Origin of the sequence: Streptomyces sp. NBC_00536 (assembly GCF_036346295.1) — a bacterium.
Lineage (GTDB): Bacteria > Actinomycetota > Actinomycetes > Streptomycetales > Streptomycetaceae > Streptomyces.
This window is the reverse complement of record NZ_CP107819.1, coordinates 8,448,068-8,505,738: the sequence shown is the minus strand read 5'-3', so window position 1 is coordinate 8,505,738 and position 57,671 is coordinate 8,448,068. Positions and strand designations below refer to the sequence as shown.

At 67.3% G+C, this 57,671-nt stretch carries 43 protein-coding genes and 9 pseudogenes (1 of these 52 cut by a window edge); 26 read left to right on the top strand and 26 right to left on the bottom strand.

The annotated features are described in order from the left end of the window. Nucleotides 1–255: 255 nt before the first annotated feature. Nucleotides 256–909: a hypothetical protein gene (locus OHS33_RS36625; protein ID WP_330334738.1), complete on the top strand. Its 654-nt coding sequence runs from the start codon at nt 256–258 to the stop codon at nt 907–909. Here the strand turns inward: OHS33_RS36625 and OHS33_RS36620 are convergent. The 4 genes from OHS33_RS36620 to OHS33_RS36605 form a co-directional block, all read right to left on the bottom strand. Further along, nucleotides 863–1,879 carry a SagB family peptide dehydrogenase gene (locus OHS33_RS36620; protein WP_330334737.1) on the bottom strand — a complete coding sequence of 339 codons (1,017 nt, stop codon included), beginning with the start codon at nt 1,877–1,879 and terminating at the stop codon, nt 863–865. The two genes, OHS33_RS36625 and OHS33_RS36620, sit on opposite strands and share 47 nt — an antisense overlap. After that, the gene (locus tag OHS33_RS36615) at nt 1,876–2,874 is read right to left on the bottom strand and encodes a radical SAM protein (RefSeq protein ID WP_330334736.1); all 999 of its coding nucleotides are present in this window, start codon (nt 2,872–2,874) and stop codon (nt 1,876–1,878) included. The genes OHS33_RS36620 and OHS33_RS36615 overlap by 4 nt, the downstream gene beginning before the upstream one ends. Next, complete coding sequence (locus tag OHS33_RS36610; protein ID WP_330334735.1) at nt 2,871–5,534, bottom strand: YcaO-like family protein; 2,664 nt, start codon at nt 5,532–5,534, stop codon at nt 2,871–2,873. The genes OHS33_RS36615 and OHS33_RS36610 overlap by 4 nt, the downstream gene beginning before the upstream one ends. Nucleotides 5,535–5,599: 65 nt before the next feature. Continuing rightward, nucleotides 5,600–6,208: a glycine-rich domain-containing protein gene (locus OHS33_RS36605; RefSeq protein WP_330334734.1), complete on the bottom strand. Its 609-nt coding sequence runs from the start codon at nt 6,206–6,208 to the stop codon at nt 5,600–5,602. Nucleotides 6,209–7,354: 1,146 nt separating this feature from the next. Here OHS33_RS36605 and OHS33_RS36600 point away from each other — a divergent pair. Continuing rightward, a complete protein-coding gene (locus OHS33_RS36600; protein WP_330334733.1) occupies nt 7,355–7,846 on the top strand; it encodes a 2'-5' RNA ligase family protein in 492 nt (163 codons plus the stop codon). Nucleotides 7,847–7,973: 127 nt separating this feature from the next. Here the strand turns inward: OHS33_RS36600 and OHS33_RS36595 are convergent, their stop codons facing one another. From OHS33_RS36595 to OHS33_RS36580, 4 genes are all read right to left on the bottom strand, one after another. After that, nucleotides 7,974–8,219, bottom strand: coding sequence for a DUF465 domain-containing protein (locus tag OHS33_RS36595; protein WP_330334732.1), 246 nt, complete (start codon nt 8,217–8,219; stop codon nt 7,974–7,976). Nucleotides 8,220–8,341: 122 nt separating this feature from the next. Further along, nucleotides 8,342–8,623, bottom strand: a complete 282-nt coding sequence (locus tag OHS33_RS36590; RefSeq protein WP_330334731.1) for a hypothetical protein — start codon at nt 8,621–8,623, stop codon at nt 8,342–8,344. 200 nt (nt 8,624–8,823) lie between these two features. Next, on the bottom strand, nt 8,824–9,213 hold the full coding sequence (locus OHS33_RS36585; RefSeq protein WP_330334730.1) for a hypothetical protein: 390 nt from the start codon (nt 9,211–9,213) through the stop codon (nt 8,824–8,826). Between the two features lie 276 nt (nt 9,214–9,489). After that, nucleotides 9,490–10,323 carry a hypothetical protein gene (locus tag OHS33_RS36580; RefSeq protein ID WP_330334729.1) on the bottom strand — a complete coding sequence of 278 codons (834 nt, stop codon included), beginning with the start codon at nt 10,321–10,323 and terminating at the stop codon, nt 9,490–9,492. A 282-nt stretch (nt 10,324–10,605) separates the two neighbouring features. Between OHS33_RS36580 and OHS33_RS36575 the strand changes: the two genes are divergently transcribed. Next, the gene (locus OHS33_RS36575; protein ID WP_330334728.1) at nt 10,606–10,905 is read left to right on the top strand and encodes a hypothetical protein; all 300 of its coding nucleotides are present in this window, start codon (nt 10,606–10,608) and stop codon (nt 10,903–10,905) included. A gap of 1,263 nt (nt 10,906–12,168) precedes the next feature. After that, nucleotides 12,169–22,128 (top strand): LamG-like jellyroll fold domain-containing protein, encoded by a 9,960-nt coding sequence (locus tag OHS33_RS36570; RefSeq protein ID WP_330334727.1) that lies wholly within the window; start codon nt 12,169–12,171, stop codon nt 22,126–22,128. A 786-nt stretch (nt 22,129–22,914) separates the two neighbouring features. On the opposite strand, the gene OHS33_RS36565 is transcribed toward OHS33_RS36570, so the two are convergent. Continuing rightward, nucleotides 22,915–23,685, bottom strand: coding sequence for a transposase (locus tag OHS33_RS36565; protein ID WP_330334726.1), 771 nt, complete (start codon nt 23,683–23,685; stop codon nt 22,915–22,917). Nucleotides 23,686–24,535: 850 nt separating this feature from the next. On the opposite strand from OHS33_RS36565, the pseudogene OHS33_RS36560 reads away from it, so the two are divergent. Continuing rightward, nucleotides 24,536–25,577, top strand: a pseudogene (locus OHS33_RS36560) (DUF6192 family protein); the annotation flags it as partial. Nucleotides 25,578–26,000: 423 nt separating this feature from the next. On the opposite strand, the gene OHS33_RS36555 reads toward OHS33_RS36560, so the two are convergent. The 4 genes from OHS33_RS36555 to OHS33_RS36540 form a co-directional block, all read right to left on the bottom strand. Then, nucleotides 26,001–27,122, bottom strand: a complete 1,122-nt coding sequence (locus OHS33_RS36555) for an NADAR family protein (protein ID WP_330334725.1) — start codon at nt 27,120–27,122, stop codon at nt 26,001–26,003. Between the two features lie 203 nt (nt 27,123–27,325). After that, nucleotides 27,326–27,808: a hypothetical protein gene (locus OHS33_RS36550; RefSeq protein ID WP_330334724.1), complete on the bottom strand. Its 483-nt coding sequence runs from the start codon at nt 27,806–27,808 to the stop codon at nt 27,326–27,328. 4 nt (nt 27,809–27,812) lie between these two features. Next, a complete protein-coding gene (locus OHS33_RS36545; protein WP_330334723.1) occupies nt 27,813–28,046 on the bottom strand; it encodes a recombinase in 234 nt (77 codons plus the stop codon). Nucleotides 28,047–28,175: 129 nt separating this feature from the next. After that, complete coding sequence (locus tag OHS33_RS36540; RefSeq protein ID WP_330335332.1) at nt 28,176–28,670, bottom strand: site-specific integrase; 495 nt, start codon at nt 28,668–28,670, stop codon at nt 28,176–28,178. Between the two features lie 358 nt (nt 28,671–29,028). Here OHS33_RS36540 and OHS33_RS36535 point away from each other — a divergent pair, with 358 nt between their 5' ends. The 6 genes and pseudogenes from OHS33_RS36535 to OHS33_RS36510 all read left to right on the top strand — a co-directional run bounded on the left by OHS33_RS36535 (nt 29,029) and on the right by OHS33_RS36510 (nt 33,135). Beyond that, nucleotides 29,029–29,280 (top strand): hypothetical protein, encoded by a 252-nt coding sequence (locus OHS33_RS36535; RefSeq protein ID WP_330334722.1) that lies wholly within the window; start codon nt 29,029–29,031, stop codon nt 29,278–29,280. Next, entirely contained in the window at nt 29,277–29,855 is a 579-nt protein-coding gene (locus OHS33_RS36530; RefSeq protein WP_330334721.1) for a class I SAM-dependent methyltransferase, read from the top strand. The genes OHS33_RS36535 and OHS33_RS36530 overlap by 4 nt, the downstream gene beginning before the upstream one ends. Nucleotides 29,856–29,884: 29 nt before the next feature. Beyond that, entirely contained in the window at nt 29,885–31,045 is a 1,161-nt protein-coding gene (locus OHS33_RS36525) for a bifunctional class I SAM-dependent methyltransferase/NUDIX hydrolase (RefSeq protein ID WP_330334720.1), read from the top strand. 64 nt (nt 31,046–31,109) lie between these two features. Continuing rightward, nucleotides 31,110–31,433: pseudogene (locus OHS33_RS36520) on the top strand (PIG-L deacetylase family protein); the annotation flags it as partial. Between the two features lie 497 nt (nt 31,434–31,930). Further along, a complete protein-coding gene (locus tag OHS33_RS36515; RefSeq protein WP_330334719.1) occupies nt 31,931–32,509 on the top strand; it encodes an RNA polymerase sigma factor in 579 nt (192 codons plus the stop codon). Continuing rightward, nucleotides 32,506–33,135 (top strand): hypothetical protein, encoded by a 630-nt coding sequence (locus OHS33_RS36510; protein ID WP_330334718.1) that lies wholly within the window; start codon nt 32,506–32,508, stop codon nt 33,133–33,135. Before OHS33_RS36515 ends, OHS33_RS36510 begins: the two co-directional genes overlap by 4 nt. 265 nt (nt 33,136–33,400) lie before the next feature. Here the strand turns inward: OHS33_RS36510 and OHS33_RS39920 are convergent. The 3 genes and pseudogenes from OHS33_RS39920 to OHS33_RS36490 form a co-directional block, all read right to left on the bottom strand. Next, nucleotides 33,401–34,485 (bottom strand): IS630 family transposase gene (locus OHS33_RS39920; protein WP_443065394.1). Its coding sequence is split into 2 segments (ribosomal slippage): nt 33,401–34,039 and nt 34,042–34,485, totalling 1,083 coding nucleotides; the frame shifts between segments, so codons are not numbered across the junction. A 68-nt stretch (nt 34,486–34,553) separates the two neighbouring features. Further along, nucleotides 34,554–34,814: pseudogene (locus OHS33_RS36495) on the bottom strand (hypothetical protein); the annotation flags it as partial. Nucleotides 34,815–34,876: 62 nt separating this feature from the next. Next, nucleotides 34,877–35,761, bottom strand: a complete 885-nt coding sequence (locus tag OHS33_RS36490) for an IS3 family transposase (protein ID WP_330334716.1) — start codon at nt 35,759–35,761, stop codon at nt 34,877–34,879. A gap of 177 nt (nt 35,762–35,938) precedes the next feature. Here OHS33_RS36490 and OHS33_RS36485 point away from each other — a divergent pair, with 177 nt between their 5' ends. Further along, entirely contained in the window at nt 35,939–36,418 is a 480-nt protein-coding gene (locus OHS33_RS36485) for a hypothetical protein (protein WP_330334715.1), read from the top strand. Between the two features lie 92 nt (nt 36,419–36,510). Here OHS33_RS36485 and OHS33_RS36480 read toward each other — a convergent pair whose 3' ends face one another. Beyond that, nucleotides 36,511–37,026, bottom strand: a complete 516-nt coding sequence (locus tag OHS33_RS36480) for a DUF4760 domain-containing protein (RefSeq protein ID WP_330334714.1) — start codon at nt 37,024–37,026, stop codon at nt 36,511–36,513. Nucleotides 37,027–37,235: 209 nt separating this feature from the next. After that, nucleotides 37,236–37,913: a hypothetical protein gene (locus OHS33_RS36475; RefSeq protein WP_330334713.1), complete on the bottom strand. Its 678-nt coding sequence runs from the start codon at nt 37,911–37,913 to the stop codon at nt 37,236–37,238. Between the two features lie 165 nt (nt 37,914–38,078). Here OHS33_RS36475 and OHS33_RS36470 point away from each other — a divergent pair, with 165 nt between their 5' ends. The 3 genes and pseudogenes from OHS33_RS36470 to OHS33_RS36460 form a co-directional block, all read left to right on the top strand. Continuing rightward, a complete protein-coding gene (locus OHS33_RS36470) occupies nt 38,079–38,204 on the top strand; it encodes a transposase domain-containing protein (protein WP_330334712.1) in 126 nt (41 codons plus the stop codon). A 57-nt stretch (nt 38,205–38,261) separates the two neighbouring features. Then, nucleotides 38,262–39,499, top strand: a protein-coding gene (locus OHS33_RS36465; protein WP_330334711.1) for an IS3 family transposase whose coding sequence is annotated in 2 segments (ribosomal slippage) — nt 38,262–38,586 and nt 38,586–39,499 — 1,239 coding nt in all. Because the reading frame shifts where the segments join, the coding sequence is not laid out codon by codon here. A 378-nt stretch (nt 39,500–39,877) separates the two neighbouring features. Continuing rightward, a pseudogene (locus OHS33_RS36460) lies at nt 39,878–40,289 on the top strand (ISAzo13 family transposase); the annotation flags it as partial. Here the strand turns inward: OHS33_RS36460 and OHS33_RS36455 are convergent. After that, a pseudogene (locus tag OHS33_RS36455) lies at nt 40,289–40,561 on the bottom strand (transposase); the annotation flags it as partial. The pseudogenes OHS33_RS36460 and OHS33_RS36455 overlap by 1 nt on opposite strands. 474 nt (nt 40,562–41,035) lie before the next feature. On the opposite strand from OHS33_RS36455, the gene OHS33_RS36450 reads away from it, so the two are divergent. The 4 genes and pseudogenes from OHS33_RS36450 (at nt 41,036) to OHS33_RS36435 (ending at nt 45,076) form a co-directional block, all read left to right on the top strand. Continuing rightward, nucleotides 41,036–41,578 carry a hypothetical protein gene (locus tag OHS33_RS36450; RefSeq protein WP_330334710.1) on the top strand — a complete coding sequence of 181 codons (543 nt, stop codon included), beginning with the start codon at nt 41,036–41,038 and terminating at the stop codon, nt 41,576–41,578. 685 nt (nt 41,579–42,263) lie between these two features. Further along, nucleotides 42,264–43,132, top strand: a pseudogene (locus tag OHS33_RS36445) (IS5 family transposase). Beyond that, nucleotides 43,129–43,518 carry a hypothetical protein gene (locus OHS33_RS36440; RefSeq protein WP_330334709.1) on the top strand — a complete coding sequence of 130 codons (390 nt, stop codon included), beginning with the start codon at nt 43,129–43,131 and terminating at the stop codon, nt 43,516–43,518. Before OHS33_RS36445 ends, OHS33_RS36440 begins: the two are co-directional and overlap by 4 nt. Nucleotides 43,519–43,927: 409 nt before the next feature. Beyond that, a complete protein-coding gene (locus OHS33_RS36435; RefSeq protein WP_330334708.1) occupies nt 43,928–45,076 on the top strand; it encodes a low temperature requirement protein A in 1,149 nt (382 codons plus the stop codon). Nucleotides 45,077–45,218: 142 nt separating this feature from the next. On the opposite strand, the gene OHS33_RS36430 is transcribed toward OHS33_RS36435, so the two are convergent. Further along, nucleotides 45,219–45,866, bottom strand: coding sequence for an NADPH-dependent F420 reductase (locus OHS33_RS36430; protein WP_330334707.1), 648 nt, complete (start codon nt 45,864–45,866; stop codon nt 45,219–45,221). 130 nt (nt 45,867–45,996) lie between these two features. Between OHS33_RS36430 and OHS33_RS36425 the strand changes: the two are divergent. From OHS33_RS36425 to OHS33_RS36410, 4 genes and pseudogenes are all read left to right on the top strand, one after another. Beyond that, nucleotides 45,997–46,889 (top strand): annotated as a pseudogene (locus OHS33_RS36425) (IS982 family transposase). A gap of 681 nt (nt 46,890–47,570) precedes the next feature. Next, nucleotides 47,571–48,230, top strand: coding sequence for an ABC transporter ATP-binding protein (locus tag OHS33_RS36420; protein ID WP_330334706.1), 660 nt, complete (start codon nt 47,571–47,573; stop codon nt 48,228–48,230). Between the two features lie 14 nt (nt 48,231–48,244). Beyond that, a complete protein-coding gene (locus OHS33_RS36415; protein WP_330334705.1) occupies nt 48,245–49,006 on the top strand; it encodes an ABC transporter permease in 762 nt (253 codons plus the stop codon). Further along, nucleotides 48,999–49,934, top strand: a complete 936-nt coding sequence (locus tag OHS33_RS36410) for an oxygenase MpaB family protein (RefSeq protein WP_330334704.1) — start codon at nt 48,999–49,001, stop codon at nt 49,932–49,934. Before OHS33_RS36415 ends, OHS33_RS36410 begins: the two co-directional genes overlap by 8 nt. A gap of 71 nt (nt 49,935–50,005) precedes the next feature. Here OHS33_RS36410 and OHS33_RS36405 read toward each other — a convergent pair whose 3' ends face one another. The 3 genes from OHS33_RS36405 to OHS33_RS36395 form a co-directional block, all read right to left on the bottom strand. Continuing rightward, the gene (locus tag OHS33_RS36405) at nt 50,006–50,956 is read right to left on the bottom strand and encodes a phytoene/squalene synthase family protein (protein ID WP_330334703.1); all 951 of its coding nucleotides are present in this window, start codon (nt 50,954–50,956) and stop codon (nt 50,006–50,008) included. A 154-nt stretch (nt 50,957–51,110) separates the two neighbouring features. Further along, complete coding sequence (locus tag OHS33_RS36400; RefSeq protein WP_330334702.1) at nt 51,111–52,580, bottom strand: peptidoglycan D,D-transpeptidase FtsI family protein; 1,470 nt, start codon at nt 52,578–52,580, stop codon at nt 51,111–51,113. A 53-nt stretch (nt 52,581–52,633) separates the two neighbouring features. Then, entirely contained in the window at nt 52,634–54,262 is a 1,629-nt protein-coding gene (locus OHS33_RS36395) for a penicillin-binding transpeptidase domain-containing protein (protein ID WP_330334701.1), read from the bottom strand. 327 nt (nt 54,263–54,589) lie between these two features. Here OHS33_RS36395 and OHS33_RS39915 point away from each other — a divergent pair. After that, nucleotides 54,590–54,748 (top strand): annotated as a pseudogene (locus tag OHS33_RS39915) (hypothetical protein); the annotation flags it as partial. 119 nt (nt 54,749–54,867) lie between these two features. Here OHS33_RS39915 and OHS33_RS39910 read toward each other — a convergent pair. Further along, nucleotides 54,868–55,053, bottom strand: coding sequence for a hypothetical protein (locus OHS33_RS39910; RefSeq protein ID WP_443065501.1), 186 nt, complete (start codon nt 55,051–55,053; stop codon nt 54,868–54,870). Here OHS33_RS39910 and OHS33_RS39905 point away from each other — a divergent pair. Continuing rightward, the gene (locus OHS33_RS39905; protein ID WP_443065494.1) at nt 54,979–55,608 is read left to right on the top strand and encodes a LysR substrate-binding domain-containing protein; all 630 of its coding nucleotides are present in this window, start codon (nt 54,979–54,981) and stop codon (nt 55,606–55,608) included. The genes OHS33_RS39910 and OHS33_RS39905 overlap by 75 nt on opposite strands. Here OHS33_RS39905 and OHS33_RS36385 read toward each other — a convergent pair. Next, nucleotides 55,574–56,341 (bottom strand): annotated as a pseudogene (locus OHS33_RS36385) (IS5 family transposase); the annotation flags it as partial. The gene OHS33_RS39905 and the pseudogene OHS33_RS36385 overlap by 35 nt on opposite strands. Nucleotides 56,342–56,455: 114 nt before the next feature. Here OHS33_RS36385 and OHS33_RS36380 point away from each other — a divergent pair. Further along, complete coding sequence (locus OHS33_RS36380) at nt 56,456–56,845, top strand: hypothetical protein (RefSeq protein ID WP_079403197.1); 390 nt, start codon at nt 56,456–56,458, stop codon at nt 56,843–56,845. 663 nt (nt 56,846–57,508) lie between these two features. On the opposite strand, the gene OHS33_RS36375 is transcribed toward OHS33_RS36380, so the two are convergent. Further along, nucleotides 57,509–57,671, bottom strand: partial view of a hypothetical protein gene (locus tag OHS33_RS36375; RefSeq protein ID WP_330334700.1) — the 3' portion only. 311 nt of this gene lie beyond the right edge of the window; only the last 163 of its 474 coding nucleotides appear in the window; its start codon lies off the right edge, out of view — the gene reads right to left on this strand; its stop codon occupies nt 57,509–57,511.

Sequence of the window (57,671 nt, the reverse complement as noted above, 5' to 3'; positions counted from 1 at the left end):
GCCAGCGACGCATGTGAGCGCGGGGACGAATTCGAGACACTAATCCGGAGGAATTGTCATGCCTGAACCTCTCCACAAGACGGACCTCACTTCAGAGCGTGCGCCCTCACGTCGCACAGCAATGTATGGCTGGGCTTCGTCCGAACTCCTCGCTCGCGCTTCCGAGTCCGACACGGCCCGTTCAGCCTGAGGGGCTTCGACATGCTCGCGGGCTACAGTTCTTGAACACAGCCCGTGGCCCAGGAAGGGAGTCCGATGCAGAGTGCGGCGTCCAAGGACGTGGTTGAGTTCATCGGGCGGAACCTCGTTGGCAGAACTCTGACCTCCGAGCCGATCAGCACGCGCACCCACGAGGGCCGTGTGGAGACGACATACGCAGACCAGACCTTTTTCAGCAACTTCGTCCAACGTACGAACGGATTCGACTTCGACTTGACGGTGATCACGCGCGGTCGCCGGTTCGACCTCGACGCTAACGACCACCCCGGTGAGCCTGCTGGAACCTTGGACGCGGTCCGGGTGTACCGGTATGAGATGACCGAGCGCCTGAGCACTGGCCGGCTCCTGGGCTTCGCCCGGTACATCAGCTCAACGAACACACACTTCGACCCGCTCGCGGGGACCATCTTCCTGGTCCAGATGCGGGTTGACGGTGGCGCCTTGCTCGTCACTGAACGCCAGGTCGGATACGGCGACTTCCCGGCGCCTGGCGGCGGCCGCAAGCCGCAGGCGCTGGACTGCCGCTACCGCTACCGCCTCGACGACAGGGGGGGCCTCTCGGTCGAGTTCGACCAGGAGTCCTTCGAAGTCGACGCGGAGTCGTTCGAGCGGCGGCCGAGCAACGATCATTTCCCCACCCAGGTCAGTCGCGAGTTGTTCGACCTGGAGGGCGCGCCCGTGGTGGGCTAGCCGGCCCGACGACCAGCTCTCCGACCACGGGCTCGATCAGGTCGTCCGCTCCGATCACCTCGGCGAACAGATGATCCGGGCAGCCGCCGCCGAGCGCGCACATCGCTAGGCCCAGGTACTCGGCCACCAGGTAGAACGTCTGGAACAGCCCGCCTACTTCCTTGAGTACCAGGCTGTAGGCGAGTTCGCCGTACGTACTGCTCGCCCGCTCGAAGCGGCTGGTGACCACGATCGCGACGGGTGCCCGCTCGGCACCCGCAGCCGCCGCTGCCCTGGCGAGCACCGGCTTGTGCGCGTCCGGTGAGATGAGTTCGAGTGCGTGCGTGTCCGGCAGGTACCGGTAGATCCCAGCCGGCACGCCAGCCACCGTGTCCGGCGCGACGACGGGATATAGCTCGAGGCTGTAGGCGGCGCCGCCGGAGGGGTACGGGCGGGAGACCACATCGGGTCCAGCAGCACGGTTGCGGGCGGTGAGCCACAGGAGGCGGCCGAGATCGTGCATGAGCCCGTCCGGCCACGACCGCCGGGACCTGCGGGCGTTCAGGAGGCACGGCAAGTTCTGCGACATCGGCTCCGTGGGCCGTTCGAGCCGCAACACCGCGCTCTCCGGCCGGGCCGGTACGACAGGTGGTGACACCGGCGGTGCTCCGCTGCGGACCACTGCTCGGGAGCGGCGGTGGAACGTGAACGAGTCGACGTCCCACCGTGCGGACTCGATCGCGGCGACCTGTGCGGGCGCCACCAGGACGGCGGCCGACCGTAGTTGCGAGACCAGCGGATCCACGTCGATCAGGGGGAACTGCGCCCGTACCTCAGATGCGGTGCTGGGTCGGGCGAAGGCGTGCATCAACGCGAGGACTTCGGCTTCCGAGGTGGATAGCGTCACGACGTGGCCAGCGGCCGAGATCTCCAGCCGCCCGCTCACCCAGCGAACCCTCGCCAGCGGCGAAATGACCAGCGGAGTGCTCACGGGAAGGCTGGTCGGCGCTCGATGCGCCGCTGGTCGTCCGCATCGCCGAACATCAGGTCGAGCTGTCGGGTGGCGTCCGCCCATGCCTCCATCGTCCGTGCAGGCCCGAGCAGGCCAGTGACGCGCGGGTCGGTCCAGCGGGCCATCGCCCGCCGCCACAGCGTAGTGCCGGGCTCGTCCAACAGGCTGCCCACGGTACCCTCGTACACCGGCATCGCCCGCACCCGCCCGTCGGGCTCCACCTGCATCGCCGGGATCTCGCCCCGGACGAGCCGGTCTGGGCGCATCTGGAACATCTCGTTGTCGCTCACCACGAGGTCGGCCGGTCCGTGGGCTCGCAGCATGTCTGCGTAGGACTCATCCCGGAGCAGCATGAGTTGCCGGGATGTCACGATCTCATGGGCGACGAAGCCTTCGCGGCTGGCGAGTCCGATCGGCATCGCCGCGCCGAAGAACACGTAGTCCAGGGACGGAAGTCGCATGGCCACCAGGCGGCAGAAATCCGGCATCTCGTCGAAGTTCGACCGCGTCACCGTGTAGTCCACGCCGACCGCCAGCTCAGGCTGCCCGGCCGCCGCGGCGGACAGGCGCGCGGCGGCGTCCACGGCACGGTCGAACGATCCGGCCCGGCCGCGCAGCCGGTCGTGCGTCGCGGCGATCGCCCCGTCGATGCTGACTGTGACGTTGGACATCACCTCCACAACCGCGGCCACGCTCCGGTCGGGGAGATGCCAGCCGGACGTGTACAGATGAACCGACACGCCGCCGCTCCGCAGCCGCTCAGCCACTTGGAAGATCTCCGGCACCACCAGCGGCTCACCGCCCGACAGCACTACGGTGCGCGGGTTCAGTTCGACCAGGGCGTCGACCACCCGGGCGAGGTCGGGCCAGCTCAACTGTCGCGAGGGGCGACGGCCGGACTCGGAGTAACAGTGCTCGCAGCGCAGCGGGCATGCGTAGGTCATGTCCCAGACCACCGCCGCCGGAGCGGTCATCGTCTCCCCCTGGGCAACAGGTCCCGGATACAGGTGACGCGCCCGCGGTCGCCGGTGCAGAGCGGGTTCGTCGTCTCCGAGCCAGGGATCACGGCCCGTACGGCGTACGCCGGTGCGATCTTGTCGACCGTGAGGTCCACGAGGAGGACCTGGCCAAAGCCAGCGGCCTCGATGGCGCCCACCATCCATCGCAGCTCGTCGAGAATGTCGTCCACCACGTACCCAGTGACTGCGTCGAAGCCCTGGGTCGGCCGGTCGTTGCCGAACCAGAACGCATGCGCGGCAAGACGCCCGGTTCGCGGCCGCTCGTGGCGGCCGAGGCTCCGCGCCTGCAGCGAGTAGTCCTCCCGACCTCCGGCGATGTATCCGGCCTTGGTTTGCGCGGCCTCCAGAAGCGCCATCGTCGCTGCGACCTCGGGGTCCGGATGAGTCGCGAACCCGTCGGACACCGTGCTGCGCCCACCCGAGAAGGGGTCCTCGAACACCCGGGCGTAGAACGTCGGCACCCGAACCTCGGAGGTGATATCGAGCAGGCGCACACTCATCCCGCCACGCTCGTACTTGGTCACGATCCGGCGCGGAACATCCGGCAGGGACTCAAGGTCAAGGAACCGGAACTCCCGGCAGCCGACTCCGCCCGGGTTGTCGATCTCCAGCTCGGCGAGGCGGGTGGCGTGCCGCTCAACCAACTCGGCGACCGCGTGGGTGGCCGCCTCCGCCAGGCTAAAGCCGGATCCCAGACCATTGGAGGAAAAGACCTTTCCTCCCAGCCGCGGCGAGTAGAGGATGTCCCCCGGCAGCCTGCCACCGACCAGGACAGCGGTCGGGACCAGCACCGTCCGCCCGCTGACCAAATCGACCGTCTCCGCCCACTCCAGCTCAGCCTGAGAGGTCCACCGGCTGTCGAAAGGCAGCCCCAGCTGGTCCGGCGCCACGACTGTGGCGCCTTCTGCCACCGCGCGCTCATAAGAGGCCCGTAGCGCCGTCGGCGGACGGAAAGCGTCCTGCGCCTGAATCTCCGCTTCCTCCATGATGGCGCCCGTCTTCGCGGCGTCGACCGTCTCCGCCTTACCGCTCGCGAAGCTCGCCGACCAGCCGCTGCGCTGCGCGAACGCCTGGGCGATATGTACGCCCAGCGTGGTCAGCTCTCCGACCATGCCGACGCGCACCACGCCCAACTGCCGGGCAATATCGTCAGCGATGACGCGGACTTTGTCCGGGTCGCAGGAGAACCGGCGAGATCCACTCGCCTTCGGGGTCGGCACCAGCCCGATCCCCAGACCGCTCCACGGCCCCGCCAGGCAGACCGGGACTTCCGGGCGTTCCAAGACCTCGACCAGCGGTGCGGTCGCACGCCGAGCCAGCGCGAGCTCTCGTGCAGCACCGTCGAGCGCGGTGCGGGAAACGCCGAGCACACCGAGGTCCGAGCTCGCCTGCGGCCAGGACACTGCCGGACGCAACCGGGTGATGCACCGCCGCGCCTCTTCGTACTCCGCGGCGGTCGGCTCGCCGTGAGCGGCCGCCTGGCGGGCGAAGTGGCGGACCGCACCCAGCCGGAGGACCTCCCGCTTGAGCGCGAGGTCGTCAATCCACAGACCAGTCCGCAGCGCCTTACTCATCGCTGCCGTGGGGTGCCTGCCGACCGCCGCCACCAGCCGGGCCACCGTGACTTCGGCGTGCAGCGAGTCCGACACGTCCTCCAGCCCCAGCCCGAGGTCGCCCATGGTCACGTGCGTCTCCTCGGGCGATTCCCAGCCCCACTGCAGCCGCACGAAATCGAGCAGCGACTGCGCCGGATCCCGCGCGCCGTCGGCCAGCGCGTCCGGCGAAAGCGACAGCGACAGCCGTCCGCCGCCCGCCGTCAGACGCAGCAGCGCAGCACGGGCCATGGCGTCGAACCGCCCGGTCACCTTCAGGAACTGCACGAGGTCGGCGAAGGACACTGCGTCGCCGCTCTCCCACACGTGCAGGCGCGCGTCGGCGGCTTCGCGGTCCCGTACCCTCGTCGTCTCGTACGTGGGCGCGTCGGCGACGACGAGCTCGCCGGTCTCGGCGCGGACGGCCCGCGGCACCTGCCCGGCGGCCACATACTCAAGCAGCAGCTGGGCGTCTTCCCGCTTGAGGTCGAACCGCCGCAGCAAAGCGATGGTCTCGCCCGCGTCGGCCTTGGCGGCCAGCGACGGAGCATCGAAGATCGCCTCGTATGTCCGGTCCGTAAAGTGCAACATCTGGGCCGCCGCCACGATGTCGTCGCCGGCACGAGGGGCGAGGGTGCCGGTGCGCACCAGGCGTCCGACCGCGTACCGGACATTGACCAGCGGCACGGTCAGCGCCCGGTACGTTTCCTCCTCGAACAGGACCGCGACCTCGTCGTCCCGTTCGATCACCCCGTCGCGGTACATCTCGTGGATCCGGCCGATGCCTACCACCGCCGGGATCTCGGTGGCGCGCAGCGCGCCCATGCTGGCCGCTCCCAAGACCACCACCCCGCGGGAGAGGGCGGCACGGATCTCGCCCGGGCTGATCGCCAGCACGTCGGCGAAAACGCCGTCGATGATGCCGACAAGCGTCCCCGACGCGACAGCATCCAGGTCACCGCGCCGGATCGGCGGTCGGTAGTCGGCCTCTGAGAGCACCTGCTCGGCTACCGAGCGGGGCAACGAGGGACCAAGGAAGATGACAGGTCGGCGGTCCAGCGTCTTTTCCTTCCAAGCTCGTGGCCGGTCTACTCGCCCGGCTCCTCGAGCGACAGGGGCGTGATCGGCTTCCGCGGCAGGTCCGGGATGTCCGGGTCGAAGCTTTCCGGACTGATGATCTTGTTGCAGTGCTGCCCGCTTTTACATGCCTGCGGAAACGCGTAAACCCGCCCCGGATCGACGGTGGATCCGGCGCCGCCGACCGCCTTGTCGATGGTGAGCCGCTTCTTCGTCGAGTACGGCTCCCCGAATGCTTCCTCGTAGAGGTCCTGTGTTGCCGAGAACATCGCAACGTTCTCCAGCCACTCGTCGCCATCCTTGTCGAGACCGAAGTACGGGTCGTGGTGAAGGAAGTAACCGAAGAGGAGCTGGCAGTCCTCGGCGTATTTGCGCGTGTCCAGGATGTGCTGGTGCCAGTATTCGTCGAGCGCGTGGTCGACGGAGAGCGTGGTGTGCGGGTGCAGCAGGTTCAGCACCAGGAACCGGCGGTACCTCTGCTCGGCCTCGGCGAGGGCCTCCACGGTCCATGTTTCCGGGTCGTCATCCTGCAGCTTGCGGTTGATCGGCTTGAGGTCAACCTGGTCCACCAGGGCAACCGCCGCGGCAACGTCCTCCCGCGAGGGCGTGACCGTGCCCATCCCATCACCCTCTCTCCACAGTCTGCCGACACAACGAAACTGTCCTACGCGCATGGTCGGGTATCAGTGCGACGCTGAGCCCAATCATATACCAAGTGTAGTCGAACCGTCGCTTTCCGTGACACTAGCGGGGGTGGCGGTGCATACCCACGGTGGCGTCGCGCGCTTGCGACAGCCCGATGTGTTTGGGTGCTCTGGGTCGGCACGCACGTCCGGCGGCCGAGCTGGGTGGTACCCGCCACGCACTCCTGACCGCAGGCGACTGCTACACACATCGGCCCCGGACTCCTGACCTTGCTCCAGAGGCTGCAACGCAGGCGTTCCCTCCTTGGTTGCGAGTCCGGTGACCAGCACGGCCCTCGCCAGCACGGTCGCCCACGTCGGGTCGGTGCACACTTGCCGGGGACGTGCCAGTTCTTCAGGTGGGCAACCCCGTGCCCGACCGGTGCCCGGACGGCCGCCAATGCCTTGTTGGACAGCTTCTGCCCTCGCGCCAGAGGCCGGTTCCGGGCGGCCTTGTAGCCTATGTTCACCGCCGGGTCGATGCCGGGCCGCTGTCGCCAAGTCCGACGAATCCCAGGTCGGCGATCGCTCCGAGGCCGGCCGCCCGCAACTTCTGCGTGAGCTTGTCGTGACGGCAGGCGGTGATCTCCGAGGTCCGCCCGGGTCTGACCGCGGAGACGTATACCAGCCGGCCCCCTCTCGGCGACCACCAGTTCCTCCCGCTCGGCCTGGATTTCGCTGAGCTGCTTGGCCAGCTCCTCGGTGAGCGCGTCCAGTTCACTCCGGCGAGCTGTGATCCGTTCCAGCTCCTACTCTCCCGGCGTGCCGGCCCGGTCACGGACCGTAAGAGCGACACGGCGGTCGGCGCAGCAGAACCCGCCAAAGCTTCCAGCCAACAAGCCAGACGATCTTCACCGTGGACACCGGCCAACGACCAGCGCGAGTATCTCGCCCGCCCCTCACGCCACACCCGTGACGCAACTTCACGATGCACACCACTCTGTGAGCCGGACAGTACAAAGGACAAGATCGTGAGACAGAAATGCCGCGTCCCTCGAATGAGACGGCGGATAAAGCCCAGGTCACCGCAGCGGAGCGGGCCATTCCGAATGCGGGCCTACACCGTATCGGGAGCTCGTCACGATGCCCGGCCTGGAGCCGGTACCCGCAGCGTGGGCGCACCTTACGCTCCTTCACGCCGGCCCCGACGATCAGTACACGCCCGAGGAGATCGCCAGGGTCATCGAGCTGTTACGGGCCGGGGCCGCCTCGGTACCTCCGTTCGATATCGAGCTTTCCCGCCCGTCCGTGGGCAAAGTCGCCCTGGAGATGGCGGGACGGCCCGGCGCGCCATCGCGACGCCTCTGGGAGATTGCCACGGCGGCATTCGAGGCGGTGGCCCCGAAGCGGTGGCCGCTCATCCCCGAACAGCACGCCCCTCACATGTCGATCGCATACGGCCCCAGTTCGGCCGCTAAGGCCAACCCCACTCTAATGAAAGTGTGGTTGAGCGATCACGGACCGGGACCGGTGACCCTGCGCGCGGAGAAGGCAGTGCTGGTGTCCGAGCGACACGACGGCGCGCGCATCACGTGGACTCACATCGCTGAGGTTCCTCTCGGGGCCGCCTCGTGATCCCGCAGACGCATGCGGACGCCCCGCTCGCCTGCGCGATGTGCGATCTCCTCCCGGCAGGGAGCAGCGTGTGGTGGCGGGCGGCCGCCACCCTCTACCGGGTGGCGGCCCGCGATTCTGCTGTGGGTCAGGCGCCTTCCGGCAGGGACGGGCGGACCATCTCCTCGATCTTGGTCTTGATCAGGAGACGTTCCCTGCGAAGCCTGGCGACCTCGCCGTCGGCCGCTCCGTTGCTCTCGGCCGCGCTCACCTCACGCTCCTTGGCCCGGTACTCCTTGTAGAGCTGGTTGAGGTCTCGGTCCCTGTCCACCATGGCAGCGAACGCATCCTCCGGTACGTTCAGTTCCGTCAGGAGATCCTGGGAGTAGGCCACGCTGACACTCCATTCAATCTGAGAGGGCTACCGCAGGCGCGGAACGATCAGCGTATGCCCCGGTCCGGCACAGTCGCGCTCCGTTCACTCCAAAGATCCCCAGGGCGACAAGGAACGGTTCCCTAGCGGTGGATGACCGCGCACGGCTCCCCCTGCACGACGTTGAACTCGACGCACAGCTTCGTGCCGTGGGCGAACTTCTTGCCGCCCCTCCACGTCCAGCCGACGAGGGACGCTTTGGTCAGGGCTGCGCCCACCGGGGTGGCGTCCTTCCACCCGGTGAGCTTCGAGCGGTACCCGTCCGGGTCGTACGTGATCAGGCGGGCGCGTACCCCGGTCCCGTGGCCCTCCATGAAGGCGGCTACGTCATCGCCCCGCAGGCCCTTGCCTCGGACCGACAGCAAGCTGATCGCTGCACCTGGCCGGACCCGACCACTCCAGGAGTGCTCGCCGGAGCAATCCGATCTCATCTCCAGAGAGCAGTTCACTCGCCGCAACTTCCACAAGCTCATAGCCATACCCAGAACCCCCGGGCCCGACGATCTTACGAATGACCGCCTCAGACCCACGCTTGGAAGGTAGGACAAGCTCAGTAGATGTCGTACTACCTGAGCGACTTCAGCCGGCCGAGGGTCTCGTGGAAGTCCTTCAGTGCTGCGGAGAGTTGGGCAGCGTCAGCGATGACGTCAGGGTGGAGGAGGCCACCGACCCTCCCGTCTTGGCGCAGCACAAGTGCTCCGGATTCCCAGTGACGCACTGGTCGTACGAGCTCCGAGAGGAGGGGTGCGGCGAGTGCGTCACGGGCGTTCTTGTCCATGTCGTCAAGCAGGCCCCACAGCCAGACACGCTCGTTCGGCTGGGGGTCGAAGAAGATGTCACCGACGTCGTCGAAGCTCAGAGCGATGCTGCTCCGGTCGTCGAGCTGGTAGCTGGACGTGTCCGCGCCGAGCTGGTCGAGTGCCGCGAGCAGGGTCTCTTTGAGGGAGGTGCTCAAGGTAGGCCTTCCGGTGAAGGGGAACAGCTCGTTCGAGCCGCCGGCCCATCCTGGCAAACGATCTTGCCGTGCGTCTCGGAAGTGATCAATTCGGCCGATGACGCACACCGAGCGGACCGCACCGGACTGGGGTGTGGGTCGTGAACCAGAAGCAACGCCGCGACCGCCTCGACCAGGCGCAGCCGCTCCACCCGAGCGCCGCCCATCACCGCCACCAGCACCACCCCCCGCCCCGGTATCGTCAGCCCGACCAGCCGGACGCCGATGGCCGGGGGTTTAGCAGTTGCTGATCAGCTGGGCGCTGCCGGAGCCAAGCTGAAGTGTCCCTGAGGAAGGCGTTTTCTCGTGATAGACGGCTGCCGGGATGCGGGCCGCGGAACGCGTCAGCAGCTCGACCACCTGATCGTGTTCAGTGTCGGAGCGGGCGTCCCAGACGAGCCGGTGCGGGCGGGTGGGGTGACCAGTGACCCAAGCAGGGCTGAGGTCGAAGCGGTACCACAGTGGCATGGAGCGCATCAGGAGTGCGCTGCGCAGCGGGGTGCTTGCGGTGTACCCCCAGCATTCACAGTGCGCGGCTTCTTCGTTGGTCAGAGCGTCGTGCCGCCACAGCGGGGAACGCCCTTCTTCCTGATGCCAGCTGGTCTCCTGCCGGAAGATCATGCGGGCGATATCCATGCCGCGCCATCGGTGCGCGTCTACAAGGTCGAGGCGTCCGCCTGTGGAGAGGTGGATCAGGCGTACCCGTCGGCAGTTGTAGTCGATCATTCGGAGGCCGGGGATCCCGCACACTCCGTGGTCTTCGTGGAGGAAGGGCAGGATTCGGCTCGCGATGCGGCAGGCGGTGTTGGTGTGGATCTCCAGGTGGCCGGGCTGGTGGCAGATGGCGTTCAGATATCCGCTGATGCTGGCCATCGCGCTCTTACCCGGCTGCTCGAATAGGTGCGGGTGCTCACGGGTGCTCATCAGACACTCGAAGAGGATGGCCTGGAAGGCGAGTTGTCCGCAGTCGGTGGGATCTAGAGTCGGACGGCTGCTCTTTGTCTGGATTCGTCCCAGGTACAGAAGGCGCGCGAGTTCCTTGCTGATCCGCTGGTCGGTCGTGTGCGGCATAGGGTTCCTGCTCCGGCTGCCCCCCGGGCGGCAGCCGTGGAGGAAGTTACGCACGGACGCCGAGAAACGCTTGTTGCGGGACTGGGCATCACACCCTTGAGACATCTGCGCCTCCGCCCGGGCGGATCGCTCGCCTCCAGGCCGTCCCTGGCCTGGAGGGTCCAGAGTACTGAACTCGACGCGGCAGATCAGGCGACGCGCCGCACACGGCGCCACGTCCCCCAGCGGCACGACAATTGGTCCGTCGCGCTCGTTCACCGGGAGACCGTCGCTTTGACGCGCGTGGTCTGCCGAGCTGTCGCAACCAAGCGCACTCGAACGGCACTTCGCACCCCGCTCGCGGAACTCCTTGCCACCCGGATCCGCTCGCAGAGCGAGTTCGCCGAGACCGAAGTCCCGTACGGGAAGGCCTATGCCGTGGCGGCGGCAGGCTGCTCCCCTGCCGAGCTGACCGAGATCGGTGCCACCGAGCCGACGCCGCGGCCCCGCACCCGGCGGTCCAAGTCCATCGACAAGGCTGCCCCTGCCGCTGCGCGCAACTCAGACACCGAGATTCCCGTGCAGACTCCCGTCAACGCCTGACCTTGCTGTTCACCAGGGCAGGTACTGCTCGCCGGACAGCTGAGGTTCAGACCGGCATCCGCCACATGGCATGCGTGGCCAGCGCCGCCGCCGACCGCGGGCAGTCCGGGAGGTGAAAGACAGCCAGCAGCGGAGGAGGGCCGGTACGTGGCGGGCGACGGATGCCCCATTCCGGGCCCGCCATACGCGCGGACCGTACCCCCGCCGTCGATCCGGACCCTGCATGAGGCGAGCGCACCGCCCGGACGGGGCTGATGGGGGGCGGGCTGCTGCCGCGATGTGGCTGGCCACGTCGTGACCGCTCCGCGCCGACGCGGCAGCGGGGTTACCCCTTCGGGTCAGCGGTGCACCTCGCGAGCCATGTCCAATATCGTCACGCACCTTCCTTCGCTTCAGGTCGTCGGCTCTGCAGATCGGTCCCCACTTCTCGCGGGGGTGATGAGGTGGAACCGTCTTCGACTCTGCTGCGTCTGAAAAAACTATCCAGGGCGGCCCGAAAGCGAGTCCGACATGAATGACCTTTCTCACATTCCCGGCGGATGCGGCCTTGACTTACTACCTGACTGATCGCCATTTACTCGGACTTTATATCCCCATCATGGGTTCTGGGTGGTTGATCAGGCGTCAGCGCGCTCCTATGGGGATCCTGTGTAACTCTTGTGCAGCGATCCACTGCCTAGATAGGAATGTCCTCCTCTTGATCGTTCTTGGTGGGGGCTTTCCTTGCGTATCTTGCGTCCGCTCGTGTTCTTCGTGGCGTTCCTGGTGGCCGTCCTGGCCTGTACGGAGCAGGCCGCCCTGGCAGTGGCTCGCTGGGCCGAATCCAGACCCGGGCCTGGCCCTGGTGGCAGACCCGAGCAAGCTTGGGGCACGGCTCGGGGGCGCGGTCACGATGCCGCCGGGGGCGCGACCGAGGCTGCCGCGGCCGGTGGAGGCAGCGGTGCGTTGAAGGCACCCGGTGAGCTCACACTGGACGCGGCCGCGTCCCGGCTCAAGCTTGGCGTCGAACCTCATGTCCCTTCGGTGCCGACCAAACCGATCCCGGCGCCCGAAGCTCCCGCGCCGAAGGGATTCGACTCCAAGGCGAGCAAGGAGGTGCCCGAGAAGCGCTCGGAGCGTGCGCGCACGTTCGTCAATCAGGACGGCACGCTGACGACTCGCTTCTACAATGATCCCGTCAACTTCCTTTCCCGCGAAGGGAAATGGAACGAGATCGACACGCGGCTGGATAAGCCTGGTAAGCCCGCCAGTGGTACGCGGACGATGAGCGTCTCCGATTCGGGCTGGGAGCCCCAGTCCACGGCGGAAGCAGTGCACTTCTCCGAGTACGCAGATGCGGAGACGGTCGCCCGCCTCGGCGTGAGCGACACGGCGTCCCTCGGCTACGGGGTCGAAGGCGCCTCCCATTCTCTGGGAAGGGTCGACGGGAGCGTCATCACCTACCCGGAAGTGAGGCAGTCTTCCGACCTGGAGCTGATAGCGGGCAGTGACTCCATCAAGGAGACGCTGCTCCTCAAGGACAAGTCGGCTCCCACACAGTGGCGCTTCCCCCTGGCGCTGAACGGCCTGACCGCGAAGCTGGACGGGCTGGGCGGGATCGCGTTCACGGATGCTGCGGGCAAGCAGCAGGGCTGGATGCCCGCGGGCTGGATGGAGGACTCCCACCGCGGCGAGACCTCCAACGAGGGCGTCATCTCCTCCGGAGTGACGTACACGCTCGAGAACTCGGGCGGACGCCAGGTCCTGGTGGTCTCCCTGGACAAGGACTGGCTGTCCGCTCCTGAGCGTGTATTCCCCGTGAAGGTGGACCCCTCGGCGACCGGTGTGAAGAGTACGTCCGGCACCTACGTGGAGTACCCGTACAACCAGAACTTCGCCAGCGACACCGTCATCAAGGCCGGTACGTACGACGGCGGGTCCCACAAGGCCGCGGGCTTCTTGCGCTTCGACGGGATGAACACTGGCGACCTCAAGAACGGGTACGTGATCAGCGCGAACCTGGCGCTGTACAACTCTTGGTCAGGGTCGTGTACCCCGAACCCGGTGACGGTCCACGAGGTCACCTCGGACTGGTCGGAATCCACCACCTCCTCCTACCCCGGGCCGGCGACCGGGGCGGCTCTGGGTTCCAAGAGCTTCGCCCACGGCTGGCGCCCGGCCGGTACGAACACCTGGTCGTGCGCAGCAGCCTGGGAGGGTATCCCGCTCGGCTCCGCGGGCCGTCAGCTGGTCGATGACTGGACCCACGGCCGCAAGCCGAACTACGGCCTGGCCGTCAAGGCGTCGGTCACGGACTCGACGGGCTGGAAGCAGTTCGGCTCGGACGACTACCCCAATGGCGCCCCGAGCCTGGACGTGACGTGGACGAAGTACGGGGCGGCGTACCAGTTGGGCGGCTTCGTCCAGCCGATGACGGCCACCTCCGAAGGCACTTTCAAGGTCACGGTCACCAATCAGGGCCAGCAGACCTGGGCGAAGAACAGCAACTTCAAGCTGCGCTACGACCTCTACGACGCCAACAACAAACTGCTCAACGCCACCGAATGGAGCAAGGTCCGCTGGACGGACATGCCGAACGACGTACCCCCGGGCGGTTCCGTCACTCTTGACGCGAAGATCGCGCCGCTCGCCCCCGGGACGTACACGATCGCGTGGACGATGGATGAGTACGGGGTCAACTCTTTCGCCTCCCAGGGCGTCCCCGGAGCAGCCATCAAGGTCGAGGCGGTGAACATCCCGCCCTACCTGACCGGTGCGGTTCCGCCGAGCGGTTCCCTCAGCGACACCCTCACTCCCACGCTGTGGATCGCCGCGGCTGACAAGGACCGCTTCCCCGGTGCCCTGACATATCAGTTCGAGGTGTGCGAGGTCGAGGGCAAGGACACGCGCAAGAACTGCCGCCAGTCCTCTCCCGGCCCCTCGCAGAGCTGGGCGGTGCCCGCCGGGTGGCTGACCTGGTCCAAGACGTACGCATGGTACGGGTACGCCAACGACGGACAGGCGCAGTCGGCCCGCACTCAGCCGTCGCTGCTGACCACCCAGGTCCCGCAGCCGGTGATCACCTCGCACCTGGGAGGCACCGACAGCGGCCGTAGTTTCGGCGAGCGCGCCGGTAATTACGCTACCGCCGCGACCGACGCCGCTGTGCCCGTGGTCGGCCCTGAGCTCGCGGTCACGCGCACCTACAACTCTCAGGATCCCCGGCAGGCCAACGCCTTCGGCGCCGGCTGGGCCACCCGCTGGGACATGCGCGCCAAGGCCGAGGCCGATGGAAACGTGGTCATCACCCTCGCCAACGGCAGCCAGGTCCGCTTCGGGCGCAACACGGACGGCACCTACAGCGCCCCCTCCGGTTCGACGGGCACCCTGACCTCGATCGCGGGCGGCGGATGGACACTGCGGGATGCGAGCGCGTCCCTCTTCACCTTCGACAGCGCGGGCCTGCTGACGAAGATCAAGGACGGTCACGGCCGGGAACAGCTCCTCACCTACACCGGTGATCTGCTGACGAAGGCGACGGACGCGCTGTCGAAGCGGGCGCTCACCTTCACCTGGAGCGTCGGGCATGTCAGCTCCGTCTCCACCGATGCCATCGGCCCGCAGGCCCCGGCCCTCACCTGGACCTACGCCTACAACAATGGCCGGTTGACGAAGGTCTGCCCGCCCACGTCGACCACCGCGTGCTCGGTGTACGAGTACACCGCCGGTTCGCAGTACCGCAGCACGGTGCTCGACGCCAATCCGGTCTCTTACTGGCGGCTCAACGAGAGCGAGGGCGGGAGCGCTGAAAGCGAGGCGGTCTCACCTACCGGCCTGAACGCGGGCCGCTACCGTGACGTCGTACTCGGCAGTGCGGGTGTCCTGAACGGGACGGGCAACAAGGCCGCCTCGTTCAATGGTACGAACTCCCACGTGGAGATCCCGGAAGCCACCCTGTCCTCCTCCAAGGTCCTGACCGTAGAACTCTGGTTCAAGACGGCCAAGCCCGGCGTCCTCGTCGGATTCCAGGACAAGCGGATCACCGACGAACAACCGAACAAGTGGAATCCGGCCCTGCTCATCGACACGGCCGGCAAGCTCCGCGGCGGCTTCGAACTGGCCGGCGAATGGAAGAACCCGCTGACCTCGACGGCCGTCGTCACCGACGACGCGTGGCACCATGCGGTCCTCACGAGCAGTGGCACCAGCGAGACCCTCTACCTCGACGGCCAGAGCGTCGGCTCCCGCACCGGGACGGTCGACCACACCACGAAGACGTTCGCGTACCTGGGCGCCGGCTACTCCAGCGTGGCATGGGACGGCAACACCACCCAGGGGGTCCGCTACTTCAACGGCAGCATGGACGACGTCGCCGTCTACCACCAGGCCCTGGACGCCAGCACGGTCCGCGCTCACTACGACGCGCGTACCGGCACCTCCAAGCTCACCAAGTTCACCCTTCCCTCCGGACGCACCGGCGCCCAGATCACGTACGACAGTGACACCGAACGAGCCACCCAGGTCACCGACGCGTCGGGCGGCACCTGGCAGATCTCCGCACCCCGCTACTCCGCGGGCTCACAGGCCTACGCCTCGGCCGTACAGGCGAGCAGCCCCGTCAACTACTGGCGCCTCGGCGACAGCAGCGGCGCTGCGGCAGCCGATGAGATATCCAGCGGCGGCAACGGCTCCTACCATGACGGCGTCACCCTCGGTTCCGTCGGCACGTTCATGGACGGAGACGACGGCTCGGTCACCCTGGACGGTGCCAGGGGCGCGGTGGACGTGCCCGCTGAGACCATTGGCGGCGCGACGGCCCTGGCGGTCGAGCTGTGGTTCCGCACCGACAAGCCAGGCGGAGTGCTCCTCGGGCTGCAGAACGCGGACCTCGGCAACACCCCCACGCAGTGGAATCCCAGCCTGCTCATCGGCGCCGACGGCAAGCTCCGCGGTGAACTGTGGCGCGGCGTCAAGGGCAACTCGATCACCAGCAGTGCCCCGGTGACGGACAACACCTGGCACCACGTGGTGCTCACCGGCGCCGCCGCAGGCCAGACCATGTACCTGGACGGCGCGAAAGTCGGATTCCAGGCTGGCGCTGTCACACCGCAGACCGTGGTCCAGGCCTACCTCGGCGGCGGATACTCCAGTGCCGCCTGGGACGGTCAGCCGGAGGGCACACGGTACTTCGCCGGTCAGCTCGACGAAGCCGCCTTCTACAGCAAGGAACTGGACGCCGGAACGGTCGCCGACCACTACAAGGCCCGTACCCGCTTGGTCGCCGGAAGCGGCGGCGAGTATCAGGGCGCTGTGATGGCCGACGCCCCGGTCAGCTACTGGCAGCTTGACGAGACGGGCGGCACCGTCGTCCGCAACAAGATCGCGGCAACGGCGGGCGACGGCACCTACACCAAGGCTGCTCTCGCCACCACCGGCGCGTTCGGCATCGGGGACCGTACGGCAGCCGAATTCAAGGGGGACGGCTACGCCCAGCTCCCCGGCGCCGGGATCATTCCCGACACCGACCTCTCGGTCGAACTCTGGTTCAAGACCGCGAAGCCGGGTGTGCTCCTCAGCAACCAGGACCGGCCCCTGCCAGAAGCGTCGGGTACCTGGGCGCCCGTGCTCTACGTCGGGTCCGACAACAAACTCCACGGCCAATACTTCACCGCCGGGGTCACGCCCACCAACGCCTCGGCCGCCACAGTGACCGACGACCAGTGGCACCATGCGGCGATCACCGCCCAGGGATCGACGCAGACCCTCTACCTGGACGGCACCCAGGTCGCCCAGGCCTCCAATGCACCCGTCCAGCACCAGACCAGCAAGTACACCTACATAGGAGCCGGCTACACCAAGTTCTGGCCCGCCTCTCCCGGTGACCTCAGCTACTTCACCGGTCAGATGGACGAGGTCGCCGTCTACTCGACTCCCCTCACGGGTGAGCAGATCGCCAAGCACTACAACGCCCGCACCCGCGCGTCAGGCTCTTCCCTCGCCTCGACCGTGACCGTCACCGACCCCATGGGTGTCAAGACCAGCACCACCTACGACGCCGTGCGGGGGCAGCGTCGCACCGCCTCGACCAACGCCGACGGCGGTGTGACGACGTACGCCTACGACACCGGCGGCTTCCTCCACACGGTCACCGACCCCAACGGCCACTCCGCGGTCACCGGCCACGACGAGCGCGGCAACACCGTCTCGACGACCACCTGCCGGGACAGCAACTCCTGCTGGACCGCGTTCGCCGACTACTATTCCAACCCCGCCGACCCCCTGGACCCCAGGAACGGCAAGCCGACGGCCATCCGGGACGGGCGCTCCACCGGAGCGGGCGACAACCGCTTCCGGACCACCACGTCGTACACGGCGCTCGGCCTGCCCGACACCGTGACCCTCGCCGACGGCCGCACCTCCGGCACGACCTACACCACGGGTGCCGAAGCCGCAGTGGGCGGAGGCACGACGCCCGCAGGCCTGGTCGCGACGAAGAAGAGCACGGGTGGCGCGACCACCGTGTACGCCTACTTCGCCAACGGTGACCTGGCGAAGTCGACCGCCCCGTCCGGCCTCGTCACCATCTACACGTACGACGGCATGGGCCGCAAGCTGTCCGAGACCCAGACCTCCGACAGCACGCCCGCGGGTGTGACCACGACCTCCGTCTACAACGCCATGTCCCACATCTCCTCGCAGACCGGCCCCGGCATCAGGAACGAGGCCACCGGCGTCACCCACACCGCTCAGATCAACCGCACCTACGACGCGGACGGTCTGCTGCTCACCGAGTCCACCCAGGACACGACGGGCGGGGACGCGACGCGGACGACGACGTACCGGTACGACACGCACGGCCTCAATGAGAGCGTGATCGACCCGGCCGGCAACGAGAGCATCTTCACTCACGACCCGGTGGGCCGTGTCGTGGGGGAGACGGATGCCGCGGGCAACGTCGTCACCCACTCCTTCACCAAGCGCGGCAACCTGGCCGAGTCGGTCCTGAAGGACTGGACGGGCGATCCGTCCGGTCAGATCCACGACCTGGTGCTGGTCTCCCACGCCTACGACCCGGCGGGCCGCCTCGCCTCCACCACGGACGCCATGGGCGCGACCACCGCGTTCACTTACTTCGACGACGGCCTCAAGGCCACGGTGACGGCGAAGGGCCTCACCCAGGCCGACGGAACCAAGCGCGATGTCGTTCTGGAAAGCAACGGCTACGACGGCGCAGGCAACCTCAGCAGCCAGACGACCGGCGGCGGCCGTGCCACGGCGACCCACACGGTCGACGCCACGGGGCGCACCATACGCACGGTCTTCGACCCCAACGGCCTCAACCGGGTCACGACCGCGACCTACGACGGTGACGACCGGGTCATCGAAGCGACGCAGTCGATCGACGGCTCCGACAAGAAGCTGACCATCAGCACGGCGTACGACACGGCGGGCAATCCCACGAAGTCGACCACCACGGACGGCACCGATACGCGCACCACCACCACGACCTTCGACCAGCGCGGACTCCCGCTGACCGAGACCACCCCGCGCGGTAACACCAGCGCCAGCCGCTACGACGATCTCGGCCGTCTCGTCGAGCAGACCGCACCCCAGGTACAGGCCGAGGAGAACGGCGCGGCAGCAGGCACGGTCACGCCCAAGACCCTCACCGGCTACAACACCTTCGGCGAAGCCACCGAAGCGCGCGACGCACGCGGCATGACGACCCGTACCGAGACCGACAAGCTGGGACGTCCCACGGCCGTCACGCTTCCGGACTACACCCCCGCGGGCGGAGCGAAGATCACCGCCGTCGCTCGCACGACGTACGACCAGCTCGGTCGGCGGGCCTCGACCACGGACCCGCTGGGCCGTGCGACGTACTTCGCCTACGACCAACTGGGCAACCTCGTCCGCAAGACGGATCCCTCACTCGACGGCACCGGAACAGCGCTGCAGACCCCGGGAGCTACCACCTTCAACAACACCAACACGGCATTGTCGGGCGGCGGCGTCAGCACCTACACCTGGACCCCGACCGGCCTGCCCCTCTCGGCCACCGACCCGACCGGAGCCCGCACCGAATCCACCTACGACGAACTCGGCCGCCAACTGACCGCGACCACCGTCGAACGCAAGCCCCTCCTGCAGAACCTGGTCTCCCGCTACACCTGGGACGACGCGAACAACCAGGTCGCCTCCACCACTCCCGGCGGCCGCAAGACCTCGGTCACACACAACACCGCGGGCGAAGCCATAACGGTCACCAACCCCATGGGAGGCATCACCAAGTCGGCCTACGACGGCATCGGCCGCACGACCGAGACCACCGACGCCACCGGCCGCAAGACCACGACGGCGTACAACGCACTCGGCAAGCCCACCGCCATCACCGACTACGGCACCGGCAGCACCCCGCTGCGTACGGCCTCCTCCGAATACGACGCCGACGGCAACACGACGGCTTCGCTCTCGGCTACCGGCGCGCGGCGGACCTACGCCTACGACGCGCTCGGCCGGATGACCAGCCAGACCGAGCCCGTCAGCGCGTCGGACTCCATCACCACCACCTTCGGCTACGACGCAGCGGGCAACCGCACGCGTCTCACCGACGGCCGCGGCAAGGCGACGTACTACGCCTTCACCCCGTGGGGTCTGCCGGAGTCGACCATCGAACCCGCTACCACCCAGCACTGGACCACGGACGTCCGCACCTGGACCACGGTGTACGACGCCGCAGGGCAGGCGGTCACCGAACAGCTGCCCGGCGGGGTCAAGCGCCAACGCACCTACGATGCCCTCGGCCGCCTCACCAACGAGACCGGCACCGGCACGGCCGTGACCACGCGGCCCCGCACGCTCTCCTACGACCTGGCCGGACGCATGACCGGCTCCGGCGGAGGCGGCGTTCTCTCGGACAACACCTACACCTACAACGACCGCGGACAACTGCTGTCCTCCGGCGGCCCTTCGGGCAACTCCGTCTACGCCTACGACGCCGACGGATCAATGACCTCGCGCAAGGACGCGGCAGGCACCACGGTCTTCACCTATGACACGGCCGGCCGCCTCGACTCCACCATCGACCCGCTGACGGGTTCGGGAATCTGGAGCGACTTCGACGCGGCAGGCCGTCCCAGCCAGGAGCAGTACGCCCGTAAGAACGGCGACCAGTACCAGGTCACCGCCAAGCGGGCCTACACCTACGACAGCCTCGGACGCCTCACCAAGGACGCCGTCACCAACGCGTCCGGAGGCGACGTCCAAGGCCAGGCCTACGACTACGACCTCGCCGACCAGATGCTGAAGAAGACCACCACCGGCACGACCGGGGCAGCCGCAAACACCTACTCCTACGACCTCGCCGGCCGCCTGACCTCATGGAACGACGGCACCACCAACGTTCCCTACGAGTGGGACAAGGCCGGAAACCTCACCAAACGCGGCAGCATCACCGGCACCTACGACTCCCGAAACCGCTTGGAGACCTGGGGTACCGAGAACTACGCGTACAGCGCCAGCGGTACCGAGAAGACGATCACGGACACCGCTGACGCCAACAACACCCGCCAGACCCAGTCGGACGCCTTCGAGCGCACCGTCACCAACGGGACCAGCAACTTCACATACGACAGCCTCGACCGCGTCCTGACCCACAACGGAAACGCCTTCACCTACGACGGCGGATCCAACAACCTGGTCACCGACGCCACCACCACCTACACCCGCAGCACCGGCGGCGCCCTCCTGGCCACCGCCACCACAGGCCAGGCCGACACGGCCCGCCTCGCCGTCACCAACCAGCACTCCGACCTCGTCGCCAGCCTGGGCCCCGACGGGACCGCCGTCAGTGGCTCCCGCGCCTACGACCCCTTCGGCAAGACCACCTCAACCAGCGGAACCAACCCCAACGTCGGCTACCAGTCGGGCTGGACCGACCCCACCAGCGGCGAAGTGAACATGGCAGCCCGCTGGTACCAACCGGGCACCGGCAGCTTCACCAGCCGCGACACCTGGCAACTGGACCCGAACCCATCAGCCCAGGCAAACCGCTACACATACGCCAACGCCAGCCCCCTGAACGGCACGGACCCGTCGGGGCATCGCATGATTCTCGACCGCCCCAGCGATTCGTATGTAGAGCCCGTTCGACCGCCCGTTCGGCCGCCCATTCGACTCAGCCCGCCCGGCCGACCCGGCCCCGGCTTCCGTGGCGGCGGTCTCCTGGGTCTGCTCGGAATGATCTCGCGCCCCACGACGAGTTACTCCTACTGGGCCCAGCAGTATGCTCGAACTCAGGATGACGGCCGGTGGGGTTGGAGCCCTGGCCACTTCGGCGCCTCCTGTAACCACTGGTTGTGCGGAGTTGGCACAGCTCCCAGTCGCGGTGACAACTACGAGGCGATAGGAGAAGCGGCTAGTGGGTCCAGGGGAGGCGGAGGAGGAGGCGGAGGAGGCGGACGCTGCTACACCAGGTGCAACACGCGCACCCGCGAGTACCCGCGCCACGTCCTGCCTGCGCCTCCGATCATCCAGAACCCGAACAAGGGCTCGCACGCCGTTCCGGCACCGACGCACCAGGCCACAGTCGACGGAGCTGCGGTCGGCAATGCGACTTGGACGCTCGGCGGCGGGTGGGATTCCGTGTATGGAGCTGCGGATATTCTCCGAATTCTCCAAGGCAATAATCAGCTCACCCCTGACCAGGTGACCGCACTCCAGGGCAGCGTCAACGCAGGAACCGGGCTTACCGGAAACGGAAATGGCGACGATGACCCCTGCAGCCGACCCAGGAGCGAGCGCTACGATTATCAACCGCTCGTAGATGGAGCACCCACGGGTGCGCGAGCTCTAATGTGCCCAGGCGACCTTAAGCCACCCAACTCCCGCAGTCCTCGGAAGGGCAAGTGGAACCCGCCGGGATACCTCGGGGTGAAGGATCGGAACGGCGAATGGGTTTTCAATCGCTCCCACATCATTGGGGACCGATTCCATGGCGACTGGGTGAAGGAAAACATGTTCACCGGCGTTCGGGATATGAATTTTCCCGTCATGGAGAAATGTGAGTCCAGGATGGCGGATGAGCTGGCAGCCGGACGGAAGGTGCTGTATTCGGGGCAACTCGAGTACGCCGACGGCCGGAGTAACCTCCCAACAGCGATCCGCATGGATGCAGCGACCGAAGCCGGGCAGCTATTCTCTGTTAAGATCGGCAATCGACCTGGAAAGGCGGCGGTCTGTTGAGTTTGCAAAGGCTTGAGAGAGTGCTACCGGCACTATCTTTCATTCAGTCGTCCGGATCAATCGGCGAGATCGATTGGCAGCAAGTCTTCCGAGATCTTGACACGAGGCTACCTTCGGACTACTTGGATCTAGCTCGAAAGTATCCGCCATTCACGCTGGATGAATTTCTCGCTGTACTCATCCCGAAAGCTGGAGAGGAGCAGTACTTCATTAAGGGCGTCCGAAATGGTACGCGCGAAGTGGGTGAACTCCGGAACCAAGGAAGGGCGCGCGGGTACGTTCCACACCCGGAACAAGACGGTCTCATCTGCTGGGGAAGTTCATGCGATGGGGATGGCTTCTACTGGCGGACTTCAGGCGATGACCCTGACCAGTGGACCATCGTCGTAAGGGGGGCCAACGACGACTGGTGCGAGTTCAGCGGGAATCTGACCGACTACCTTTCCGGTTTGGTTTCAGGAGAGGTTGCCCCAGAGGGTCTCCCTCCCGACTTTCCTGGTTCCTCACCCACTGTGGAAGCAGACTGACTTAACCTCCTGACCCTAAGGAGGTTAAGAGGTTAAGCGAAAACTGCTGCTGAACGCCTGTCGCCAGCAGTTACTCATCGTATAGATGCAGGGGCTGAACCATTCGGTTCAGCCCCTGCATCTATATACGGGCAGACCGGGGTTACGTAGGATCCCCACCCAGGGGCGTTTTCAAAGTCCCGGTGATCGTGTAAGGCTTGTCCCGTAACTGATCTTGGAGCTGGCGAGGGCAAGGACGGCAGTCGTGCCGCTCGGTGGTCTATCCGGCGGCGAGGGTGAGGTTGTGCAGGCGGGCGATGCCGAGGATGGCGTCGTGGACGCCGTCGCCTTTGAGGCGGCAGTCGCGCAGGATCTTCCAGCCCTTCATGCGGGCGAAGGTGTGCTCGACGCGGGCCCTCACCTGTTTGTGCGAGCGGTTGTGCCTCTCCTTCCAATCCGGGAGTTCCTCGCCTTTGCGGCGGCGGTGCGGGATGACCAGCCCGGTGCCCTGGTAGCCGCCGTCGGCTATGGTCATCGTCTTGCCGACGGCGGCTTTGGCGCCGGATTCCTCCCAGCCGCGGGAGTCGTGACGGTTGCCCGGCAGGGGCCGGCCGACCACGACGACCAGGCGGGTGTCGGCGTCGATGACCACCTGATGGGCTGTGGAATAGCGGTAGTTCTTCGATTGCTCGGCGATCGCGTGGTCGCGGGTGGGCACCAGGGTTCCGTCGACGATGAGCACGGTGTCCTTCGCGAACCGCTTCCTTGGTCGGAGCGCGAGCAGCGGCCCGAGGTGTCCGATGATCCGGTCTGCCGTCGACTTCGAGATGCCGAACAGCGGGGCGATCTGGCGCATGGTCAGGTTTGTGCGCCAGTAGGCCGCCACCAGCAGAATGCAGTCCTCCAGCGGGAGCCCCCAGGGCCGTCCACGCTGGAGTTCGGCGGAGGTCTCGCGCCGTACGGCAGTCACCAACTTGCCGAAGCAGCGCGGGCTCAGCCCAGTGAAGGGACCTATCCAGGACGGCTCCAACGCCGTGATCACACCAGCCACTCCAAGATCACCTCATCCGTGACCTGCGGTTACGGGACAACCCTTAGACGGGCCGGTCAGGGGATGTTCAGTAGTCCAGCGGTTGGTTGAATGGGGCGTAGTAGACGTTGCGGAGGCCGGTGGACTCCCCGTCCGACATACGGGCCTCTGTGGCCGGCCGGCTCCCCGGAGGAAGAGGGCGACCTGCGCGGCCAGCGGTGCGGTCAGCTGCTGGGAGCGGGCCGTCCGGCCATCGAGCAGCTGGACCATAAGGTGACGGGGGCGTGCCGCCGCCCCGGTGAAGCCGGTGACATCCGCGTCGAGGGTCTCGGAGTGCCTCAGTGCCTGATCCATATCCCCGTTTTCGATGGGCCTGAGGCTTTAGCCTGTAGTGGTGTCCGAGGGGTCCGGGCGGCCCGGAGAGCGGGTGTGCGGGGGCTGCGGGGACCGGCTGAGGCCGGCTTCGCGGCCGAGCACACGGTTCTGCTAGACGGCATGTCGGGCCAGGTCATGGCGACGGGACCGTCGGTTGCGGTGCCGGGTCGCGGCGGAGCTGAACGGGGCGGGCCGGGTGGTGTGTCCTGAGTGCGGGACAGCCTGGGTGGCCGGGGTGGATCCGCGTTCGGATGCCGTCTACTGCTCACGGCGGTGTGTCATGAGGGCGTGGCGGTAACGGAACGATTCGTTCGGAGAGCGGTCACAGTGACTACTGGGCGAACGCATCTGAATCAGACTTCTGATCAGATTCAGGTCTCTTCCGGTCACTTGTTGTGATCTTCAGCAGGTGGGTTCGACTCTCGGTCACGACAGCGGGCCGCGTCTTGCCACGGCCGAGGGGCCGTGCCCCGGCCCGCTCAGGGTGGTGAACACCATGCCCGAGAAGATCGAGAGTGCCGACAAGGTCGGCAGCGTCAGCGTCCACCGTTACGAGCAGATCGTCGCGGAACTACGCAAGATCGTGGAGGCCCAGAGCCGGGGCCAGTTCGCGATCGGGGACTACGCCTTGGAGATCGAGCCCATGCGCGAGCAGGGGCCTCCGGAGCGAGGCGATGAGCTGTTCACAGTCAAGCACTCACTGTTCCGCCTGGCCTAGGACATCGGACTGTCGTACTCCCAGATCAAGAGCTTGCGGTGGACGGCCTCGCGTTTCCCCGAGGAACACCGCCAGCCCGGTGTGTCCTTCACGATTCACCGGATCTTGGCCAGCATCGAGGACGAGGAAGCGCGGTTCCTCGCGATCCGTACTCCGCCGGAGGGAAAGTCCCGGTGGACCGGTGATGACGCCTCACGCAGGGTCGGTCGGCAGGTCGCCAAGCCGATCACTCCGCAGGAGAAGGTCAGCGCGATCCACACCCTGGCAAGGGAGGACGCGGTCGCCGCGGTGGTTGCTGGCGACTTGCTCAGGCGCCCGGCAGTGGTTGCCCAGGTCCGCCAGGAGGATCGGATCAGTGCCGCCCACACCCTGGTCGAGGACGAGAGGGTCGCCGCGGTCGTCACCGGTGATCTACTGCGGCGGCCCACCGTCGTCGCCCAAGTCCGCCAGGAGGACCGGGTGAGGGCGGGTTGAGGAGCTGACCCGCGACGAGACCGTGGCGGCGACGGTGACCACCGGCCTGCTGCGCAGGCCAGACGTCGCCTTCCGGGCGATGTCGGACGACACCGCCCGGCACCAGGTCAACCATGCCCAGGTCGAGCTTGGCCGACAAGCCCGCGAGGAATTCGAGCGGACCAGTCCCGTCGCTCCGGCGATCAGGAGGATCGACCGCTCGGTGGAGTTCCTGGACTTGATCACCGCCTGCCACGCGTTCGTGGCGGCCTCCGGACGCGTCGTTCCGGGGATGCGCGACCGGCAGTTGTCGAACGATGAGAAAGTGATCGTCCACGAGAACGTCGCGCGAGTACGGGGCCCGTTGACTGAACTAACTCTAGCGTTCTAGCAGGTCAGGGCCGGTTTCTGCTAGCTTCCCCGCCATGGTTGATCCTCTGAGTTCCGGGCGGGATCTGTCGCGCTTAGTGCTGCCTGAGATCGGGCGGTTGGTCGAGACTGGCGAGCCGCATGAGCCGTACAGGCTGCTGGATCCGAGCGGCTTGCCGATCGTTCCGGTCGCGTCGTTCTTCGCTGAGTTGCAGGCGGCCAGTCGGCCGGTGACCACGATCCGGTCGTTCGGCATGGATCTGCTCCGGTGGTACCGGTTCCTTCTCTGCGCCAAGTCAAGCGGGAGCTGGTGGTTGATGAAGCGCTCGATTTCCGAGCGCTTCATCAACCACAGGTCAGCGACGAAGTGGTCGCTCCGCATCGAGCAGTCGCAGCTTGGATTCGAGCGGCGGGCGGCCCTTCACAGCCCTGTGATGCCGGCCCGCTGTGCCTGCAGCTCCGAGCGGACGAGTTCTAGGAGGCGGCCTGCCCAGTTGCGGCCGCGTCCGGCGTTGTCCCCCCAGAAGCCCGAGTCGGCGTCGTCGTAGATCACGGTTGCGTCGTTCGTTGTCAGCAGGATCTCGGCCAGGTCGGGGTGCTGGTCGTACTTTGCGCGCAGTAGGGCCGCCATCACCGCGGTGCGGGCGTGCTGCCAGCCCTCACGCTGTGCTGCCGCGGTCGCGGCCTTGCGTGCGGCGGCATGGGTCTCTGCCGTGGCGATTGCGGTCCTGACCTCGGGGTCAGCGACTGACAGGGCCCAGTACGCGTGAGCGGCAGATGGGTAGCTGACCTCGCCGACGACGATCGGGGCGGGGTAGTCGTTGCGCAGGCCCCGAAATCCCGGGGCATCGACCGGTTTGCTCGGATACGTGTGATACAGCTTGATCGCCGGGGCGAAGGAGGTCACTGGTCCGTCCGCCGGGACGCGCGTGGCCCGTTCAGCGGCCCATCGCGCCCGTTCCTCAAAGTAGGCGACGGCCCTGTCGTAGTCCTCCTGCATGATCGGCCCCTCGGCCGGGATGTACGTCTCCTCGCCGGGTCCCGCCACCAGCACCCGCAGCGGCCAGTCTTTGCTATCCATGTCCCCCAGTGCGTAACGGCGCTGCGAGAGCGGGATGGCCAGGAAGGCGTTGCGGGCTGCGGTGCGGTTCTCCTCGGTCCGGTCGGCGAGGAAGGTGTCGACGGCGGCGAGGCATCGGCCCGTCGAATCCGGGCGCCCGTTGAGCTGGTCGATGGTGTCTCGTATCTCGGCGACCAGCAGGTCGGGGGTGAGGTAGCTGTGGGGCTCGCTGAAGGTCCAGCTGGCCAGTTCGAACGCGGATGCCTTGGCGCCGTCCGGCAGGGTGGTGGCAACCCAGCCGCTGCGGAGCTTGTCCTGGAACTCGTCGAGGGTGACCAATTCCCAGCAGTCGATGAGCCCGTCGGCGTAGATGAACAGGTCGGTGAGGAAGTGCGTGCCGCCGTTGCGGATGAAGGCGTGGCGCCAGGTGCCGGGTATGCGAACGCCGTCCACCGTGCGGTGAGTGGTCTTGTTGCCGATCATCCGGCGATTGTGTCGCAGCTGCCGCTGCGGGGTCGGGGAATTTCCGCACGGTCGAAGTCCCTCACCCGATTGCCTGACGGGTAGTGGGCATGCCGAGACATGGCGGCTTCATCGGGCTGCAGCTCATCCCGCTTGGTCGCAGGACCTGCTGGCCTCACAGAGTGCCGAAGGCCGGTGCGTGACCATTGCGGGCAGAACAATTTTCACGAAGCCTCACCAGGTGGGAGCCAGTCGTCCGTGTCGCGGTGGCGGCCGAGTCCGACCGCGGCGAACTCGTCGACGTGATTGCCCTTGGCGGCGCCGAGTCGCCGAAGCGCCTGAGAGATCGGCGTGCCGGCCGTCGACGCTGGCTCCCCTTCGGCCAGGCGCAATGGTCCAAGGACTATCTTCCCTGCATCCCAGGTGAGAGCGTTCTGGGCCCCTGCCCCGCCGAAGTAGTCGGCTTCGACGTAGGCCACCGGACCTGCCTTCGAGCACGCGCTGAGCAGGCGATCGAAGCCCGCTGGAGCCTTCCAGAACCCGTCGAGTTCGGGTGCTTCGGCGACCGTGACCGCATCGAACAGCGCGTCGGTCATCGGGAAGAGCCAGAGATCCTGGCCGAGGGGAACGATGCGCGCCTCTGTGGTGGAGCCGGCCAACTCGCGGAGCACGGATTCGGTGGCGATGGCCGCCTGCAGGCAATACATCCCCTCATTGTCGCCTGGCCGCTGATCGCGGCGCGATGCCGGGTATGCCGAGGTCGACCGGCGCGACCCTGGCGAGTCGACGGGTCTGGTCCCGCTTCTGGCGCAGGAAGGACAGGGTGAGGTCGATCCCTTCGATCTCACCGAGCCACCCCTCTGCCTCGGCCCGGGCCCGGCGGGCCAGAAGGTCGACTTCGATCTCGTCGAGGCGGGGCAGCATATTCGGATTGATGGTGATCATGGGAAATCTCAGACAGGCGTGCTCGTGCTGGCGAGGTGTCGAGTAGGGGCGTGCGCATCCTCCCAGCTCGACTTTGCGCTGGTCGAAGTGCTCCTCGAAGCCGAGCCATTCGGGTTCGGTGACCGGCCGCTACTCGTCGGCTGGCCTGGCCTGGCGGCGCCGGTCGAGAAATCCCTGGTAGTGCCGGACGACGTCCTCGTTGAACACGGCGACGTAACCACGAGTTGTTTGAAGGTTCAAATGTCCGAGTAGGGATGCTCCGATGTGGATCGGGAGCCCGCTGTTGACCAGCTCCGTGGCGAGGAGTCGGCGAAAATCGTGCGGGGTGAAGCTGGTCCCAAGGAAGCCGGGGTGCTGTTCGGCGAGCTCGACGCAGTGGCGCTTCAGCATGTTCACCACGGTGGTGTCCGACATGACCTCGTGCTTGGTACCGATCTTGCGTTGGAACAAGAACGGCATGGGCGCGCTGCTCTGACGTTCCTTCGGGTCGTAGCGAGGCAGCAGCGGGATGGTCTGGCCGCCGATGGTGTGGCGGCGGACGATGGCCGCGATGACGGCGAACAACTCGGCGGACATGGGGATGACGCGTTCCCGGTCGCTCTTCGAGGGAGCAACGACGAGCAGGGCGATGACCTCGCCGTTGGGCCGTTGATACTGCCGGATGCTGAGATGGGTGAGTTCCAGGGCTTCCTCTCAGACGCACGTCGCAAAATCCCCATGGACCAGGCACGAACCCTCCGCCTGGCAGGGGCTGCTTCCGGCTAGCCCTCTGCCAGCTGGCCTCGACGATCGACGGCTGTCCGTCGCTCACCCATCAGAGTGAACCTGGTCGCTGACTCCTTCGGGTACTGCCTGTCTCAACGCCCACCGGAACGGGCCCCGCCAAGACATCCTCGAAGACCGCCATGGCCAGCGATCTGTAAAGGGCGCAAACCGTCTCATGAGACACGCAGTCCGGGAAGAAATCCCTCAGGCAGATCCTGTGCGAGCCCCGCTTCCAGGGCCGCATGCAGGCCGCGAGCACCACGGTGACCACCGGAGCCCGGCCCTCGCCGCCGCGGCCGCCGGAGCCCTAGTCCTCGTCCTCGGCGTCCGCGGCACCCTCACCGTCGGAGCGGTCCTCCAGATCGTCCCCGTGATCCTCCTGCTCGCCTCCCCTGTCCGCGCCCTGCGGGACATGCCCGTCCCGCCCGCGCGCACCGCCGTGCCGCCCGCCCGTGATGGAGCCTCATGACGACGACCGCGACCGCCACGTACTGGGAACCGCTCTGGGCAGGCGGTCGTCGCTACCGGCAACTCGACGGCCCCGAGAACCGGCTGATGGGCGAATACCTCGGCCCCGGCCGCGGACGCCCGGCCCTCGACATCGGCTGCGGAGACGGCACCCTGACCCGCCACCTCCACCACCAGCTGGGATACCGGGCCACAGGGATCGACTGCTCCCCCAGCGCCCTCGCCCTCGCCGCCGCCCAGGACTCCCCGGAGAAGCCCGGCCCGCTGTGGAGATGCGTCAATGTCGGGGCCAACGACCTGACCTGTCTGCCGGATTCCGCCTACGCGGTCATCACCTGCCGCCTGGTCTATCGGTGGATCGACGACAAGGCAGCCTTCGTCAACCGCGTCCGCCGCCTCCTGGTACCCGGCGGAACCTTCTGGGTCGTCGCCGAGGTCGCTGGCCGCAGGAGGAGCACCGACCCGCTCCAGAGCCTCGGGATCACCCCGGCCGACGCCGAGATCCTCACCGCGGGCTGGTCCGTCGTCCGCACCCACGACCTTGACGTACTCCGCATCCACACCCTGCACCCCTGACCCACCCCGACCTCCTGGAGGACACGTTGATGGACATCGAGAAGCAGACCGCCGAAACCTGGACCACCTACGGGGAACACCAGCTCACCACCCGCCCCGACCTGCCGGAGATCGAGCGGTGGGACTGGGGCGTCACCGACACCGGGCCTGGCATCGAGAGCCTCGGGGACGTGGAAGGGCTCCGCATCCTCGACCTCGGCAGCGGAGTGGGCCGACACGCCGCCCGCCTGGCCGGTCTGGGCACCGACGTCACCGGCGTGGACGCCTCCCCCACCCAGCACGAGCGCGCCGTCACCCGATACCCGAACACTCCCGGGCTCCGCTTCATCTGCGCCGACGCCGTCGCCCACCTGCAGGACGCAGCCCCCTACGACCTCATCTACTCCATCAACGGGCTGCCGTTCCTGGACCCCAACCGGCTCCTGCCCGCGCTGGCCAACGGCCTCAAGCCCGGCGGGCGCCTCCTGTTCTCCGCACTGCATACCAACTCAGCCGGCGCAGGACCCTCCACGGCCGCCACCCCACGCCCGGAGATCCTGCGGCTGCCCGGCACCGACCAGACCCACCCCGTCCACATGTGGGTCCTGACCACCCAGCTGTGGGAGGACCTCTTGGCCGAGCACGGCCTCACCCTGGAGAGGGACACGGCGATCGACGAGCCGCAGCCGGACAACCAGGCCTCCTACCGGCTGTACGAGGTCCGGCGTCCGCAGAGGGTGCCGAGCCGCCAGCGCACCGGTACTCCACCGCCTCCGCGCGCGTTCGTGGGGGTCGGCGTGATCATCCACGGACCGGACGGCGTCCTGCTGGGCCAACACCGTCGTGGAACCTTCGAATTGCCGGGCGGATCGGTCGAGCCCGGCGAGACCTTCGCCGAGGCCGCAGTACGCGAACTCCACGAGGAGGCCGGCATCGTGGCCGATGCCGCCGACACCGTCGTGCTGGGCACCCTCCTGGCCCGGGTGGGTGACATCGTCCGGGTGACGGTGCCCGTCCTGGTAACCCGGTGGTCCGGCGTACCGCGGCAGTGCGAAGAGACCATCGGAGCCTGGAAGTTCTGGCCCCGGGACGCGCTGCCCCAGCCTCTGTTCGTACCGAGCGCCCAGTGCCTGACCACGTGGGATCCGAGCCTCCCGCTCGACCATCCAGCCCCTGCGGCCTTCCACTCCTCCGGCCCCGGGACTGCCTAGCCGGATTCCTCCTACCCGTGCCAGCCCCGCGCCGAGTCACACGTCCCAGGAAGGTTCTACGCCCATGAACCCACCGCTCCCCCTGCAGCAGCCGTCCCTCCTCGGGGGCTTCGCGCACCCCGACGACGAAGTACTCCTCGCTGGCGGCGTCCTCGCACACCACGCCGCCGCGGGCGCGGCGACCGCCGTGGTCACCGCCACCTGGGCCGCCGAACTCGCCGATGCCCTCGCGATCCTGGGGGCCGGGAAACCCCGAATGCTAGGCTACGCCGACGCCCACGTTCCCGAGTCCGCGCCCGGCCGGACCCGCCTGTGCGAAGCACCCGTCGATGATGTGGTCGGGCGGATCGTCGGCCACATCCGTGAGCTGCGGCCGGACATCGTGATCTTCCCTGTCAAGTTCTTATGTTCAGTCTCGTGCGTGTCCGCGTGGAGACTGCGTCCTGCTTTCGGCGTGGACCGCGCAGGCGCGGTTGGGCGGCGCGAGCCGGTTGGGGTGTTCCGTTTCAGCAGCAGACCTCATAGGCGTTCCTTCAATTGACGATCAAGACCGGGCAAGGACATCTTTTGTTTGGAGAGGCAGCACTTTGGCCGTCTCGTTCGATCTGGTGGCATGAAGGTCACTTGGGGAAATTGGATGGGATGGCTGGGCTGGTTTTGGCCATTGGCCGTACAGCCCAGCTCTTGGGCTGGGCTGTGTCTGATTGCTGCTGTGGTGGCTGCCGTATCGGGCCTGGCTGAACGACAGCGCAGGGCTACGCTGTTGGCTCTCGTGGGCCATGCGCCTGCAGGCACGGTGGTCGTACAGGGAGAGGGGCGGGGTGGCCCATCCATGAGGGTTCAGATCGGCAGCCGATCACAGTCGATGCGGAACAGGGAGAGCGGGTGACACAGCCGCGCATCACGAAAGAAGCCGCAGACCAAGTGGAGGCCTTGTGGGACCAGGAAGCCGAAGGGCTTCTCCGATACGCCACTGTGCTCACCAACAGTGACGCGGAAGGGGGAGACCTGGTCAGCCGCACCTTTGAGGCGGCCGTCCTGGACTGGGCCACGGTCGGCCCACGCAATCCTGGCGCCCAGCGGGCGTGGCTACGCCGGGTGTGCAAGAACATGTGGATCGATGGCGTCCGGCGCTCCGCGAATCTCGACAGGCTTCGGCCCGAACTTGCCGAGCGCTATCAACGTGCTGAGCTCGACCCTGCGGATGTAGCGTTGTTGCGGCAGGCGGCGGATCACTGCGTACGCGTGATCAGTAGTCTTCCGACGGTACGGAGACAGGTTGCTGTGCTGTACTTCCTCGAAGAGCATCCCCCGCCGGTGATCGCGGAACTTCTTGAGATCGCGCCTTCCGGCGTCCGCAAGCACGTGGCCAAAGCCCGCCACACACTCCAAGAAGAGCTCGGCGCCTTCATCCATGACCGGCATGAAACACGCACTGCGCTGCGAGAGGAGGCAAGCTCATGAGCAACCAGTCTCAGCACGGCTACTCCGACGAGCGGGACGCGGTGACCAGCGACGCACTGCGGCAAGCCGAGTCCGCCATCGTAGTGAACGGAGCCGACCTCGCCCGGCGGCGTGAAGCGCTGCTTGGCTGGATGGCTGATCGCATTGAGACCAATCCCGATCGCGATTCACCCGTAGGCGACGCGAATACAGGGGCCAGCGCCTCCTACGGTGCAGGCTCGACAGAACTGGCGGCCGTTGCGGCCAACGTAGTGGTGGCTCTGCTTGTGACGGAGCAAGCAGAGAGGGTGCGTGCTGCGGTCATTAGGTTGTGGCGGCGTACGCATCAGGAGGAGGCGGAGGCGGTTTCCACTTGTTTGGATGAGTCCCTCATCGAGCTACTGGCAGGGCGTGATGCCGGAGATGTTGAAGTCAGGGGTGCCCTGGTCTCCGAGTGGACACGTCGGCTGAACCGCTTCCTGTCAACCTTCCCGGAAGCGGTTGACGAGCTGCTTCTGGTGGTTGAAGCGCTGGCTCCTACGGCCGGGAACGTGTCGCGTTCCGTGTCCGTCACCAGCGATTCCACCATCAGCACGTTGGATGGGGCTCACGCGCGCCAGGGCGAGTTCGGAACACGCCGTTACTGATCGGGAACTCGGAAGTTCTCGCGTACATTCAAGGTCCTGATTTTTGGTGGGCAACTGCGATGGGACATCGCAGGGCCTGTTCAGTTGAACTCGAAACAGGCCCTGCGGTGCCAGGCACTCTTCAGGTTATCGACCGGGGAACGGGATCACATTGCCCGTGTCCGGGGCGGGCCCCGGGGACACGCCTGTCCTCTGGGTGAGGACAGCGCCGGCGAGGGTCAGGCGGGTCACCAGTTGTTGGAACTCGTCGATCTCGGCTTTCTGGTTACTGAGGTTGTAGGCGTGGTGTCGTGAGTGTGAGTCCGGTCGCGGTGAGGCATCCGTCGATGATGTCGCTGCGGTACTGGATCTGGCGGAGGCCGTGTCGTAGTCGGCGGATGAGGTGGTCGGGGTCGGCGAAGGCCGTGTTGGCCTGACTGGTCCGGCGAAGTATCGACCAGATGCCTTCGACGGGGTTGAGGTTGGGTGCGTAGGGCGGCAGGTGGTAGGCGGTGATCCAGTCGTGTGCGTCAAGGAAGGCCCGCATGCGGCGGTCTTTGTGGACGTTCAAGTTGTCCCAGACGAGGACGATGGGTCCGCCGAGCTGTTGGTGGGTGGCGATGAGGAGGTCGCGGTACTCGGTCCAGGCGAAGCTCTTGCGGCCACCGCTCTTATGGTCGTTATGCCGTCTGGGACGGTAGATCAGGCGGGAGCGTTCGCCGGGCTTGTAGCAGCACATGGCCGCGAAGGAGAAGCGGCGCTGCGAACGGCCGCGAACCCGGATGACCGGGGTGGTTCCACGTCGGCCCCAGGTACGTGAGGTCGGCGGCGTCATCGAGAATCCGGCTTCGTCTTCGAAGAAGATCCAGGCCCCGAGCGCCGCCGCGGTGGTTCCAGGTGCGGCCACACGTCGTTCACCCAGCCGGCCACCGTTGTCTCGTCACGTTCGACAGCCCGGCGGACCGGAACCTGGTGACTCCAGCCGTGCCGCCGCAACATCTGCGAGACGCCCGACAACGTCATGCTCTTGTGGAACCGGCGGCCGATCAGCGTCTTGATCCTGGCCAGAGTCCATCGTTGATCAGGCCAGCCGTGAGCGACCGGACCTTTCGTCAACTCCTCCTCGAGCAGCGCGAACAGCCGGTCATCCAGCTTCGGCCGGGACACCGGGCCACGGGAACGTACGGCGTCCTGACCGGCCGCTTTCCATGCCTGCCGCCACCGCTGAACCGATCGGACGCTGACCCGTAACCCCTTCGCGACGTCCGTGCTGCCCCGCCCGGCGGCAAACATCGCGACCGCTTCCATCCGGACCCGCTCACGGAACGCTTGCCTCTCCGCGGTCAGACCCCCACCCTGCGGATACCTCATACAACCGGCATACCGCGACGATCACCAACCGTCAGCCCCTACGACAAGACGACTTCAAGGTCAGTAGTGATGGTCTTCTTCAGCTTGGTGACCGTCTCACGGAGCTTCCTCTCGGGCTCTGGCATCTGCTCTGCCTCGGTGCGGACGCGCTCGAAGAACTCGTTCTTCAGGTCGACGTGTCGTTTCAGGAGCGCCATGCGGTGGACGCTGGCCTCAGCGGCGAGGGCGACGACGGTGAGGCTGCCGTTGGAAACGGTGGCGTGTCCGGTCAGGAGTCGGTCCATCGCCTCGCGGATGCGGGCGCGCTCGTCCTGGTGCCGCTGGTTCATGTGAGGGCCTCGGCGGGGTGCGCGGTGCTTGAAGTGACCCCTCAGGTCCCGACACTTCCGATTTATGCCGCGAGGTCCAGCCGTTGATCGCAGCGGACCCTCGCCTGGTACGGCGTGATGTAGCCGATGGTCGAGTGGATCCGCTCCCGGTTGTAATGCTCCGCGATCCACAGGAAAACGTCCCGTCGAGCCTGCGCCCGGGACTCCCAGACGGTCGTGCCGATCTCTGCTTTCAGGACGGCGAAGAAGCTCTCCGCGGCGGCATTGTCGAAGCATGAACCGGTGCGTCCGGTGCTCTGCCGGATGTCCAACTCACCCAGCAGGGCACGGAATTGGTTGGAGGTACATTGCGACCCGCGATCCGAGTGAAAGATCGCATTACCCACCATATGCCCGCCTGCATGGGCCATCCGGATGGCGTCCGCGACCAGTTCGGTGCGCATGTGGTCGGCCATCGACCAGCCCACGACCTCCCGTGTGCACAGGTCGATAACCGTCGCCAGATACAGCCATCCCTCGGTCGTCGGCAGGCAGGTGATGTCCCCGACGAATTTCAAGCCGGGCAGCGGCACGGTGAAGTCGCGCAGGATGAGATCCGGTGCCGGCGGCGCCGTACGGTCCTGTCTCGTCAGCGACCGTGGTTTCCGTCGTGTTATCCCGACGATCTCACGCTCCCGCATGATCCGAGCTACACGTTTGCGGTTCACCATGCTGCCCTGGTCCCGGAGCTTCCGGGTGATCCGCAGGGCCCCGTAGGATCCCCGGGAATCGGTGTGGATCTCCCGGATGCGATGGGCCAGCACCTCTTCCTCATCGACCTTCTCCTGCCGCGCCTCCTTGTTCTGGTGCCAGGTGTAGTAGCCGAAGCGGTCCCATCCGAGAACGTCGCACATCCGCTTCACCCTGTGGGCGTTCCGGTGCTCGTCGACGAAACGGAAGCGGATCACCAGGGCTGATTCCTAGTTGTCGTGGCCACAGGTTGTTGCTGATCAGGGCAGCCTGAGTAGGTCGAGGGGCGGGTGTGGGGCGCGTAGGACCTCGCGCAGGCCAGCCGCGATGCTATGGTTCCCGGCCTGACGGGGGGTGTCGGTGCGCGAGCCGCGCGCGGTCTGCGGTGTCCCGGTGTGACCCGTGTCCGGTCGGCGTGCCTGCGGGCCTTCCGGCAAGCCGAGTGCCTGGTACAGGCCTACCTCGGAGGCGGATACTCCATCCCGGCTTGGGATGGCCAGCCCGAGGGCACCCGGTACTTCGCCGGTCAGCTCGACGAAGCCGCCTTCTACAGCAAGGAACTGGACTCCGGAACGGTCGCCGACCACTACAAGGCGCGTACCCGCTTGGTCGCCGGAAGCGGCGGCGAGTACCAGGGCGCTGTGATGGCCGACGCCCCGGTCAGCTACTGGCAGCTGGACGAGACGGGCGGCACCGTCGTCCGCAACAAGATCGCGGCAACGGCGGGCGACGGCACCTACACCAAGGCTACTCTCGCCACCACCGGCGCGTTCGGCATCGGGAAGCGGCCGAATTCAAGGGGGACGGCTACGCCCAGCTCCCCGGCGCCGGGATCATTCCCGACACCGACCTCTCGGTCGAAGATCAATGGCTAATCAGGCTTTCGGGCTGCGCCTCCCCAGTTCCCCGTCTGGAGCAGGCGCAGCCAAGAGGGCGATAGCCAGATCGAACAAAATGCCCATTCGGTTCAGGCGCTTGGCAGCCGCCACAACGGTTCAGCTGACCGGGCAGTGGCTGGCAAGTTGTTGCGGACCAGGTGATACAGGTTCTCGAAGTACACCTGTGGCCGGGAGATGTCTGCCATCTGAGCAGCTTCCCTTTGGGTTCGCTCGGCTTCGATGAATGGCGCGATGGACTCCCACACGTTGATCACCGATCCGCCCAGGTACCCGGAGACGGGACCCAAGTCCACCACTCCGTGTGCGACCAAGGCGCCGAGGTTGTCGTAGTACCAGGCCAGATCCCGCACCAGCTCTTGCTTGTCCTCGGGCAAGCCAGCCAGGCCACCTGAAGGATCGCAGTGGGGCAGGTCTCTGAACACGAACAGCCGTGCTGCGGCCAGGTGGTTACTGCGATGTTCACGGAAGAGATCAACCAACACCGGCAGGGTGTTGGCGTGACGAGCCAGCCTCAACTGTCGTACGGATGCGGCCCCTGAGACCAGCAAGGCCAAACCTGATAACACCAGAGCAATGATGCCCATCCCACCTCCATTCGCCTCCGAGCGGTCAACGGCTCGGCAAAGCCCCATCTGTTTTCTCTGAGCGTGGCTGACCCCGTAGCAGTCTGGCAACCAGCCAGCAGCCCCCGGGAGTTCCGGCTCCAGTCCGTGCGCATCATGTGTCCGAATTGGGTCAAATCACCTGGACGCCGCGTCCCCGGTGTCGCGCGGTGTGAGGGCTGCCGCGCTGGCTACCCAGGGACGACTTCGAAGGCGATGGTTTTGCTTCCCGTCTGGCTCCAGTCCGTTGTGATGTCGGCCGTCAGGGTGTACGAACCAACCTCCCTGAGGTTGTCCTCGAAGTTGAAGAGGGTGATGCCCGGCGGCCTGCACCGTCCGTTGCGAGCGAGGTGCACGACCTCGCTGCCGCGCTTGAGCGTCCATTCCACGTAGCAGCCCGTGTCCAGCTGGCCCCCAGCGTCCTCGACGACGGTATTCGCGCCGGGATTGGCCCTCGCCCGCCAAGTGTTCGGCCCGATCTTTCCGGTCGTGCCCATGTCGATGCGCACGATCAAGGGGCCCGTGTGGCTGGGGGGTGCGGGCTTGGAACTGGGCACCGTGGCGGCTCCGGGCAGCGGAACCCTGGACTCCGGCAGGGGCCCCTCGGGCTCGGAGGTCTCCGGGGTGGATTCGGCTTCGGGTGAGACCGTCCGTGTCCGGACCGGCGACGGCGTGGCCGTGGCACCACCGTCGCCGTCGGGCGGCGACACGGGCCGTGAGACGGCCGGAACCGACTCCGAAGCCCTAGGCGGAGGATCTTCCGAGGCGAACAGGTCTTTGCCGGCTGCCAGTGCGCCGATGATCACGGCGATGACGCCGATGACGACCACCACCGGGTGCTCGGCCAGTTTTGTCTGCGCACCACTCAACGCGGCCTCTTTCTCCCCGGACCCCGCCCATGACTGCCGGGGCAACGCTGTGCGCTGCCGACCTTAACGCTCCATGGTCCAACCCATGCGGCGAATGGGGAAAGGTGAAACTCCTCGACGGGGTGCCCCACTTCCCCGACGGATCGGACCGCGAAGGCGACGGTGGTGTGGTGGCGTCGGCTGCTGCCAGCCCGGCTGGTGGTGCACTTTCAACTCGCGATGGCGCTGTTCTCGTCCGCGCCGTATCTGGAGGTCATGCAGCACCTGCCGGAGGACGGGGCCTCCCCCTGAGTGGTGGACACGCTGATACTGGATCTGCTTGATCCGGAGGAAGCGAGAAGACCGCCGATGGCGCTGAAGGACTATTCGGACGAGTTCAAGGCCGATGCTGTGGCCCTGTACGAGTCCACACCCGGGGCGACGTACAAGAGCATCGCCGCTGACCTGGGCATCAACCGGGCGACTCTGCGGGAGTGGGTGCTGCGGGACCGCGAACGCCGTGGCGTCAGCGCCTCGGGTACGAAGCCGGCTGCCGTCCACCGGGCGGCGGCGCCGTCCGAAGATCCGGACGAGCGGGTCCGGCGGCTGGAGGCGAGGGTGGCGGAACTCGAGGCCAGTGAGCGCAAGCTCGCCACCGAGCGGGACATTCTCCGCAAGGCGGCCAAGTATTTCGCGGGAGAGACGAACTGGTGACCAGCCGCTTCCAGTTCGTTGACGACCACCGGGCCACCTACGAGGTGAAGCGGCTCTGCCAGGTCATGGACGTCAACCGGTCCAGTTACTACAAGTGGCTCGCCGGCGCCGAGGCCCGGGCCGCCCGGAAGCGCCAGGACCGAGTCCTGGCCGACGAGATCCGCCGGGTCCACGGCGAGTCCGGCGGCGCCTACGGCTCCCCGCGGGTGACCGCAGAGCTCCGCGAGATGGGACACCGGGTCAACGAGAAGCGGGTCGCACGGATCATGCGGACGTTCTCCATCACGGGTATCCGTCTGCGCAGACGCGTCCGAACGACTGTCCCCGATCCGGCATCGGGGCAGGTCGCGGACCTGTTCGGCCGGGACTTCACCGCCACCGAACCCGGGCGCAAGCTCATGGGCGACATCACGTATCTCCCGCTCCAGGACGGGACGTTCCTCTATCTCGCGACGGTACTGGACTGCTTCAGCCGCAAGATCGTCGGCTGGTCCATCGCCGGCCACATGCGCACTGATCTGGTCGCCGACGCCCTGCGGATGGCCGCCCGCACCCGCGGCTCGCTGGCAGGAGCGGTGTTCCACTCCGACCACGGAGCCCAGTACGGATCACGGGCCTACGCCAGCATCTGCGACCAGCTCAAGGTCACCCGGTCGATGGGCGCGGTCGGCACCAGCGCCGACAACGCCGCCTGCGAAAGCTTCCACGCCTCCCTGAAACGCGAGACCCTCCAAGGAGGCCCCGACTACGGCGACGCCGACAGGTGCCGCCGGACCGTCTTCGCCTGGCTGACCCGCTACAACACCCGCCGCCGACACTCCACCAACGGCCACCTCAGCCCCGACGAATACGAACGCCGACACCACGCCGCTAAACTCACACTCGCCGCGTGATCAATAACCGCGTGCCCACCTTCACGGGGGAAGGCCCGACCTGCGGTGGGCGTGTACAGATCATGCGGGTAAGGGGCACTTGGCGCGGGCGAGTGCGTCTGGCAGGCCGCCGCTGAGCGGCTGACCTGCGACTTCCGCCCACCTAACCGCGCCATTTGCGGTAGATGCGTACCTCTTGACTCATGGAGACCAAGTGCTCCAGCAGAGGCTCGCACTCAATCCCCTGCTCCTTGAGTGCCAAGTACTCCAGTCGCACTTCGTGATCTGACGGGTCGTCGGGGTGCGGGGTTCAGCCGAGGTCGGTGAGGCGCCGATTGTAGTGGTGCCAGCGGGCGCGGGCTTGGTGGCGTCGTCGCCAGGTGGACCATTGCAGGTGGAACCATGATGCTCAGCGAACCAGCCCTGACCGGCATGTCACGAACCGCTCTCGAGCACTTGGTGGCGGTCTCGGAACCTTTCTGGGACGCCATGGCCGAGGCGGCATTTCAGCGCCGCTTCCACCGTCCGCGCAGCTACCGCCACCCGCAGACCAGCAGCGTGGACCACACCCACCGGCTCCTGGCAGCCATCCTGCGCCGCCGCAGAGCGGTGACCATGACGTTCCTGGCCCAATTACTGGGCGTCAAACGCACCAACCTGTCCATCCAGTACCAGGACAGAAAACGACTCCTGGACCTGCGCCAGATCCTCATCACACCGATATCTGGATCGCCCGCCCGCACATTGGAACAGCTACGCGCCCGAACGACCCCAGCGGAACCCATCACTCAAAGCTATTGAAATACGGGCCCCGGCCGTGCCGGAGTACTGCCGCTGCACCCCGGCTGAGGTGATGCCCTTCTTGACGAACCCGGTGTCGTCGATGATCAGGACACCGTCGTCGGCGCCGAGGTGCTCGACGATGTATTCCTGCAGGTCGTCGCGGATCTCGTCGGCCTCCCACCGGCTTTTCGCCAGGAGGTGCTGCAGTCCGTCCGGCGTGGAGTGCCCGGCGAACTCGGCCAGTTGCCAGGAGTTCTTGCGGCCCACCGGGCCGAGCAGACCACGGACGTAGTCCCGCATCCGCCGCCGCGGCTCGACACGTGAGAAGCGATTCCCGACCTGCAGGAAGAGCTCTTCCAGTTCGTGTTCCCACTCGCTGGCGGGTACGTCGTCAATCACACCGACTGGCTGTCCAGCCCGATGTCACTACACACGCCGCGGGCACTCGTTCGCGGGACGGACCGGGCGAACCCGCCCCGCACCCGGCGCCACCCCGCTACACTCCCCACACTCAAGCCGTTGACCAGGCAAAACATCAAAATCCGGCTGGAGTACTAGGGCCTGTGTGGTCTCCGGCAGCGGTCGGACGTCGAACTGGTCGGTGACCTGTAACTTCGCGATGCACACCGCCAACTGAGCCAGCCCCGCACCTCACAGCCCTGGTAAAGATCGTTCCAATGGGGACCGGAATCGTTTCTTCTCATGTCGTGGCTCTGCCAAGATCCATGCCGGATCACCAGGTCCAGACCGCATCACCCATGGGGAGCACTTCGCATGCCCGTACGAGCTCGCCTGCGCGCGGCTGTTGCCGCGCTCGGCCTCACCGCCGCACTCGTCACCATTCCTGTGGAGGCGGCCCACGCCGACTCCTGCCCAAATCCGATCCCACTCAGCGTCAGCGACGTTGTGCTCCGGGTGAACACTGGCATGGGCCGACACGTCGACCACACCATCGGGAAGATCTACCTCAGCTACATCGGCGGTACGTGCCGCCAGCAGTTCGCCGAGATCCACTGGAACACCGGCGCAGAGCGCGCTTCCGGCACGCTCTACATCAACGACCCCTTCAACTCGGAAGTCGGCAGGGTCCCCTTCAACGTCCAGGCCAACTACACCGGCTACACCACATCTGGGGGGATCTCGATCGACCATGACCCGTGGGGAACCACCTACCCCCAACCGAAGGCATTCCAGGCCGCCGCACACATCAACATCGATGACAATTTCTGCAGCACAACAATCGCTACCGCCGCACACCTCTACTCCACCGGAGGGACCTCCGGCACGAGCAGCACCACCTGCGCAACAGGCATGTAGAACCACAACCGGGGTCCGCGCTGGTGAACTCCAGCGCGAGCTGGCCCATGGCGGGCGTCATTCCGCAAAAGCAGAGTCCCCGACAGCGAACCGACGAGGACTCATGAACGATCGAGTCTAGCCCTTCGCGTGTTCCAGCAGCGCGCCAACCGGGGCCATGGACCGATGGGGCTCCAGCCGCTTGGTCATGAGGCGGGCCTGCCCCATCGGTCTGATCGATGAGAGTCCCTCAGAGAGGCCGAACACCCGGGCCGTGATCGCGGTCGCGTGCTCGACCTCTCCCGCGTCCAGGTATGCCGACGCCAGCCACGACAGGTACAGCGCCCTGTCCCGGGGCCCGGGTGACGCGTTCCCCACCACACAAACATGATCAGGGATCAAGACGCAGCGTCGCACCGCCAACCATGCACGAGCTCGGAGGGGTGAATACCTCGCAGACCAGACCCGCTAAGAGGTCGTTTTCACCTGTAGTAGCCGAGTATCAACCGATTCTTAGGGTGTCGGGTCGTGGTGCAGGTGAGGTCGTGGATGAGGTGGATGCCTGCGGGGCAAGTGGGGTTATGGGTGGGGCGAAAGGCGACGTATTCCTGTCTCATCCCTGGATGCCCAGTCTTCGCCGGCGTGCGCTTCCACCGTCGCGGGAGCGCGCCTGGGCGCACTCGGTCCACGGCGGTACGCCGGAAGCATGGTGAAGCGGCTTCCGTATCCGAGTGATCTGTCCGATGCCCGCTGGGAGTTGATCGAGCCGGTCCTGGCCGCATGGCGCTTTGAGCGGCGCGGCCGGGCTCTGGACTTCGGCCGGCCGCCCGAGCATGACCTGCGGGACATCATGGACGCGATCTTGTATGTCGACCGGACGGGGGTCGAGTGGCGCTACCTCCCGCATGATTTCCCGCACTGGAACACGGTCTACGTCTACTTCGCCAAGTGGGCTGACGAGGGCGTGTTCGCCCAGCTCAACGGCTTGTTCCGGCGCTTCTGCGGGAGAAGGAAGGGCGGGACCCGGAGCCGACGGCGTGTGTGATCGACGCTCAGAGCGTCAAGACCTCCACCAGCGTTCCCGCCGCCGGGCAGGGCGTCGATGCGGCCAAGAAGATCGTCGGCAGGAAGCGGAGCATCGTCACCGACACACTCGGACTCCTCCTCGCGGTGCTGGTGACCGCGGCGAGCGTGCAGGACTCCGTGGCCGGCACCGCGCTGCTCGACCAGGTCGCCGCCGACCACCCCAGAATCCGCAAGGTGTGGGTCGACGGAGGCTACCGCCAGCACCTCGTCGAGCACGCCGCCACCCTCGGCATCGACATGGAAATCACCGCCCGCAAACCCGGGACCAAGGGCTTCACCCCCATACCCAAACGTTGGACGGTCGAGCGGACCCACGGATGGCTCATGCTCCACCGACGCCTCGCCCGCGATTACGAGACGTTGCCCACCCACTCCCGAGCCGTCATCCACATCGCCATGACCAACCTCATGAGCCGCCGCCTGACCGGCGAGAACACCATCTCCTGGCGCGACCCAAAGAAGACCACAGAACCCCCGATTCCGGGATGAAACATCGGACGAAAGCGACCTCTGAGGCCTGCGACGCGACGGGTAAGGGCACCAGGCCCCAGGGCGGGCTGTGCTGGAAGTGTCACGACAGGGCCGAGGCCGAGGCGATCGACCGGGCGACCGCCGGCCTGCGGGCCGAGCTGGAGGCTGAGTACGCGGCCCAGGCCGAGCGGGTCAAGGCGGCAGCCCGGTGGGACGTGATGCTGGACGGCGCCTATGCCGAGCATGCCGAGCGGGAGGCGGCCAAGGGCGCGGCCGTGGGGGCTCGGCGCGCCGCCGAGGCTGAGGAGACCCGCCGTCTGCGTACGCAGCTGGCTCGGGAGCACCCCGAGTTGGCAGCGTACGCACAGCAGCCGGAGGCTCAGGCCGCAACCGCCCCGCTCTAGCCCCTGTACGGCCCGCCGGGTGCCACTCGGGCGCTCCCGCACCTTTTTCCCGGTCCGGTGATCCCTGAAGGGTGCTCAGCAGCGCCCGTAGGGTCTCGGGTTGGTTGTGGGGCATTGGGTGACAGACGCAGCGACCTGCGGGGTGGGCCGCAGAGTTGTCCCCGACGACTCCTCGGGCAAGCGTGATCGTGGACGGCGCACTGGCGACCAGCGCGGACACCTAGATCAGTAAGTCCGATGTGTTCAGGGGTGAAGGGCCCCTTCCACGCCTGACGACTCCCGTGCCCGCGCCGGCCGCCAGGGCCCGCCGGGCGGCACGTCCGTCGTCCAGGGACCGCCTGCCGGGCGCCTGGCGTCGCCTGGAATGCTGACCCCGCAACTTCGGTGACTGTTGACGGGGGCGGACAGTTTGAGCACGTCGGAAACAACGGCAGGGACGACCGGGAACACGACCGAGAAGAAGGTCGACTGGGCGGAACTCTTCTTCGACCTGGTGGTCGTCTTCGCCGTCACGCAGGTCTCGGCCCTGCTGCACGACGACCACTCCTGGGCGGGCACGGGCAAGGCGCTCCTGGTCTTCGTCCCGGTCTACTGGACCTGGGGCGGCACGTCCGTCTATGCCAACACCCATGACCTCGGCCGCCCGCTCGACCGGCTGGGCATATTCACCCTCGGCCTGTGCGGCCTGCTCATGGCTCTGGCCGTCCCCGGGGCTTTCGGCGACCGCGGAGTGCTCTTCGGCGCCGCCTACCTCGTCGCACGCGTCACCCTCGCGGCCCTGGTCTTCCGTCGCGGGCCCCTTGCCGCCACCCCGGTAAGCGTGTCCGTGGTGGTCACCGGCCCACTGCTGCTGGCCGGCGGATTCCTCGATGGCCCGGCCCGCGTGGCGCTGTGGACGCTGGCCGCCGCCGTCGACCTCGCCTCGCCCCGGCTGACCCGCAAGGTGCTGATGCGCGTCGCATTCGACGTCGGACACCTGACCGAACGGTTCGGGCTGCTGGTGATCATCGCGCTCGGCGAGTCGGTCGTCGCGATCGGCGTCCCGGTCGCGACCGCCCCGCACCTCGCCGCCGGCCCGCTGACCGCCGTCATCGTCGCCTTCGTCCTGACCTGCGGCCTGTGGTGGGTCTACTTCCACTTCGCCGCAGGCGCGGTGCGCCACGGCATGGAGACGGCCGCGGTTCCGGTCGACGTCATGCGGCACGTCCTGTCCTACGGCCACCTCGCCTTCATCGGCGCGATCATCGCCGTGGCGGTCGGCATGGCCGAGGCCGTGGCCCACCCGGCGGACCACCTCCACCTGCCGGTGGCAGCCCTGCTGTACGGGGGCTGCGCGGCGTACCTGGCCGTCTTCGGCTACACCCGCTGGCGCATGTTCCACACCTGGTCCACCACTCGCCTCACCACCGCCGCCCTGGTCCTGGCCCTGCTCCCGGTCGCCACGACGATCCCGGCCCTGGCCGCCCTCACCGTCCTGGCGGCCGCCGTCCTCCTCCTGAACACGGTGGAGTACACCATGGCGGCCCGCCACGCGGCGGCGGCACCGTCCAGCGCCTGACGACCGGCTACGGGCCCGGCTGCTCGATCCGATCTCCTACGCGATCTCCCAGCACACGTCGGGCACCACGACGTCGGCGGTCTCCACGAGGCCGGACCCGTCGCCATGAGACGCCGGGCGCTTCCGCGCGCCCTACCAGCGACTAGGCAGTGACCACGGAGAGGTTGAAGTCCACCGGCCCGAGCACCCCGTAGAGGCGCAACCACAATGCCATCACGGCCTCGGTGGCGCGGGCGCTCGACAGGTCGCCGAGATCGGTGATCTGCTCGGGCTCCCAGCCGAAGGAACGCAGGAGCGCGGCGGTCTCTGCCTTGGCGTCGACGTCGTCGCCGCTGACGAACACGTTGTGGTGACCGGGGATGCGGCCGGGCTCGACCATGACGGCGTTGTTCATGGTGTTGAGGGTCTTGACGACCCGGGCCTCGGGGAACGCCTTCTGAAGCTGCTCGGCGACGCTGTGGCCTTCAGGGGTGACGACCCTGGGAGGAAACCCCTCGGAGAAGTCCAGCGCATTGGACACGTCGACGATCGTCTTCCCGCGCAGATTGCCGGCGCCGACGGCTTCAAGCACGGCGAGCGAGACCAGCCCGCCGGTCGCGTTCACGACGAGCTCGGCGCTGGTCGCGGCGTCGGCGAACGTGCCGTGGGCGCCGCCCGTTTCGAGGGCCCACTTCTTGGCATCGGCATTGTCCGCCGTGCGGGACCCCATCGTGACCTTGTGCCCGAGCGAAACGAGCTTCCCGGCCAGCCGCCGCCCGACTTCGCCGGTCCCCAGTACTGCGATCCTCATGTGTGTCCCCCTGTTTGACGTGTACGAGTCCCCGCGCGGCCGTGGCCGGTTGGTCCCCCGCGACCTCAGACGAATAACCGATGTCTGCCGGTGTATCCGGGAATGCGGACAAGGTGCTCAAGATCGTCGTGTGAATGACGAACTGAACACCCTGCTGACCGCACTCTATGTGAAGATCGACGACGAACTGGAGACAGAGCGATGGATGGGCCGTCCGCCGCAGTTGAGCGATGCCGAACTGGTCACGCTCGCGGTCACGCAGGCGCTGCTGGGGTTCCACTCCGAGGCACGCTGGCTACGGTACGCGCGCACGCATCTGGCCGGGATGTTTCCGTATCTGCCGCAGCAGTCCGGGTACAACAAGCGACTCAAAGCCGCGTTGTCGCTGGTCAAGAGGGCGATACGGATACTCGCCGCCGATACGGACTTCTGGTTCAACAACCACTGGATCGTCGACTCGACGCTGGTGCCGTGCGGAATGTCGCGGCCGACGGTGAAACGCTCGGATATGGCGGGCTGGGCCGGATACGGGTACTGCGCCTCCCACTCTTGCTTCTTTTGGGGCCTGCGCCCGTACCTGGTCTGCACCCCCACCGGGATGCCCATCATGTGGGCACTGGCGAATCCGAAGATGGACGAACGCGAAGTTCTGCAGGCCATGCTCGACATCGACGCCGGCCTCGTCGCCGACCGGCCCGGGCTCCTGCTGATGTCCGACAAGGGCTTCGCCTCCAAAGAGTTCGAGAACGACCTCACGGTGCGCGGCATCACGCTGCTGCGGCCCTCGTTCAAGCGGGAGAAGAAACGTCCCGGAGAGGGACTACTGAAGTCGGTGCGGCAGCTGATCGAGTCCGTGAACGACACGCTCAAGGGCCAGTTGGACCTGGAACCGGACGGCGGGCGTACCCACGAGGGCGTCGCCGTCCGTGTCGCGCAGCGCATCCTCGCCATGGCCTCAGCCATCTGGCGCAACCACAAGACCGGAGCCCCACCATGCGCTCCCTCATCGCATTCGACCACTGAACACATCGGACTCATTCGTCTAGTGCCCTGACCGCATAGGTCCGCCGGGTTGAGCCCTGCGGACCTATGCGGTCAGGGCACTAGACATACAAAAGGGCGGCGGTCTCCTCGCCGCCCTTCTGCCCGATCAGGTCAACATGCCCGCCCGGTCACAGGGTCCACCCCGGCCCCCAGTACCCCGCTCCGATCACCTCGGACTCCGTCCCGCCCCATGTGCACACGGTGCAGGCCGCCCACTGGCGGACCGTGTGCCGTACGTCGCCGCCGCATGCCGGGCACGACTCCCGAACCGCCCCGGCCGCCCCGCCACGACCCGCGGGGTGTTAACCAAGGGCAGAGCCGGCCTCCGGTCGGGCTGACGAAGTCACTCGGAGCGAACCTGGGCTGCCGGTATGCCGTGGCGTCCTCCTCCCCCGAAGAGGCGCTGTCTTCTCGGGGGTTGGAGGAGGTTCCCGGGCCAGTAGATGGTGCAGTGCCATCCGCGGCAAGCCGACGGGAGCGAACGGATGTGCCGTCGGTTCCCCCAAGTGAGTTCTGTCCCACCGCGTGACCAGACCTGTCACCCGAAGGTGCAACAGGCCCGTGCGTGCCGCCTGGCTTGCGACCCTCCCGTTCCGCTTGAGTGGAGGTATCACCGCCACGTGGTGACGTGCTGTGGTCCGGAAGGAGCGTGGGACACGGATGGGAACCGCCGAGGGAGTCCTCGAGACCGGCTTCGCCGCGGGGAACCGGCCGGTTCTGGCCGCGGCCGGCCTGAGTAAGAGCTTTCGGGGCCGGCGCGTGTTGGATGGTGTCGATCTAGCGCTGCCGGGGGGCTGTATCGCCGGTATCACGGGCGAGAACGGCAGCGGGAAGACCACGCTGCTGCGGGTCCTGCTGGGGGACCTCAGGCCCGATGCGGGCCGGGTTCTCTTCGGCGGCTCGTACGGCCACTGTCCGCAGGTCCCGGTGTTGAACCTCTCGCTCACCGTCGCGCAGCACCTCGTCCTGTTCCGGACGGCCTACCGCCTGACGAGCATGGAGCGGGCAGAGAGCCTCCTCGGCCGGCTGAATTTCGCTTCATGCCTCGCCCAGGAAGCGGGGACGCTGAGTGGGGGGACCCAGCAGAAGCTGAACCTGACGCTGGCTCTGATGCACGATCCGGACGTCCTGCTGCTGGACGAGCCGTACCAGGGGCTCGACCACGAGACGTACCAGGTGTTCTGGGAGCTGGCCGCAGAGCTGCGGGACCGCGGCAAGACGGTGCTCGTGGTGACGCACTTCGTTCCCGACAGCACACCATTCGATGTGCTGCTCACCCTTTCCGGCGGGCGTCTCGCGGTGGTTGGGGGAACTCGATGACGGCCATGACGGGCATGGCGGCGCCCGTGCTGGTGTCCGGACGCATGGCCTGCCTGGAGTACGCGCGCAACCGGTTGGCCATCGTGCTCGTTTTGGGGTTCGTTCCGCTGTGGCTGGTCCTGGAGAAGATCACCTTCCTGTCCTACCCGGTGACGTTTCATCCCGGCCCCCAGGCCGCCGTCCCCGTCGTGGTGCCGGGCAACGCCTTCAGCCTCATCTACGCCGCCGCGAACGCCATCACTTTGATCATCGGCTTCCTGGCGTTCACGGCAACCCACCGCGGTCGGGGCTTCGACCGCCGCCTGGTGCGGGCCGGGTTCAGCGCGCCGTCCTTGTTCGCCGGACGCCTGGCGGCCGTCGCGGTGGCGGCCGCTGCGACCGCCGGCTACACCCTGGTCGTGATCTTCGCCCTCATCGACGTACGCAGGCCCCTCTTCGTGGGTGTCGCCCTGCTGCTGGCCGCGCTGACCTACGCCAGCCTGGGAACCGCGCTGGCCGCCGTTCTGCCGGGGGAACTCGAGGGCATGTTCACCATCATCATGGTCAGTCTCCTCGACAGCGGCCTGCAGAACCCGATGCTGAACCCCCATGCGGATGAGGACCGGTTCCAGTTCCTGCCGACCTACGGGGCGGTCCACGCCGCTTCCGGCGCCGCCTTCAGCACCGCGGACGTTACCGGCCGCCTCACCGCGCAGGTCACCTGGTATGTGCTGCTGACCCTCCTGAGCCTGGCCTGCTTCCGTGCAGGAACTCGAGGAGCAGCACGCCATGGCTGAACGGTCCCGGTTCGCCAGAAAGGGCCGGTTCGCGCTCCGGGAACACCTGCTCGCCCTGGACCCGGAAGGTGACCATCTGGAGATCTACCGCATCAGCGCGGGCCTGGAGTTCCCCTTCGACTACCTGCGCGGCATGGAGCTCGCCCTCCTGCGCACCTTCGCCATCCCCTCCATTGCGGCTCTTCTCGACGCCACCGGGGAGTTCGCCTGCGCGGGCCAGCGCCGCTACGACGACACCTTCCTGCTGATGGGAGCCCTCGTACGCTTCGGTTGCGACTCCCCGGAAGGGCGCACCGCGCTGCGTATCGTCAATCGCGCGCACAGCTGGTACCGCATCAGCAACGGCGACATGCTCTACACCCTCGCCGCGTTCGTCCTCGAACCCGTCCGCTGGATCGACCGCTGCGGCTGGCGTCCCCTGACCAGTCACGAACGCCGCGCGGCCTTCCATCTCTACCGCGGCATCGGGCAGCGTCTCGCGATCAAGGATCTGCCTGCCACCTACGAGCAACTGGCTTCCTTCTACGACGAGTACGAGCACACCCACCAGCGGCCGACTCCAGCCGGCCACCGCGTCGCCGGAGCGGCCCTCAGCGTCATGGCGTGCTGGTTCCCCGCCCCGCTGCGCCACGCGGCCACGAAGACCGCCCTGGCAGCCCTTCCCCCGGCGGTGCGCACCGCGCTCGGCTACCAGCGGCCTCCGGCAGTCCTCGTCCACGCGACAGCCTTTGCACTGCGGGTCAGGGCGCGGTGGCTGCGCCACCTCTGCTCCCCCCGGACGGTATCCCTCTTCCACGTCCTGCCGCGCGTGCGCACGTACACGCTCGACGCCCCGGGCGCCGTCATGGAGCGGTTCGGCATCGCCGCGCCGGTGCGCACGGACCATCCGGGCATGGCTCGATGCCCCGGGCACGTCGACAGATCGTGAGAGCCGGCTCGCCACAGCCGTGCTGATGGGCGTTCGGTTTCTTCCGGCGGCCGGGAACGGCTGCCGGGGGCTCAGGCCGTGGCAACCACCGCGGCAGTACGCCGACAGGCGAAGCGGTCACTCAGACGTTCGGCGAGGGCCGACGATCCGATGGCGGCCTTCCGCCATGGCCCCAACCGCACCCTGCTGGTGAACACGTCGAAGTCCCGCATCTCCACCTCGCGGAGCAGGGCCCCGTAGATCGAGTGCACCGCCCGCACGGCGGGCCGGCTCGACGGGGGCAGCGCCCCCTCCTGTAGTTCCGCCGTCACCAGGAGCTCACGGGCCCGCCCCACCTGCTTGCGCACCACTGCCCGCATCTGCGGGGTCACCCGCGTGCCCGAGAGGTCTCGGGGGCTCACGCCGCAGGCGGACAGGTCCTCCTGCGGAAGGTAGACGCGCCCCAGTCGGTAGTCCTCTTGGACATCGCGCACGATGTTCGTGAGCTGCATCGCCTCGCTCATGGCATCGCCGCCCCTGCCCGCCAGGACACGGTCCAAAGGTTCGAGGACAGGCAGCATCTGCCGCCCGAACGACAATGACGCGCGCTCGATGAACCCGCGCAGATCGGCGTACGTGGCGTACTCCGTCACGCGCAGGTCCATCTCCTGGGAAACGAGGTACTCCCGCACATGGCAGGCAGGAATATCCCACCGGCCCAGAGTGCGCATCAACGCGTGCAGGACAGGGTGGCTGCTGTCCCCGCTCCGCAGGGCGGCTTCAACAGCGCCGTTCCAGGCTTCGAAGCGGGCGGTTCTGCGCTCAGGTGCATATCTCGTGGTGTCGACGATCTCGTCGGTGTAGCGCGCGAAGCCGTACAACGCCCACGTGTAGGGCCGCTTCCGCGTCGGCAGCAGGGCGGAAGCCAGATAGAACTCCAGGCCTTCCGCTCCGACCAGCACCCGCCGGCAGTAGGCGAACGCTTCGCGTGTCCGCGCCGCCTGGGCCTTGCGGGTACCGCACCCGGCTTCCCACGCCTCCATAACATCTCCGTCCTTGATGCATGGAACCTTACATATAGGGCAGAATGTGAGCGCAGTGGGCAGGGCCGGACACGGCGGGGCCCCCGGATGGGCCGAAGACGGGCCATGGCGTGGGCCATGGGGTGCCTTGGCCGGGGAACTTGGTGTGCCTGGCCTAATTCAGGACGGCCTGCATGACTGCTTTGGCGATGGGTGCGCCGAGGCGCCCGCCTCCTATGTCGGCGGGGGAGATGTTCATGTCTTTGGGGTCGATGAACACGGCTACCGCGACGGGTGAGGTTCCGTCCTTCTGCTTGGCGTAGGAGACGAACCAGGCGTAGGGACGTTCGTCGCGTACGTCGATGCCGTGTTCGGCTGTGCCGGGTTTCCCGCCGACGATGACTCCGGGCATGTGTGCTCCCTCGGCGCTTCCCTCGCGGACGGCGTGCTCCATCATCTCCTGCACCTTCTTCGCGGTGCGTTCGGAGACCGCCTGTCCGAGTGCCGTAGGGGCTGCCCTCTCGATCACGGACAGGTCGGGTCCCTGGATCTGCTCGACCAGGTAGGGCTTCATCACGGTGCCGTTGTTGGCGATGCCTGCGGCGACCATGGCCATCTGCACGGGTGTGCTGGTCAGGCTTCCCTGGCCCATGCCGGTCAGGGCGGTCTGGGGCTTGTCGAGCTTGTCGGGGTAGGTTGCGGCGGAGGTGCGGACAGGCAGGAAGTGTTCCTGGTTGAAGCCGAACTTCTCGGCGGTCTCCTGCATCTTGCTGCGGCCGGTCTTCAGCGCCACGTCCAGGAAGACGTTGTTGCAGGACCACTGCATGGCCGTCTTCATCGAAACCTTGTCGCACTGGGCGTCGGGCACCACGTTGCCGATCTTCCTCAAGCTGTCAGGAAGCTGGTAGGGGGAGGGAATGTGGGAGGGGGCGTTGATGTCGGTGACCGTACCGTGTTCGAGGGCGGCGGCCGCTGTGAGGATCTTGAAGGTTGAGCCGGGCGGATAGGCCTCGCGGATCGCCCGGTTGCTCAGCGGCTTGTCCTTGTCCTGATCGAGGCGGGTGAACTCCTCGCCTTCCTTGCGTGAGTTCCCGGCGAAGACGGACGGGTCGTAGGACGGGGTGCTGGCCATGGCGAGGATCCTTCCGCTGCTGGGGTCGAGAGCCACGACCGCGCCCTTCGCCCCCAGGTCGGTGAGCCCTTGGTAGGCAGCCTTCTGCGCGTCTGGGTCGATAGTGGTGACAATGTCGCCGCCGGCACTCTCCTTTCCGATCAGGGCGTCGAAGACACTGCCGTGCAGGCGTGAGTCCGTGCCGGCGAGCAGGTCACGGTGGACGCCTTCGAGCATGGTGGCGCCCTGGGCCTGGGAGAGATAGCCGGTGACCGGCGCGTACATCGGCCCGTCGGCGTAGGTGCGCTTGTACAGCAGCTCGGATCCGGGGGTCGGCGTGGAGCCGGTGATGGGGCGCCCACCGACGATGATGTCACCGCGCGGGCGGCTGAAGGCCTCGATCAGGTTTCTGCGGTTGTTGGGATCCTTGGCCAGGTTTTCGGCGGAGACGGTGTGGATCCAGGTCGCCCGGGCGAGCAGGGCGAAGAACAGCATCCCGAAGAAGACTGCTGCGTGTCGGAGGGTCTTGTTCATGTTCACTCTCGGGGAAGGCCGCGCCGCGGCCATGGGGGCGGGGCAGGGTCGGGTCAGGAGGGGTCGTGAGGGACGGCTTGCAGGAGGTGGCGTACGACGGGGACCGCGGACGATCCACCGGTGATGCCGCCTTCCACGACGACGGCGACGGCGACGTTGCCTCGGGTGGCGACGACCCAGCCGTTGTTCGGGGCGCTTTCGCCGACCTCGGCGGTGCCGGTCTTCGCGCCGACGTTCCCAGGCAGGTCGGCCAGGCCGCGGGCGGTGCCGTCGGTGACGGTGACACGCATCAGGGCGCGCAGTTGGGTGACTACTTTGGCGGGGAGCGCGGTGGTGGTGGTCTTGTCCTGGGCGTCGGGGGTGATGGTGGGCTGGTGGAAGGAACCGGAGGCTGCAGTCGCCGCGACGGAGGCCATGGTCAGTGGGTTTCCCAGCACGCGGCCCTGGCCGATCATCGAGGCGGCCTTCTCGGTCTGGCCACCGGGGACTGGTACGGATCCGTCGAAGGTGGGTAGGCCCACGTTCCACTTCTGTCCGATGCCGAAGTACTTGGCGGCGACGTCGCCGAGTTCGCTGTCGCCGATCTTGTCGCGCAGGCTGATGAATCCGGTGTTGCAGGACTCGGTGAAATTCTTGGTGAATGTCGCGCCGGGGAACTCGGAGGTCTCGACGTTGTGGAACTGCTTGCCGACCGTCAAATATTTGGGGCAGTCCACGATGTCGCCGGGCTTTACGGCGCCGCCGAGGAGCAGCGCGCTGGTGGTGACGATTTTCCAGGTCGAGCCGGGGGCGTAGGTTCCGGAGAGGGCGCGGTTGAACCCGGCAACCGGCGAGTTCGCCACGGCCAGGATCTCGCCGTTGTCGATGCGCAGGGCCACCAGCGCCGCGTCCCTGCCGCCGGCCGTCGCGGCCAGGGCCTGGTCGGCGGCGGCCTGCCACGTCGAGTCGAGCGTGCTGCGGATGCTCTGCCCTGCCGCGGCGCCTTCTTCCTTGCCGAACCGGGCCTCGACGCCGGTGACCTCTTCGCTTACCCGGTTGATCCGCTCGATCGCACCGCGCGGACCGGCGCCCGCCCGGTGCGCGATCTGGGTGAGCATCGGTTTCAGTGACGGGCCGGCGGTCGCGGACAGCGGCTTGCCGCTGCGGTCGGTGACCGGGGTGGCCTCGGTGCTCTGGCGTTGGAGGCGGAACTTCTCGGTGCTGCTCAGGTTCGGGTGGACCAGCGAAAGGTCCCAGGCGACTTTCCAGGCTCCGTCCTGCTGGCGGCGCACGGGAATCTGCGAGTCGTAGGACCAAGTCCCCAGACCCGTGACCGGCATCTGCGCGGAGAACGCGATGATGACGGTGCCGTCCTTCGCCACACTCGCCGCGCCTGCTGTCAGGGACGGCGCGGTGATGTCGAGCCCCGCGGTGAAGTTCCGCAAGGTCGTCTGTGCTCGGTCGGGGCTGGTGGTGCGGGCACCCGCGCCCTCAGCACGGCCGCCCGCCCAGTCCGCCAGGAACGCCTCGGCCTGGGCCACGGCATCCGGATGGACGGCCGGCCGGGCCGGCCCGAATGGCCGCCACTCCGCGGCGTATGCGCCGACTCCCGCGATGGTGGCTGCGGCGGCCGCCACAGCGGCAGCACGCAGAAGGCGCCAGTGTCGGCGACGGGCAGGGGCAGGGTGTTCCGATTCATGCATCAAAGGGGTCCTTCCGTCTCCAGCTGGGCTGGTGCATGACTTGGGGCATGGGCCTTACGTCAGGGGCGGTCATGCGGGGTTGCGGCCTCCGGACCCGAACCGGTGGCTTGCGGGGGGGATGGCCTGTGTTGCGTACAGCGAAGACGCGGACGCCGCGGGCCGTCGGCACCGCGAGGGCGCTCTGTCTCTGCCCAGCGTTCAGCCGGAGTCAGCTGCCTCCGGGGCCGAGGCTCAGAAGACGGCGATGCGCTTGCCAGGGTGCAGGCGCTCACGCCGACCGCGAGCAACAGGACGAGAAGGCCGAGGGTGTGAAGCGTGGGCGGGGGCATGTGTCGAGATCAGCACCATCCCCGGCACTATGTCCAATATCAGAATCAAATCCGGAATGATGCGATTCTGATATCGTTGCTGCTCGTGGACATAGTCGGACATGTGCGGTGCTTCGACGCTGTTGCAGAGGAGAGATATTTCGGTCGAGCCGCTGTCCGGTTGGGCATGGCCCAGCGGCCCCTCTCGCAGCGCATTCAGCGTCTGGCAAGGAGCTCGGCCTACGGCTCTTCGAGCGCACCAGCCGCAGTGTCGCCCTCACCCAGGGCGGCGCTCTCCTACTGGACGAGGCACGCGCTCTGCTCGCCTGTACTGACACGTTCCTGGCCGGCGCAGCCCGCATCCGCGACGGCCGCAGCGGTCTCCTGCAGGCCGCCCTCCCCTCCGGCATCGTCGGCGAGCCCGTCGCCTCGATCCTTGCCGGCCTGCGAAAGGACCAGCCCGGCCTGGAGGTGGAACTGCACGAGCTGTCCACGGCCGAACAGCTGGCCCGCATGGCCGCCCACGAACTTGACGCGGGAGTGATCCACCACCCCTGCGACACCACCGGACTCGAACTCGGCCCCGTCCTGCGCCGCGAACTCGGCGTCCTGTTGCCGCCGGCCTCGCCCCTGGCCGTGTGGGAGCGGTTCGTGATTGCCCGGGAGACAGTGGCCGAGGTCCTGGCGGAATCGCCCGGGAACGTGGAGGTGCCACCGGCCGTGGTGGTCGGCGGGGTGCCGGAGCCGGTTGTGGGTGGGGTGCCCGGCTCGGTGGTGCCGATGTGGCGCGAAGGCCTCGCTGCTGAGGTGCTGGCACCGGATTACCGGCAACTCGTGGACGTTCTGGCTGGTGGGAGCGTGTCGGTTGTCGGAGCGATGGACTGTCGGCAGCTCGCGGTGGCGGTCGGGCTGGAGCCGGTGCCCGCGAAAGTGGAGGGTCTGCGGTCGAAGGTGAAGCGCCTGGCCGCGCGGGGATGGCTCGCGGAGGAACGTCCGGGGATGTTCAGCGCCGTCGCCGGGCGAGGCGGCGGCTCATGACCATGTTCATCGACCACCTGATCATCGCCTCGGCGGTGTCGGTGCGGGTTTCGTAGTCGCGGGCAAGACGGCGTGAGTGCATCAGCCACGCAAACGTGCGCTCGACGAGCCATCTTTTCGGCAGTACGACGAAGCCGGTGGTGTCGTCGCTGCGTTTGACTACCGTCAGCGCGATCCGCGGTATGTTGCGGGCGAAGTCGATGAGTCGGCCGGTGTAGCCGCCGTCCGCCCAGACCAGCGTGATGCGCCAGTGCCGCTGACGCAGCCGGGTCAGCAGTGTCTGTCCCGCGTCCCGGTCGGTGACCGATGCCCCCGTGACCACGACGGCCAGTAACAAGCCGAGGGTGTCCACCACGATGTGGCGCTTTCGTCCGTTGACTTTCTTGCCGCCGTCGAAGCCCCTGGTCGCGGCCGGCACCGATGCGGCGCCTTTGACTGACTGGGCGTCGATGATGCCCGCGGTCGGCTCTCGGTCGCGTCCGGCCGCTTCACGGATCCGGTCCCGCAGCCGGTCGTGGAACTCGGCCGTCCAGCCCCTGTCGCGCCAGCGTCGAAAGAAGGTGTAGACGCGGTCCCACGCGGGGAAGTCCGCGGGCATCGCCCGCCAGGAGATACCGCCCGCGACCAGGTAACGGACCGCGTCGACCATCTGCCGGTGGCAGTAGCCCTCCGGCTGCCCGCCCCGGCCCTCCAGCCAGGCCGGCACCGGAAGCGCGGCACGGACCGCGGCCCATTCCGCGTCCGTTTGGACAGTGGTCGTAGCCGGCCCGGCTCCCGCCTCGGATACCGTGTTCCTCTACGGGGTGCCATAACGGATGTGACGCCCCCCACCGGAGGTAGTCAGCGTATGAGTTCAAAGCGCAGCAAGAATCCAGCCCTGCCCGTACTTGACGACGCATTCCGACTCGCGTCGGTCAAGGACGCCGAAGAGTCCACCCGTGACTTGGCCGCGCGGCTGGCCACCACCGAGCTGCGCCGCGTTTCCCACCCGGGCCGGGTCACCTGGGAGCCCACCGATCAGGCCGAGCCCGTACCGGTCCCGCCGACTGTGGTCGACGGTGACGGGGACCTGTGGCTGCGGGACCGGGGCACTGGCACCTGGACCATGCCCGAGTTCAACCCGAAGGAGTTCCCGGCCCGCTGTGGTGAGGTTCTGACGTGGAACCAGCTTGCCCGCGAGTTCGGCCCGCTTACCGCACTGGCCGACGACCGCCGCATCGGCGGCGGCCGGCGCTGACCGCGCAGCCTTCTGGGATGACCGCGCCCCTGAAGCGCCCGTTACGGATAGCTGGGAACTCCAGCTCACCGCCGAGCTCGACGATAGCGGCGAGCAGGTGAGCGTGGTCGTCGGTCACGATGTCTCCATGTTGCAGCCGGATACGTCGTCGCTGTCCGTGGGGTCGGGGTGGAAGAAGCGGGCCCATCTGCCGGGCCACCTCACCGATCGGTGTCCGCGTAGAGATGGTCACTGCCGGTGCGCTCATTCGATCGGAGACGTCCATCGTTCGGCTGCTCCCTGATTCCGGGCGCATGACTCGCACGGCCTGAGCCGCCGCGGCCTCGGGGGCCGCCGGTTTCCATGGTGACAGCTCTCGTCCGCAGCGGCTCCCCGGCCCCAACCGCGGCGGCCTCACCGGGATGACGTCCGCCTTCCGCCGTTGGGGGCACCTCGTGCCGGATCCAGCGCCTGCCCGAGCCCTGCGACACCGCGGTCCGCATGCGGCGCAGGAGGATTTGGGGTATTCCTCGAATGAGCTGCGGCCGCGTGCCCGGCGCGTCCGCTCAGGTGCCCCACCGAGTACCCCTCATGGTCGCCGCACGCGACCGGTGAGGCCCAGGGACGGCGGCAGTCGCCCGGCTGCTCGCCGCCCGTCACGCGGACGCGCCCCGCAACCCCGCCTTAGACGAGCAGGGCACGCGGGACGCCTTGACTGCGCGCTGGGAAGCGAGCTTCGCGCAAGTCCGCGCACTGGCTGACAACGGCCTCCCGTTCGATGGCGTGGAGGAGGTCGAGGGGTCGGTGCGCCGCTATCTCGCCGGCCGCGAAAAGCTGTTCGACACGC

What these genes read in the sequence shown, in the direction of transcription:
- OHS33_RS36625 (WP_330334738.1), top strand. Translation starts at nt 256, where the DNA reads ATGCAGAGTGCGGCGTCCAAGGACGTGGTTGAGTTCATCGGGCGGAAC.
- OHS33_RS36615 (WP_330334736.1), bottom strand. Translation starts at nt 2,874, where the DNA reads ATGACCGCTCCGGCGGCGGTGGTCTGGGACATGACCTACGCATGCCCG.
- OHS33_RS36605 (WP_330334734.1), bottom strand. Translation starts at nt 6,208, where the DNA reads ATGGGCACGGTCACGCCCTCGCGGGAGGACGTTGCCGCGGCGGTTGCC.
- OHS33_RS36600 (WP_330334733.1), top strand. Translation starts at nt 7,355, where the DNA reads ATGCCCGGCCTGGAGCCGGTACCCGCAGCGTGGGCGCACCTTACGCTC.
- OHS33_RS36580 (WP_330334729.1), bottom strand. Translation starts at nt 10,323, where the DNA reads ATGCCGCACACGACCGACCAGCGGATCAGCAAGGAACTCGCGCGCCTT.
- OHS33_RS36570 (WP_330334727.1), top strand. Translation starts at nt 12,169, where the DNA reads ATGAGCGTCTCCGATTCGGGCTGGGAGCCCCAGTCCACGGCGGAAGCA.
- OHS33_RS36555 (WP_330334725.1), bottom strand. Translation starts at nt 27,122, where the DNA reads ATGATCGGCAACAAGACCACTCACCGCACGGTGGACGGCGTTCGCATA.
- OHS33_RS36550 (WP_330334724.1), bottom strand. Translation starts at nt 27,808, where the DNA reads ATGTATTGCCTGCAGGCGGCCATCGCCACCGAATCCGTGCTCCGCGAG.
- OHS33_RS36545 (WP_330334723.1), bottom strand. Translation starts at nt 28,046, where the DNA reads ATGATCACCATCAATCCGAATATGCTGCCCCGCCTCGACGAGATCGAA.
- OHS33_RS36530 (WP_330334721.1), top strand. Translation starts at nt 29,277, where the DNA reads ATGACGACGACCGCGACCGCCACGTACTGGGAACCGCTCTGGGCAGGC.
- OHS33_RS36525 (WP_330334720.1), top strand. Translation starts at nt 29,885, where the DNA reads ATGGACATCGAGAAGCAGACCGCCGAAACCTGGACCACCTACGGGGAA.
- OHS33_RS36510 (WP_330334718.1), top strand. Translation starts at nt 32,506, where the DNA reads ATGAGCAACCAGTCTCAGCACGGCTACTCCGACGAGCGGGACGCGGTG.
- OHS33_RS36480 (WP_330334714.1), bottom strand. Translation starts at nt 37,026, where the DNA reads ATGGGCATCATTGCTCTGGTGTTATCAGGTTTGGCCTTGCTGGTCTCA.
- OHS33_RS36450 (WP_330334710.1), top strand. Translation starts at nt 41,036, where the DNA reads ATGCCCGTACGAGCTCGCCTGCGCGCGGCTGTTGCCGCGCTCGGCCTC.
- OHS33_RS36440 (WP_330334709.1), top strand. Translation starts at nt 43,129, where the DNA reads ATGAAACATCGGACGAAAGCGACCTCTGAGGCCTGCGACGCGACGGGT.
- OHS33_RS36430 (WP_330334707.1), bottom strand. Translation starts at nt 45,866, where the DNA reads ATGAGGATCGCAGTACTGGGGACCGGCGAAGTCGGGCGGCGGCTGGCC.
- OHS33_RS36420 (WP_330334706.1), top strand. Translation starts at nt 47,571, where the DNA reads ATGGGAACCGCCGAGGGAGTCCTCGAGACCGGCTTCGCCGCGGGGAAC.
- OHS33_RS36415 (WP_330334705.1), top strand. Translation starts at nt 48,245, where the DNA reads ATGGCGGCGCCCGTGCTGGTGTCCGGACGCATGGCCTGCCTGGAGTAC.
- OHS33_RS36410 (WP_330334704.1), top strand. Translation starts at nt 48,999, where the DNA reads ATGGCTGAACGGTCCCGGTTCGCCAGAAAGGGCCGGTTCGCGCTCCGG.
- OHS33_RS36405 (WP_330334703.1), bottom strand. Translation starts at nt 50,956, where the DNA reads ATGGAGGCGTGGGAAGCCGGGTGCGGTACCCGCAAGGCCCAGGCGGCG.
- OHS33_RS36400 (WP_330334702.1), bottom strand. Translation starts at nt 52,580, where the DNA reads ATGAACAAGACCCTCCGACACGCAGCAGTCTTCTTCGGGATGCTGTTC.
- OHS33_RS36395 (WP_330334701.1), bottom strand. Translation starts at nt 54,262, where the DNA reads ATGCATGAATCGGAACACCCTGCCCCTGCCCGTCGCCGACACTGGCGC.
- OHS33_RS36380 (WP_079403197.1), top strand. Translation starts at nt 56,456, where the DNA reads ATGAGTTCAAAGCGCAGCAAGAATCCAGCCCTGCCCGTACTTGACGAC.